Annotated in this window: 49 protein-coding genes (2 of these 49 only partly in view); 9 read left to right on the top strand and 40 right to left on the bottom strand. The window is 68.8% G+C overall.

All coding sequences use genetic code 11. The features are described from left to right. The 4 genes from coaBC to mihF form a co-directional block, all read right to left on the bottom strand. Positions 1-982, bottom strand: partial view of a bifunctional phosphopantothenoylcysteine decarboxylase/phosphopantothenate--cysteine ligase CoaBC gene (gene coaBC, locus ABLE94_RS09950; protein ID WP_348808668.1) — the 5' portion only. Its footprint begins 308 nt before the window's first position; the window shows 982 of its 1,290 coding nt (coding positions 1-982); it begins with the start codon at positions 980-982; its stop codon lies off the left edge, out of view. A gap of 15 nt (positions 983-997) precedes the next feature. After that, the gene (gene rpoZ, locus ABLE94_RS09955) at positions 998-1,297 is read right to left on the bottom strand and encodes a DNA-directed RNA polymerase subunit omega (protein ID WP_348803699.1); all 300 of its coding nucleotides are present in this window, start codon (positions 1,295-1,297) and stop codon (positions 998-1,000) included. Positions 1,298-1,427: 130 nt separating this feature from the next. After that, positions 1,428-2,066, bottom strand: a complete 639-nt coding sequence (gene gmk / locus ABLE94_RS09960) for a guanylate kinase (protein ID WP_348808669.1) — start codon at positions 2,064-2,066, stop codon at positions 1,428-1,430. Between the two features lie 23 nt (positions 2,067-2,089). Further along, positions 2,090-2,404 (bottom strand): integration host factor, actinobacterial type, encoded by a 315-nt coding sequence (mihF, locus tag ABLE94_RS09965; RefSeq protein WP_020791706.1) that lies wholly within the window; start codon positions 2,402-2,404, stop codon positions 2,090-2,092. 551 nt (positions 2,405-2,955) lie between these two features. Between mihF and ABLE94_RS09970 the strand changes: the two genes are divergently transcribed. Further along, positions 2,956-4,821 carry an alpha-amylase family protein gene (locus ABLE94_RS09970; RefSeq protein ID WP_348808670.1) on the top strand — a complete coding sequence of 622 codons (1,866 nt, stop codon included), beginning with the start codon at positions 2,956-2,958 and terminating at the stop codon, positions 4,819-4,821. A 10-nt stretch (positions 4,822-4,831) separates the two neighbouring features. Beyond that, entirely contained in the window at positions 4,832-5,317 is a 486-nt protein-coding gene (locus ABLE94_RS09975) for an SRPBCC family protein (RefSeq protein WP_348803694.1), read from the top strand. A 362-nt stretch (positions 5,318-5,679) separates the two neighbouring features. Here ABLE94_RS09975 and pyrF read toward each other — a convergent pair whose 3' ends face one another. The 10 genes from pyrF to ABLE94_RS10025 all read right to left on the bottom strand — a co-directional run bounded on the left by pyrF (position 5,680) and on the right by ABLE94_RS10025 (position 16,836). Then, complete coding sequence (pyrF, locus tag ABLE94_RS09980; RefSeq protein ID WP_348808671.1) at positions 5,680-6,501, bottom strand: orotidine-5'-phosphate decarboxylase; 822 nt, start codon at positions 6,499-6,501, stop codon at positions 5,680-5,682. Beyond that, a complete protein-coding gene (gene carB / locus ABLE94_RS09985; RefSeq protein WP_348803691.1) occupies positions 6,498-9,833 on the bottom strand; it encodes a carbamoyl-phosphate synthase large subunit in 3,336 nt (1,111 codons plus the stop codon). The genes pyrF and carB overlap by 4 nt, the downstream gene beginning before the upstream one ends. Next, on the bottom strand, positions 9,833-11,008 hold the full coding sequence (carA, locus tag ABLE94_RS09990; RefSeq protein WP_348803690.1) for a glutamine-hydrolyzing carbamoyl-phosphate synthase small subunit: 1,176 nt from the start codon (positions 11,006-11,008) through the stop codon (positions 9,833-9,835). The genes carB and carA overlap by 1 nt, the downstream gene beginning before the upstream one ends. Beyond that, positions 11,005-11,643 (bottom strand): PH-like domain-containing protein, encoded by a 639-nt coding sequence (locus tag ABLE94_RS09995; protein WP_348803688.1) that lies wholly within the window; start codon positions 11,641-11,643, stop codon positions 11,005-11,007. Before ABLE94_RS09995 ends, carA begins: the two co-directional genes overlap by 4 nt. Continuing rightward, a complete protein-coding gene (locus tag ABLE94_RS10000) occupies positions 11,640-12,977 on the bottom strand; it encodes a dihydroorotase (protein ID WP_425476175.1) in 1,338 nt (445 codons plus the stop codon). Before ABLE94_RS10000 ends, ABLE94_RS09995 begins: the two co-directional genes overlap by 4 nt. Beyond that, positions 12,974-13,954, bottom strand: coding sequence for an aspartate carbamoyltransferase catalytic subunit (locus tag ABLE94_RS10005; RefSeq protein WP_348803687.1), 981 nt, complete (start codon positions 13,952-13,954; stop codon positions 12,974-12,976). Before ABLE94_RS10005 ends, ABLE94_RS10000 begins: the two co-directional genes overlap by 4 nt. Continuing rightward, the gene (pyrR, locus tag ABLE94_RS10010) at positions 13,954-14,541 is read right to left on the bottom strand and encodes a bifunctional pyr operon transcriptional regulator/uracil phosphoribosyltransferase PyrR (protein ID WP_348803686.1); all 588 of its coding nucleotides are present in this window, start codon (positions 14,539-14,541) and stop codon (positions 13,954-13,956) included. The genes ABLE94_RS10005 and pyrR overlap by 1 nt, the downstream gene beginning before the upstream one ends. Before the next feature lie 99 nt (positions 14,542-14,640). Beyond that, entirely contained in the window at positions 14,641-15,114 is a 474-nt protein-coding gene (gene nusB / locus ABLE94_RS10015; protein WP_348803684.1) for a transcription antitermination factor NusB, read from the bottom strand. A 15-nt stretch (positions 15,115-15,129) separates the two neighbouring features. Then, entirely contained in the window at positions 15,130-15,693 is a 564-nt protein-coding gene (gene efp / locus ABLE94_RS10020) for an elongation factor P (protein WP_348803683.1), read from the bottom strand. A gap of 36 nt (positions 15,694-15,729) precedes the next feature. Then, positions 15,730-16,836 carry a M24 family metallopeptidase gene (locus ABLE94_RS10025; protein WP_348803682.1) on the bottom strand — a complete coding sequence of 369 codons (1,107 nt, stop codon included), beginning with the start codon at positions 16,834-16,836 and terminating at the stop codon, positions 15,730-15,732. Between the two features lie 126 nt (positions 16,837-16,962). On the opposite strand from ABLE94_RS10025, the gene ABLE94_RS10030 reads away from it, so the two are divergent. Then, positions 16,963-17,466 carry a B-4DMT family transporter gene (locus ABLE94_RS10030; RefSeq protein ID WP_348803681.1) on the top strand — a complete coding sequence of 168 codons (504 nt, stop codon included), beginning with the start codon at positions 16,963-16,965 and terminating at the stop codon, positions 17,464-17,466. Between the two features lie 212 nt (positions 17,467-17,678). Here ABLE94_RS10030 and ABLE94_RS10035 read toward each other — a convergent pair whose 3' ends face one another. The 11 genes from ABLE94_RS10035 to mltG form a co-directional block, all read right to left on the bottom strand. Then, positions 17,679-18,173: a hypothetical protein gene (locus ABLE94_RS10035; RefSeq protein ID WP_348808672.1), complete on the bottom strand. Its 495-nt coding sequence runs from the start codon at positions 18,171-18,173 to the stop codon at positions 17,679-17,681. A 37-nt stretch (positions 18,174-18,210) separates the two neighbouring features. Then, positions 18,211-18,438 (bottom strand): hypothetical protein, encoded by a 228-nt coding sequence (locus ABLE94_RS10040; protein WP_348808673.1) that lies wholly within the window; start codon positions 18,436-18,438, stop codon positions 18,211-18,213. A gap of 111 nt (positions 18,439-18,549) precedes the next feature. Next, positions 18,550-19,065, bottom strand: a complete 516-nt coding sequence (locus tag ABLE94_RS26425; RefSeq protein ID WP_425476176.1) for a DUF222 domain-containing protein — start codon at positions 19,063-19,065, stop codon at positions 18,550-18,552. 52 nt (positions 19,066-19,117) lie between these two features. Continuing rightward, entirely contained in the window at positions 19,118-19,693 is a 576-nt protein-coding gene (locus tag ABLE94_RS10045) for a DUF222 domain-containing protein (RefSeq protein ID WP_348808674.1), read from the bottom strand. Positions 19,694-20,085: 392 nt separating this feature from the next. Beyond that, on the bottom strand, positions 20,086-20,598 hold the full coding sequence (locus ABLE94_RS10050; protein ID WP_348808675.1) for a hypothetical protein: 513 nt from the start codon (positions 20,596-20,598) through the stop codon (positions 20,086-20,088). Positions 20,599-20,634: 36 nt separating this feature from the next. Then, entirely contained in the window at positions 20,635-21,759 is a 1,125-nt protein-coding gene (gene aroB / locus ABLE94_RS10055; protein ID WP_348803678.1) for a 3-dehydroquinate synthase, read from the bottom strand. After that, positions 21,756-22,331, bottom strand: a complete 576-nt coding sequence (locus ABLE94_RS10060) for a shikimate kinase (RefSeq protein ID WP_348803677.1) — start codon at positions 22,329-22,331, stop codon at positions 21,756-21,758. The genes aroB and ABLE94_RS10060 overlap by 4 nt, the downstream gene beginning before the upstream one ends. Then, positions 22,328-23,536 (bottom strand): chorismate synthase, encoded by a 1,209-nt coding sequence (aroC, locus tag ABLE94_RS10065; RefSeq protein ID WP_348803676.1) that lies wholly within the window; start codon positions 23,534-23,536, stop codon positions 22,328-22,330. Before aroC ends, ABLE94_RS10060 begins: the two co-directional genes overlap by 4 nt. Next, complete coding sequence (locus ABLE94_RS10070) at positions 23,524-23,961, bottom strand: prepilin peptidase (protein WP_348803675.1); 438 nt, start codon at positions 23,959-23,961, stop codon at positions 23,524-23,526. The genes aroC and ABLE94_RS10070 overlap by 13 nt, the downstream gene beginning before the upstream one ends. Before the next feature lie 140 nt (positions 23,962-24,101). Further along, on the bottom strand, positions 24,102-24,995 hold the full coding sequence (locus tag ABLE94_RS10075) for a shikimate dehydrogenase (protein ID WP_348803674.1): 894 nt from the start codon (positions 24,993-24,995) through the stop codon (positions 24,102-24,104). Beyond that, positions 24,992-26,680: an endolytic transglycosylase MltG gene (mltG, locus tag ABLE94_RS10080; RefSeq protein ID WP_348808676.1), complete on the bottom strand. Its 1,689-nt coding sequence runs from the start codon at positions 26,678-26,680 to the stop codon at positions 24,992-24,994. The genes ABLE94_RS10075 and mltG overlap by 4 nt, the downstream gene beginning before the upstream one ends. On the opposite strand from mltG, the gene ABLE94_RS10085 reads away from it, so the two are divergent. After that, positions 26,664-26,888 (top strand): hypothetical protein, encoded by a 225-nt coding sequence (locus ABLE94_RS10085; protein WP_348808677.1) that lies wholly within the window; start codon positions 26,664-26,666, stop codon positions 26,886-26,888. The genes mltG and ABLE94_RS10085 overlap by 17 nt on opposite strands. Before the next feature lie 186 nt (positions 26,889-27,074). Here the strand turns inward: ABLE94_RS10085 and ruvX are convergent, their stop codons facing one another. From ruvX to aspS, 8 genes are all read right to left on the bottom strand, one after another. Then, positions 27,075-27,506 carry a Holliday junction resolvase RuvX gene (gene ruvX / locus ABLE94_RS10090; RefSeq protein WP_348803672.1) on the bottom strand — a complete coding sequence of 144 codons (432 nt, stop codon included), beginning with the start codon at positions 27,504-27,506 and terminating at the stop codon, positions 27,075-27,077. After that, the gene (gene alaS, locus ABLE94_RS10095; RefSeq protein ID WP_348803670.1) at positions 27,506-30,175 is read right to left on the bottom strand and encodes an alanine--tRNA ligase; all 2,670 of its coding nucleotides are present in this window, start codon (positions 30,173-30,175) and stop codon (positions 27,506-27,508) included. The genes ruvX and alaS overlap by 1 nt, the downstream gene beginning before the upstream one ends. A gap of 210 nt (positions 30,176-30,385) precedes the next feature. Beyond that, complete coding sequence (locus tag ABLE94_RS10100) at positions 30,386-31,801, bottom strand: replication-associated recombination protein A (RefSeq protein WP_348803929.1); 1,416 nt, start codon at positions 31,799-31,801, stop codon at positions 30,386-30,388. Positions 31,802-31,809: 8 nt separating this feature from the next. Next, on the bottom strand, positions 31,810-33,114 hold the full coding sequence (locus ABLE94_RS10105) for a hypothetical protein (RefSeq protein WP_348808678.1): 1,305 nt from the start codon (positions 33,112-33,114) through the stop codon (positions 31,810-31,812). 113 nt (positions 33,115-33,227) lie between these two features. Further along, entirely contained in the window at positions 33,228-34,331 is a 1,104-nt protein-coding gene (locus ABLE94_RS10110) for a transglutaminase family protein (protein WP_348803667.1), read from the bottom strand. Further along, positions 34,328-37,138 carry a circularly permuted type 2 ATP-grasp protein gene (locus ABLE94_RS10115; protein WP_348808679.1) on the bottom strand — a complete coding sequence of 937 codons (2,811 nt, stop codon included), beginning with the start codon at positions 37,136-37,138 and terminating at the stop codon, positions 34,328-34,330. Before ABLE94_RS10115 ends, ABLE94_RS10110 begins: the two co-directional genes overlap by 4 nt. After that, positions 37,135-40,602, bottom strand: a complete 3,468-nt coding sequence (locus ABLE94_RS10120; protein WP_348803665.1) for a transglutaminase family protein — start codon at positions 40,600-40,602, stop codon at positions 37,135-37,137. The genes ABLE94_RS10115 and ABLE94_RS10120 overlap by 4 nt, the downstream gene beginning before the upstream one ends. A 122-nt stretch (positions 40,603-40,724) precedes the next feature. Beyond that, positions 40,725-42,572 (bottom strand): aspartate--tRNA ligase, encoded by a 1,848-nt coding sequence (gene aspS / locus ABLE94_RS10125; protein ID WP_348808680.1) that lies wholly within the window; start codon positions 42,570-42,572, stop codon positions 40,725-40,727. Positions 42,573-42,762: 190 nt separating this feature from the next. Here aspS and ypfJ point away from each other — a divergent pair, with 190 nt between their 5' ends. The 4 genes from ypfJ (at position 42,763) to ABLE94_RS10145 (ending at position 46,490) form a co-directional block, all read left to right on the top strand. Continuing rightward, positions 42,763-43,635 (top strand): KPN_02809 family neutral zinc metallopeptidase, encoded by an 873-nt coding sequence (ypfJ, locus tag ABLE94_RS10130; protein ID WP_348803663.1) that lies wholly within the window; start codon positions 42,763-42,765, stop codon positions 43,633-43,635. Positions 43,636-43,724: 89 nt separating this feature from the next. Then, positions 43,725-45,317: a DUF885 domain-containing protein gene (locus ABLE94_RS10135; protein ID WP_348808700.1), complete on the top strand. Its 1,593-nt coding sequence runs from the start codon at positions 43,725-43,727 to the stop codon at positions 45,315-45,317. 33 nt (positions 45,318-45,350) lie between these two features. Continuing rightward, a complete protein-coding gene (locus ABLE94_RS10140) occupies positions 45,351-45,623 on the top strand; it encodes a hypothetical protein (RefSeq protein ID WP_348803662.1) in 273 nt (90 codons plus the stop codon). 45 nt (positions 45,624-45,668) lie between these two features. Continuing rightward, positions 45,669-46,490: an alpha/beta hydrolase family protein gene (locus ABLE94_RS10145; protein ID WP_348808681.1), complete on the top strand. Its 822-nt coding sequence runs from the start codon at positions 45,669-45,671 to the stop codon at positions 46,488-46,490. A 585-nt stretch (positions 46,491-47,075) separates the two neighbouring features. On the opposite strand, the gene hisS is transcribed toward ABLE94_RS10145, so the two are convergent. Together hisS and ABLE94_RS10155 are read right to left on the bottom strand one after the other, a co-directional pair. Next, positions 47,076-48,344: a histidine--tRNA ligase gene (gene hisS, locus ABLE94_RS10150; RefSeq protein WP_348803659.1), complete on the bottom strand. Its 1,269-nt coding sequence runs from the start codon at positions 48,342-48,344 to the stop codon at positions 47,076-47,078. Further along, a complete protein-coding gene (locus ABLE94_RS10155) occupies positions 48,341-49,099 on the bottom strand; it encodes an MBL fold metallo-hydrolase (RefSeq protein WP_348803657.1) in 759 nt (252 codons plus the stop codon). Before ABLE94_RS10155 ends, hisS begins: the two co-directional genes overlap by 4 nt. Before the next feature lie 349 nt (positions 49,100-49,448). Here ABLE94_RS10155 and ABLE94_RS10160 point away from each other — a divergent pair, with 349 nt between their 5' ends. Beyond that, entirely contained in the window at positions 49,449-50,393 is a 945-nt protein-coding gene (locus tag ABLE94_RS10160) for a peptidylprolyl isomerase (protein ID WP_348803927.1), read from the top strand. A 115-nt stretch (positions 50,394-50,508) separates the two neighbouring features. Here the strand turns inward: ABLE94_RS10160 and ABLE94_RS10165 are convergent, their stop codons facing one another. The 5 genes from ABLE94_RS10165 to secD form a co-directional block, all read right to left on the bottom strand. Then, complete coding sequence (locus ABLE94_RS10165) at positions 50,509-53,019, bottom strand: RelA/SpoT family protein (protein ID WP_348803656.1); 2,511 nt, start codon at positions 53,017-53,019, stop codon at positions 50,509-50,511. 171 nt (positions 53,020-53,190) lie between these two features. Further along, positions 53,191-53,793 (bottom strand): adenine phosphoribosyltransferase, encoded by a 603-nt coding sequence (locus tag ABLE94_RS10170; protein WP_348803655.1) that lies wholly within the window; start codon positions 53,791-53,793, stop codon positions 53,191-53,193. A gap of 63 nt (positions 53,794-53,856) precedes the next feature. After that, entirely contained in the window at positions 53,857-55,530 is a 1,674-nt protein-coding gene (locus tag ABLE94_RS10175) for an ABC transporter substrate-binding protein (RefSeq protein WP_348803926.1), read from the bottom strand. Between the two features lie 71 nt (positions 55,531-55,601). Continuing rightward, complete coding sequence (gene secF, locus ABLE94_RS10180; RefSeq protein WP_348803654.1) at positions 55,602-56,828, bottom strand: protein translocase subunit SecF; 1,227 nt, start codon at positions 56,826-56,828, stop codon at positions 55,602-55,604. After that, positions 56,825-57,671, bottom strand: the 3' portion of a protein-coding gene (gene secD, locus ABLE94_RS10185) for a protein translocase subunit SecD (protein ID WP_425476179.1). The gene runs 815 nt beyond the window's last position; 847 of the gene's 1,662 nt are visible here — the last part of the coding sequence; the start codon falls outside the window, past its right edge; the stop codon is at positions 56,825-56,827. The genes secF and secD overlap by 4 nt, the downstream gene beginning before the upstream one ends.

Consider the following 57,671-nt stretch of genomic DNA (forward strand, 5'->3'; position numbering starts at 1 on the left):
GGCCGCGGAGGATGTCGGGATTGGTGGTCAGCTCGATGGGTGCGGGGCCCGCCTCGCCCTTCTTGATCTTCGACTCGTTCATCGTGACCGGGCGGAAGTCGGCGACGGCCGCGGCCATGATCACCACATCGGCGTCGGCGGCGCGGGTCGTCATCTCGTCGGCGAGTTCGCGGGCGGTGGAGATCGGCACGATCCGCACCGCGGGTGGCTCACCCGCGCCCTTGGTGGAACCGGCGACGACGGTGACCGATGCGCCGCGCTGGGCCGCGGCACGCGCCAACGCGAAGCCCTGCTTTCCGGAGCTGTGATTGCCCAGGAACCGCACCGGGTCGAGGGCCTCGCGGGTGCCGCCGGCGCTGATGAGCACCCGCAGGCCGGCCAGGTCGTAGGGCAACGCCTCGGCGCGATCGAGGAGCAGTTCACCGATGAGGGCGATCTCCTGCGGTTCGGGTAACCGGCCGGGACCGGAGTCGGTCCCGGTGAGGCGGCCCGACGCCGGGGTCATCACGACGTTGCCGCGTTCCCGGAGGGTCGCGACGTTGGCCTGGGTGGCGGCGTGACGCCACATCTCGGTGTGCATCGCCGGTACGTAGAGCACCGGGCACGTGGTGACCAGCAGGGATGCGGTGAGCAGGTCGTCGGCGCGTCCGGCCACGGCACGCGCCATCAGGTCGGCGGTGGCCGGGGCGATGATCACCAGGTCGGCGTGCTGCCCGAGGCGGACGTGCTCGACCTCGTCGACCCGCTCGAACACTTCGGTGCTGACCGGGTTCCCGGACAGCGCCTCGAAGGTGGCGGCACCGACGAATTCCAGCGCGGCGCGGGTCGGGATCACCCGGACGTCGTGGCCTGCCTCGGTGAAGTGGCGGATCAGCGAGCACACCTTGTAGGCGGCGATCCCACCCCCGACACCGATCAGGATGCGTTTGCGGCCCCGCGCAGTGGAACTGGTCGGGGCCGCGTCGGCCGTCGCTCCGGTCATCACCGGCGGCGGGCTCTACTCGCCCTCGGTGTGCTCGAGCAGGTCGGAGTGGATCTCACGCATCGCGATCGACAGCGGCTTCTCCTGCAGACCCGGCTCGACGAGCGGGCCGACGTACTCGAGGATGCCGTCACCGAGCTGGTTGTAGTAGTCGTTGATCTGCCGCGCCCGCTTGGCCGCGTAGATCACCAGCGCGTACTTCGACGAAGCCCGCTCGAGCAGATCGTCGATGGGCGGATTGGTGATACCCAGCGGAGTGTCGTAGGCCGGTGCGTCGGCGATCTCGGTCATGTCGAAGTTGGTCTGTGCGCTCACGCGAACTCCTGCCGTGGTGTGCGGATGTCGATCAGGCGGTCTGGTGCCGGGCGGTCCCGGTTCGGGTCGGCCCTACCGCGCTGGGTCTCTGGGTCCCGGACGGACGTGCCGCTCGGGGGTTTGTCGGCGATCAGTGACTCGGTTCGGCACTCCGGTGCGACCCGGGATGCGTGTCCGGTCGATGCTGATCAGGCCCGACCAGCAAGGATACCAATTCATCGGCCGCGGAGTCGACTCGGGAGTTGACGATCACCTCGTCGAACTCGCCCTGCGCGGCCATCTCGGTGCGTGCGGTCGCCAGTCGGCGGTCGATCTGCTCGGGGCTCTCGGTCCCGCGTCCGCGCAATCGTGCCTCCAGCTCGTCCCAGCTCGGCGGTGCCAGGAACACCAGCGTCGCCTCGGGCAGTCGTCGCCGGACGTTGCGGGCGCCGACGAGATCGACCTCCAGCAGGACCGGAACTCCGGAGGCCAGGGCCTGTTCCACGGGACGCAGCGGCGTCCCCGAACGCTGCAACCCGCCGTGGATGTCGGCCCATTCGAGCAGTTCGTCGTCGGCGATCATGCGGTCGAACTCGGCGCGGCCGACGAAGCGGTAGTCACGTCCGTCGACCTCGCCCGGTCGCGGGTCGCGGGTGGTGGCCGACACACTGAACCAGAGGTTCGGGACCGCGTCGCGGACCCGCGCGACCACCGTCGATTTCCCCACGGCAGAGGGGCCGACCAGAACCACCAGTCGACCCCTCGTACGTGTGGGTTGTGAGCCCGTCACGCTGCCGTTCTCGGCGTCGTGACTCAGGAGCTGAACTTCTCGAGCAGCGCCTTGCGCTGACGATCACCGAGGCCACGCAGGCGGCGCGTCGGGGCGATCTCCAGCTCGGTCATGATCTCCTGTGCCTTGACCTTGCCCACCTTGGGCAGGGCCTCGAGCAGGGCAGAGACCTTCATCTTGCCCAGGATCTCGTCTTCTTCGGCGTCCTTGAGCACCTGCTTGAGGTCGGTGCCGCCACGCTTGAGGCGCTCTTTGAGCTCGGCGCGTACTCGGCGTGCGGCAGCAGCCTTCTCCAACGCAGCGGCGCGCTGCTCGTCTGTCAACTGGGGAAGCGCCACGGTTTCCTCCGTCTTTCGTTCTCGATCTGGACTGCACCGGCACCGTGTGGTGCCCGGTGGCGTGTGGCCGCTCGGCGCGGGTGCTCATCGGTCTCGATGACCAAGCACTCGCCGAAAGGGCGCGGCGAAAGCGACCGTACCCATCTGAGCAGGCATTTGCGAGGGCCACCCCGGGTTTGCGTCGCGGGGGCGATGCTGTAGGCGGCTCACGAATCGGCCGCGTGGCCGCGGCACGATCGTCGACCACGCTACCCCATCGCCGACGTGCATCGGGCACATCACCGCAGGTGACGGGCCTGTCGTTCGGCGCGCGCGGCTGCCCGTCGCTTCTCCGGGTCTGTCGCGGCGACCATCGCGGCTGAGCCCCGTGTGACGTGTGGGACATCGGCGGACGGCTCGAACTTTCTTCGGCCCGCCCAGCGTGTCGTGCGGCGATGCGACCTCGCATCGCGTGTCGGCGCCGTCGGTTACTGTCGGCACATGCGATGGTGCACCGGGCCAGAAATCAGTCGATCGCGCGCCCGCACCGGGCCCGGGATCGGGTCACCGGGGTGAGCACCTGGGCCCTGCGGGTCGAGCGCTACCGTGACGACCTCGTCGACGCCGTCACCCAGGTGTACGGCGCGTCGTCCCGGCCCACCCTGATCCCCCGACTTCTCGGTGCGGCCGAACGCGCCTTCGCGGCCCGATCCGCCGACCTCCGCGAACTCGACGAACGCCGCCTGCTGCGGCCCGACTGGCTCCAGCAACCCGACATGGTCGGCTACGCCGCGTACACCGAACGGTTCGCCGGCACCCTGGCCGATGTCGCCGACCGCGTCGGCCACCTCCGCGAACTCGGCGTCACCTATCTGCATCTGATGCCGCTGCTGGCGCCGCGTCCCGGTGACAACGACGGCGGGTACGCGGTCGCCGACTACCGTCGCGTACGTCCCGATCTGGGCACCACCGACGATCTCGCGGCTCTCGCCGTCACCCTGCGGGCGTCGGGGATCAGCCTCGTCGTCGATCTCGTGCTCAATCACGTGGCCCGCGAACACGAGTGGGCACGTGCGGCCGCCGCCGGGGACCCGCACTACCAGGACTACTTCCTCACCTTCTCCGACCGCGACGAACCCGACCGCTACTCCGCGACGTTGCCGGAGGTCTTCCCCGATTTCGCCCCCGGGAACTTCACCTTCGACACCGAGATGAACCGGTGGGTGTGGACGACGTTCCACTCCTGGCAGTGGGATCTCAACTGGGCCAACCCCGACGTGCTCGTCGAGTTCGCCGAGATCATCTTCTTCCTCGCCAATCTCGGCGTGGAGGTGGTGCGTCTGGACGCGATCGCCTTCCTCTGGAAGCGGATGGGTACCGACTGCCAGAATCAGCCCGAGGTGCACGCCATCACCCAGATACTGCGCGCACTGACCCACATGGTGGCCCCCGCCGTGGCGTTCAAGGCCGAGGCGATCGTCGGGCCCGCGCAGCTCGTCGCCTACCTGGGCGTGGGGCGACACGACGGACGGATCAGCGATCTCGCCTACCACAACTCGTTGATGGTGCAGATCTGGTCGATGATCGCCTGCGCCGACACCCGGCTGGCCGCACACGCGCTCGGCAGTCTGCCGCCGACGCCGGCGACCGGCACCTGGATCTGCTACGTCCGCTGTCACGACGACATCGGCTGGGCGATCGACGACGCCGACGCCGCGGCGGTCGGACTCGACGGCGCGGCACACCGGCGATTCCTCTCCGACTGGTACAGCGGGGAATTTCCGGAATCCCCCGCGGCTGGGCTGGTGTTCCAGGCCAACCCGCGCACCGGAGACCGCCGGATCAGCGGGACCGCGGCCGCGCTGACCGGCCTGCAGACCGCCACCGATGACGCCTCCGTCGACGCCGCTCTGGGCCGGATGTTCTTGATACACGCCATCATCTACGGGTGGGGCGGAATCCCGGTGATCTGGAGCGGCGACGAACTGGGCACGCCGAACGACGCGCACTGGGCCGCCGAACCCGGCCACGCCGACGACAACCGCTGGGCACATCGTCCGCGCCTCGATCCGGCGCGGCTGGCCCTGCGCGACGATACGACGACGGTCCCGGGGCGCGTGTTCGCCGGCCTCCGCCATCTGGGACGGATCCGTTCCTCGCTGCCGCACCTGCACGCACGAGTGCCCAGCGAGATCGCGTGGGCCGACGGACCGGTGCTGGTGACGCTGCGGCGCGCCCCGCTGGGGCCGATGATCTGCGTCTACAACGTGAGCGCCCGCACGGTGTCGTTCCCGGTCGAGGTGATCACCGGCCACGGATTCGCCCGGCCGTGGGATGTGATCTCCGACCGGGCGGTCACCGCCGACGCCGACGGGCTGCTCTGGTTGACGCCGTATGCGGCGTGGTGGGTCATCGAGACCGCACAGAACCCGGCGTAGCGTGAGGCCCGTGACGGTATCCGAGCAGGGCCAATCCGAGCAGGGCGAATCCGAGCAGCGGGTGGTGAGCGCCTACCGCGACGTCGGTGCCGACGCCGCGGCGATCTTCGAGCTCATCGCCGACCCGGCCCGGCAACCCGAATGGGATGGCAACGACAACCTCGCGCAGGCACCGACCGGTCAACGCGTCCGGGCCGTCGGGAACGTCTTCACCATGCAGCTCACCACGGGCGCGATCCGGGAGAACCGGGTCACCGAATTCGTCGAGGGTCGCCGCATCGCGTGGATGCCCAACGAACCCGGGCAACCGAGTCCCGGGCATCTGTGGCGGTGGGAGCTCGATCCACTGGCCGACGGGACGACGCGGGTGACCCACACCTATGACTGGACACGACTGGACGACGAGAAGCGCCTCGTGCGGGCGCGGGCCACGTCCGGCGAGAAGCTGGCGGGCTCGATCGACCGGTTGGCCGGTCTTCTCGACGCCGACGTCTGAGGGGCCACCGTCGCCATCGCGCGCGGCGGTCGAACCTTCCGGTCCGGCCACGAGCCCTAACTCGCAGGTCGAGCAGGCCGCTGCGCCGACCGCTGCGTTGAGCACCGTCGAAACGAAGCCCGTGTCAAGACCCCGCACGCTGGTGCCGCCGCGAAACCAGCGGCGGCGCAAGAGGTCTCGAGGCTCGTCGCTAGCGCTCCTCGCACCTCGACCGGCGGACGAGACCGACGACCAGCGCAAGAAACCGACCGCCAGTCGCACGAAACCAACGACCGGCGGACGAGACCGACGACCAGCGGAAGAAAACCGATTGCCGGCGGCAGAAGGCCGACGCCCCGCACACTCAGGCCTCGGCGTGACCGTCAGGCCAGTGCCCGCTCCACCTCGTCCCGGGTGCGCGTGAACTCCGCCCGCAGGGCGGCCACATCCGGCCCGGACCGCAGCACACCACGGCTCGAGGCCGGTAGCACCCAGGACGGGTCGGCCCCGGCGAAGACCTCCGGCAGGTCGCTCGGCGTCGCCCCCTGAGCGCCCAGCCCGGGCGACAGGATGGGTCCGTTCAGGCCGGCGAGGTCGAGTCCATGCGCGCGGGTCGCACCGACGACGAGACCGAGAGTGCCGGTGCCGTCGGCATTCTCGGCGGCCGCGGCATCGACGATGCGCTGGCCCACCGGACGGCCGTCGGCGTCGGCGAGCTGTACCGGCGCGCCTTCCGGATTCGACGTCCGGGCCAGCACAAACACTCCCCGACCACCCGCACGCGCGAGATCGACGGCCGGCGACAGGGATCCGAACCCGAGATACGGGGAGGCGGTCACCGCATCCGAGCACAGCGGCGACGCGTCGTCGAGCCACGCCGTCGCGTACGCGGCCATCGTCGAACCGATGTCGCCACGCTTCGCGTCGGCGAGGACGAGCGCACCGGCCTCCCGGCAACCGGTGATGACGCGTTCGAGGACCGCGAACCCGGCCGCCCCGAACACCTCGAAGAACGCCACCTGCGGTTTCACCACGGCGGCAACGGGTCCCAGCGCCTCCACGCAGGTGTCGGCGAAGCGGGCCAGACCGTCGGCGTCGACGCTCAGACCCCACTGCGTCAGCAGCTCGGCGTGCGGGTCGATACCGGCACACAGCCGCCCACGCGCGGAGACGGCCTCGCGGTGGCGCGACCCGAAGACGGTCACCGCTCGTTCACCAGTGCCGCATGCCTGCGTTGCAGCGCCTCGACGCCCATGCTCTTGTTCCGCGCGGCCTCGATCCCCTGCACCGCCGCACTCGCCCCCTGCACGGTGGTGATGCACGGGATGCCGGCGGCGACGGCGGCACTGCGGATCTCGTAGCCGTCGACACGCGGCCCGGACTGTCCGTACGGGGTGTTGATCACCATCGCCACCTCGCCGGCCCGGATCGCGTCGAGGATGGTCGGCTCACCCGGTCCGGCCTCGAAGTGCTTGCGCACCGTCGTGGCATCGATTCCGTTGCGACGCAACACGTCCGCGGTGCCCTCGGTGGCCAGGATGGTGAATCCGAGGTCGGCGAGGTGCTTGACCGGGAACAGCAGGGCACGTTTGTCCTTGTTGGCCACCGACACGAACACCGCACCGGTGGTGGGCAGCGACCCGTAGGCCGCGGTCTGCGACTTGGCGAACGCGCGGCCGAAGTCGGCGTCGATACCCATCACCTCGCCGGTGGATTTCATCTCGGGGCTGAGCAGGGAGTCGACGCCGGTGCCGTCGTGGCGGCGGAACCGGTTGAACGGCAACACCGCCTCCTTCACCGCGATCGGCGCATGCGACGGGGCGTCGCCGCCGTCGCCGTCGGCCGCCAGGATCGCCTGCTCGCGCAGTTCGGCGATCGAGGTACCGAGCATCACCCGCGCGCAGGCCTTGGCCAGCGGGATCGCGGTCGCCTTGGAGACGAACGGCACGGTGCGGCTCGCCCGCGGATTGGCTTCCAGCACATAGAGAACATCGTCCTTGAGGGCGTACTGCACGTTGAGCAGCCCGCGCACCCCGATGCCCTTGGCCAGGGCCTCGGTGGATTCGCGCACCATCGCCAGATCGGCGCGGCCCAGGGTCACCGGCGGTAGCGCGCACGCCGAGTCGCCGGAGTGGATGCCGGCCTCCTCGATGTGCTCCATGATCCCGCCGATGTAGACCTCCTGACCGTCGCACAGCGCGTCGACGTCGATCTCGACGGCGTCCTCGAGGAAACGGTCGACCAGCACCGGATGATCGGGGGTGAGTTCGGTGGCACGAGAGATGTAGTCCGCCAAGGACTTCTCGTCGTAGACGATCTCCATGCCACGGCCACCCAACACGTAGGACGGGCGTACCAGAACCGGGTAGCCGATGCGTGCGGCGGTGTCGCGGGCCTCGTCGAAGGAGGTCGCGGTGCCGAACGCCGGGGCGGGCAGGCCGGCGGCGGTGAGCACCTTGCCGAACTCGCCGCGGTCCTCGGCCAGGTCGATGGCCGCCGGGGAGGTGCCGACGATCGGTACCCCGGCCGCCTCGAGGCGATGGGCCAGTCCGAGCGGGGTCTGCCCACCGAGTTGCACGATGACCCCGGCCACGGTGCCCGACTCCGATTCGGCGTGGAAGACCTCGAGCACATCCTCGAAGGTCAGCGGCTCGAAGTAGAGACGGTCGGCGGTGTCGTAGTCGGTGGAGACGGTCTCCGGGTTGCAGTTGACCATCACCGTCTCGTACCCGGCCTCGCTCAGGGTGAGCGCGGCGTGCACACACGAGTAATCGAACTCGATGCCCTGCCCGATCCGATTGGGTCCGGACCCGAGGATGAGTACCTTGGGCCGCTCGGTCTGCGGTGCCACCTCGCTGGTGGCCGCCGGGTCGAGTTCGTAGGTGGAGTAGTGATATGGCGTGCGGGCCTCGAACTCGGCGGCGCAGGTGTCGACGGTCTTGTAGACCGGATGCACGCCGAGTGACTGCCGGAATGCCCGGACAGCATCCTCATCGGCGAAATCGCCACGCAGCGCCGCGATCTGCCGGTCGGAGAATCCGGTCGACTTCGCTTCCCGCAGAAGCTCTTCGGTCAGTTCGTCGGCGTCGCGAATGTCTGCGCCGAGCGCCGCGATGCCGCCGATCTCGGCGAGGAACCACGGGTCGATCTTGGTCGACTCGTAGAGATCCTCGACACTGGCACCGGCCTCGAAGGCCAACATGATGCCGTAGAGGCGCCCGTCCTTGGGGACCGAGAGTTCCTCGAGCAATGCGGGCAGGTCGATGGTCGCGGGGTCGACCCGGCCCGGTTCGGTCCAGAACCCGGCGGCCTTGGTCTCCAGGGAGCGCATCACCTTGCCGAGGGCCTCGGCGAAGCTGCGGCCCAGGCTCATCGCCTCACCCACCGACTTCATCGTGGTGGTGAGCGTGTCGTCGGCACCCGGGAACTTCTCGAACGCGAACCGCGGGGCCTTGACCACCACGTAGTCCAGCGTCGGCTCGAAGCAGGCCGGGGTCTGTCTGGTGATGTCGTTGGTGATCTCGTCGAGGCTGTAGCCGATGGCGAGCTTCGCGGCGATCTTGGCGATCGGGAATCCCGTTGCCTTGGAGGCCAATGCGGATGACCGGGAGACACGCGGGTTCATCTCGATGACGACGAGGCGACCGTCGGCGGGGTCCTGGGCGAACTGGATGTTGCAGCCGCCGGTGTCGACGCCGACCTCGCGCAGGATGGCGATCGAGAGGTCGCGCATCTTCTGGTATTCGCGGTCGGTCAGGGTCATCGCGGGGGCCACGGTGACCGAGTCGCCGGTGTGCACGCCGACCGGGTCGACGTTCTCGATGGAGCAGATGACGACCACGTTGTCGCGGTTGTCGCGCATCAGCTCGAGCTCGTATTCCTTCCAGCCGAGGATGGATTCCTCGATGAGGACGTTCGCGGTCGGCGACGCGGCGAGACCCCCGCCGGCGATGCGGTCGAGGTCGGCCTCGTCATAGGCCATGCCGGAGCCGAGTCCACCCATGGTGAACGACGGCCGCACCACCACCGGATAGCCGAGTTCGGCGACGGTTTCGCGGACCTCTTCCATCGTGTGGCAGACCGCCGAGCGGGCGCTCTCGCCACCGACCTTGGCGACGATGTCCTTGAACATCTGCCGGTCCTCACCGCGCTGGATGGCGTCGAAGTCGGCACCGATCAGCTCGATGCCGTAGCGCTCCAGCGAACCCCGATCATGCAGTGCCACAGCGGTGTTGAGCGCGGTCTGACCGCCGAGGGTGGCCAGCACGGCGTCGATCGGATGGCCGGCGTCACGTTCGGCCTCGATGACCTTCTCGACGTACTCGGCGGTGATCGGCTCGATGTAGGTGGCGTCGGCGAACTCCGGGTCGGTCATGATGGTGGCCGGATTCGAGTTCACCAGGCTCACCCGCAGACCCTCGGACTTCAGGACGCGGCAGGCCTGGGTTCCGGAGTAGTCGAATTCGCAGGCCTGGCCGATGACGATCGGTCCGGAGCCGATCACCAGGACGTGCTTGAGATCGGTGCGGCGTGGCATCAGGCCCTCGTTCCGTTGGCGCGGTCACTCTCGAGCAGGGTGACGAATTTGTCGAAGAGGTAGGCGGCGTCGTGCGGACCGGCCGCGGCCTCCGGATGGTATTGGACGGAAAATGCTCTGCCGGAGAGCAATTCGACGCCCTCGACGGTGCCGTCGTTGGCGCAGACGTGGCTGACCCGGGCACGTCCGAAGTCGGTGTCGAACTCCTCACCCGCTTCGCCTTCGAGGGCGAAGCCGTGGTTCTGCGAGGTGATGGAGACCGTGCCGGTGGCGTGGTCGATCACCGGGATGTTGATGCCGCGGTGACCGAAGGTCATCTTGTAGGTGCGCCGGCCCAGTGCGCGGCCGAGGATCTGGTTGCCGAAGCAGATTCCGAAGAGCGGCAGATCCGCCCCGAGGACCTCCCGGGTCAACGCGACGGCGGCGTCGGCGGTGGCCGGGTCGCCGGGACCGTTGGACAGGAACACCCCGTCGGGCCTCAACTCGGCGATGTCGGCGAAGGAGGCACTCGACGGCAGGACACGCACCGCGACCCCGCGCTGCGCGAACATCCGCGGCGTGTTGGTCTTGATGCCCAGATCGATGGCGGCGACGGTGTAGCGCGTCTCACCGGCCGGCTCCACGAGGTAGCCGGTGTCGGTGGACACCTGGCCGGCGAGGTCGGCGCCCTTCATCGACGGCTGGCTGCGCACTCGTTCGAGGAGTTCTTCGGCCCCCGCCCCGTCGAGTGCGGCACCGGAGAACACCCCGGCCCGCATCGATCCGTGATCGCGCAGCGTGCGCACCACGGTGCGGGTGTCGATGCCGGAGATGCCGACGATGCCCTGGCGCACCAGCTCGTCCTCGAGCGAGGTGGTCGCACGCCAATTCGACACGCGGCGTGTGGGATTGCGGATCGCGTAGCCGGCCACCCAGATCTTCCCGGAATCACCGTCGAGGCTGCCGCTGCCGGCGCTGCCGGTGGATTCGCCGTCCTCGGTGTTCCAGCCGGTGTTGCCGATCTGCGGGGCGGTGGCCACCACGATCTGCCGGTGATAGCTGGGGTCGGTGAGGGTTTCCTGATAGCCGGTCATCGCCGTGCAGAACACGGCCTCGCCGAGGGTTTCGCCGACGGCGCCGTAGGCCCGGCCGGAGAACACCTGACCGTTCTCGAGCACCAGAACCGCTGCGGTCATTGATCTTTCCTCTGTTCGGTCTCGGAGCGCGCCGGGGCTGCGGTCGCCGTCTCCTCGGGGGTGGTGGCCTCGGGCGTGATGGCCGCGGGATCGGTGGATTCGGCGTCGGTGGCCGCGGAGTCGGTGGCAGCGGAGTCGGCAGGGTGGGTGTCGTCGATCCAGCCGGGATAGACGGACTTGTCGTCGGCGCGGAATCCGGAGTCGATCTCGGTGCCGCCCGGCAACCTCCAGCGGATCACCAGCACCCCGTCGGCGCTCATCACCTTGCCGGCGTGACCGCGTTCGGTGCGCACCGCGGTGATCGATTCCCGGGGAATCCAGATCTCGCTCGCACCGGTCCGTTCGATCAGGATCCCGTCGGGATGTGCGGACAGTCGCGCGGACGCCCGATCGCCGAAGTCCCCCACCGCAATCCGGTTCTGCCAGCTCGGCGCGAGGGTGGCGCCGAGATAGAGCCCGGTGTCGGGACCACGCAGCGTGTCTCCGAGTTCGGCCGGGGCCGTCGGGATCTCGCCGATGATCTCGGCCTGTCGCCGCCCACGGTTGCGCCACCCGCGCACCACCAGGGCCACCAGCGCCAACCACACCACCAGCACCACGATGACGATGATCAGGTCGGTCCACAGCTCGTTCATGCGCTCGCCCGTCCGTCACGGGCGGTGACGACGCCGCGCAGAAGCGTCGCGACCACGGTCGCCGGCATCGTCATGGATTCATACGGAGTGTTGTCCGACAGGCTCGCCAGGTCGGGGCCGTGCACCACCCACGAGCGGTCCGGATCGACGATCGTGAGATTCGCCGGCTCCCCCACCGCGATGGGACGCCCCTGATCGGTGAGACCGACGATCTCCGCGGGGCGCTCACTCATCACACGCGCCACGCCACGCCAGTCGAGCAGGCCGGGAACGACCATCGTCTCCACGATGATCGGCAGTGCGGTCTCGAGGCCGAGCATTCCCGGTTTGGCGAGGGCGAATTCGCAGCATTTCTCCTGCGCCGCATGCGGTGCGTGGTCGGTACCGACGCAGTCGATGACGCCGTCGGCGAGGGCCTGACGAAGCGCGAGATTGTCCCGGGTTTCGCGCAGCGGCGGATTGACCCGGTTCACCCCGTCGTAGGTGGCCAGCCGTTCGTCGTTGAGGAACAGGTGGTGCGGGGTCACCTCGGCGGTGATCGCGATGCCCTGGTCCTTGGCCCAGCGCAGCAGTTCGACGGTGCCCTCGGTGGACGCGTGGCAGATGTGCACGCGTGCGCCGGCGTCGCGGGCCAGCAACGCGTCACGGACGACGATGGATTCCTCGGCGGCGCGCGGCCAACCGGCCAGTCCGAGTCGGGCGGCGTTCGGACCCTCGTGTGCGACAGCACCTTTGGTGAGTCGGGGCTCCTCGGCGTGCTGGGCGATCAGCACCCCGAGGCCGGTGGCGTACTCCAGGGCCCGACGCATGATCAGCGGATCGAAGACGCATTTGCCGTCGTCGCTGAACAGTCGGACACCGGCGGCGCCGGAGGCCATCATGCCCATCTCGGCGAGTTGTTCACCCGCCAAGCCGACGGTGACCGCCCCGACCGGGTGCACGTCGACGAGTCCGACGTCGCGCCCGACCCGCCAGACGTTGTCGGTGATGGTGGAGTTGTCGGCGACCGGGTCGGTGTTGGCCATGGCGAAAACCGCGGTGTAGCCACCGAGGGCGGCGGCACGCGAGCCGGTGCGAATGGTCTCGGTGTCCTCGCGCCCGGGTTCGCGCAGGTGGGTGTGCAGGTCGACGAGACCGGGCAGCAGCACCGCTCCCGCGCCGTCGATGATCTCGGCACCCTCGGGGACAGTGAGCGAGGATCCGATCTCGGCGATGGTGCCGTCGATCACCGCGACATCCACCGGATCACCCTCGCCGTAGGGGCGAACCTGTTGCAGGACAACGGTTCCGGTGGCATCGGGTCCCGGAATGGGTCCGGGGATCGGGGCGCTCACAGCGTGACTCCTGTCTGGTCGGTCGTGTCGGTGCCGACGAGCAGGCGGAACAGCACCGCCATCCGCACGTGCACACCGTTGCGGACCTGTTCGAGGACGGTGGCCTGCGGTGCGTCGGCGACGGAGAAGCCGATCTCCATGCCGCGCAGCATCGGTCCGGGGTGCAGCACCACCGCGTCGTCGTCGAGCAGGGCGAGTCGTCGTGCGTTGAGTCCGTAACGCACCGAGTACTCGCGGGAACTCGGGAAGAAGCCGCCGTTCATGCGTTCGGCCTGCACGCGCAGCATCATCACCGCGTCGAGGGTGGGCAGTTCGGCGTCGAGGTCGCCGGTCACGGTGACCGGCCACTGGTCGACCCCGACCGGCAGCAGGGTCGGTGGGGCGATCAGCACCACCTCGGCCCCGAGCGTCGCCAGCAGGTGGGCGTTGGATCGCGCCACCCGCGAGTGCAGCACGTCGCCGACGATGCCGATGCGGCGGCCGTCGAGGGAGCCGAGTCGCTGGCGCAGTGTCAGCGCGTCGAGCAGCGCCTGGGTGGGATGTTCGTGGGTGCCGTCACCGGCGTTGATGACGGCGGGCCCACCGGTTTCCCGGCCGTTCGGCCCGATGCCGGGGCCGCCGGTCCACTGCGCGATCTGATGGGCCGCGCCGGAGGCCGGATGCCGCACGATCAGGGCGTCGGCGCCGATCGCGCGCAGCGTCATCGCGGTGTCGCGCAAGGACTCTCCCTTGCCGACCGAGGAACTCGACGCCGAGACGTTGATCACGTCGGCGCTCATCCACTTGCCCGCCGTCTCGAAGGACACGCGGGTGCGGGTGGAGTTCTCGTAGAACACCGTCATCACGGTGCGGCCCCGCAACGTCGGGAGTTTGCGCACCTCCCGGCCGGTGAGTGCCTGCTCGAAACGTTCGGCGTCGTCGAGAAGTTCGGTGGCGTCGTCGCGGGTGAGGTCCTGGGTGGAGAGCAGGTGCCGCATCAGGCCTGCACCGCCCCGGCGGAGCTGAGCACGACCTCGTCGACGCCGTCGTGCTCGGTGAGGTGGACCGCGACACTCTCGTCGCGGGAGGTCGGGATGTTCTTGCCGACGTAGTCGGCGCGCAGCGGCAGTTCGCGGTGGCCGCGGTCGATGAGCACCGCCAGCTGGACCGCGGCCGGCCGCCCCAGGTCACGCAGTGCGTCGAGGGCGGCGCGCACCGTCCGGCCGGAGTAGAGCACGTCGTCGACGAGGATGACGATCGCATTGTCGACGCCCCCGGTGGGCACCATGGTGCGTTCGAGGGGGCGGTGCGGTTTGTCGCGCAGGTCGTCGCGGTACAGGGTGATGTCGAGGTATCCGACGGGGATCTCCCGACCGGCGAACTCGGCGATCTTGGCCGCCAACCTGTCGGCGAGAGTCGTTCCGCGGGTGGGAATTCCGATGATGATGACATGCGGTGCATCGGGGGCGTCGAGAGCATTCTTCTCGATCACCTGATGGGCCACCCGGGCGATGGTTCTCGACACATCGCCGGCGTCGAGCAGAACGCGCCGATTGGGTGGGGCACCGTCGGTAGGCGTGACCACGCCGACCTCCTTCTCCGCCTCACGGGACGGATCGTTAAAGGATGTCTTTCTCGTCAGGTACCTTACACGCCCCCGTCGGGCGCGCTGACGTCGACGCAGTCAGATCTGCGGCGGGTCCGTCCGCGGCTGCGCGGCGGCGGCCGCCCGCACCTGCGGAGCGAGTTCGGCGATCGTCCCGAGCACTCCGTTGACGAAGGCCGGGGAATCGTCGGTGGACAGTTCCTTGGCCAGTTCGACGGCCTCATCCACCACCACGACCGGGTCGACGTCGGTGGCATTGAACAATTCCCACGTCGCCTGACGCAGGATGGCGCGATCGACCGCCGGCAGGCGCTCGAGGGTCCACCCCTTCAGATGCGAGGAGATCACCGCGTCGATCTGGGTGCTGTCGGCGACGAGGCCGTCGATCACCCGCTGGGTGTAGGGATGAATCTGTCCGACGCTCTCGTCGGAGTTCACCAGGATGCGGCGTTCGGCGATGAGGCTGTCGGGGGCAACCCCCTTGGCCTCCGCTTCGAACAACAGGTCAACGGCGCGTCTGCGCGCCTTGTGTCGGGTTCCGGGCTGCTTCACGTGGGGAGGTCTCGCTCAGCTGTTGACGCGGCCGAGGTAGCTGCCGTCGCGGGAATCGACCTTCAGCTTGTCGCCGGTGTTGATGAACAGCGGAACCTGGATCTCGGCGCCGCTCTCCATGGTGGCGGGCTTGGTGCCACCGGTGGAACGGTCACCCTGCAGACCGGGATCGGTGTGGGTCACCTCCATCTCGACGGTGACCGGAAGCTCGATGAACAGCGGATTGCCGTCGTTGAGCGAGACCTGCACGGTCATGTTCTCCAGCAGGAAGCGGGCGCCGTCACCGACGACGGCCGGCGGGAGTGCGTACTGCTCGTAGTCCTGGGTGTCCATGAAGACGTAGTCGGTGCCGTCGTTGTAGAGGAATGTCATGTCACGGCGGTCGACGGTCGCGGTCTCGACCTTCACACCGGCGTTGAAGGTCTTGTCGACGGTCTTGCCCGAGAGCACGTTCTTGATCTTGGTCCGCACGAAGGCCGGGCCCTTGCCGGGCTTGACGTGCTGGAATTCGAGGATCTGCCACAGCTGGTCGTCCATGCGCAGCACGAGGCCGTTCTTGAAATCGGCGGTGGTCGCCATAGGTCGTCTTCTTTCCTGGTTTTCGTCTGATTGCCGTCAGATGACGGTGAATGCCTTGTCGGTGGCGGTCAGCAGCTCCGGATCGCCGTCGGTGACGACGAGGGTGTCCTCGATCCTGACTCCGCCTCGTCCCGGGAGGTACACCCCGGGTTCCACGGTCACCGCTGCGCCGCATGGCAGTGTACCCGTCGCGAGTTTGCCGATTCCCGGTGCTTCGTGAATCTGCAGGCCGACGCCGTGGCCGAGGCCGTGTACGTAGTCCTCCCCGTGGCCTGCGTCGGCGATGATCGTGCGGGCGGCGGCGTCGATCTCGCGCAGATCGGCACCCGGTGCCAGCGCTGCCCGGCCGGCGGCCTGCGCGGCCGCGACGAGGTCGTAGATGTCCTTCTGCCACGCTGCCGCCCGACGTAGCACGAAGGTGCGGGTCATATCCGAGTGATAGCCGCCGTAGAGCGCCCCGAAGTCGATCTTGACCAGGTCACCGTCGGCGAGGACCGCGTCCGTCGGCCGATGATGCGGGATCGCCGAATGTGCGCCGGCGGCGACGATCGTCTCGAAGGCGATGCCATCGGCACCGAGCCGGTACATCGCCCACTCGAGGGCCCGCGCGACCTCGCGTTCGGTGGCCCCGGCCCGGATCACGCCGTCGGCGATGATCGCGGCCAGCGCGTCGTCGCCGATGGCACAGGCCCGGCGCAGCAGCGCGACCTCACCGGCGTCCTTCACCTCGCGGAGGCCCTCGACCAGGCCCGATCGGCCGACCAGTTCGACACCGTCGGGTGAGTCGTCGGCCAGTCGCCGGTGCGCGGCGACGGTCAGGGCGTCGGCCTCGAACCCGATCCTCGTGGCCCCCGCCGCGGCGGCGACCCCGAGCAGTTCCCGCGGGCAGTCGCGTGCGATGACGGCGGTGAGGTCACCGGCCTGCGCGGCGACCTGGGTGAGATATCGGCCATCGGTGCAGATGCGGTCGGCGTCGGGACCCGACGCCGAGACGAGCAGCGCGCCGTTGGAGCCGGTGAATCCGGTCAGATACCGCAGGTTGATCAGGTCGGACACGATCAGCGCGTCGACGGGCGTCTCGTGCGCGGTCAGCAGACCTCGCAGGCGTTCGCGGCGGGCGGCGTGGTCGGGGGTGGTGGGCATTCCTCCACGCTACGACGTCGTCGGCACTTTCGACGCGGCCGCCGCCCCGGCCGGCGACGCTCACCGGCAACGCCCAACTGTGGCCAACGGCACTCTCCGAGCTCCCTCTCTTGTACTCTTCTCACCATGGCTCTCCCCTGGTTGCTGCGCGGTGTGGTGATGACCGCCGTCCACGTCGGTGTCCGCGTACTCCTCGGCATCGCGATCATCCACTCCCCACTGCATTCCACGGTGTGGAAGACCATCGCTGTGGCAGCTGTCGTCCTCGTGGCGGTGCTGTGGGGCGGAATCGACGGCATCTCCGACGCACGCGCCAATCCCGACCCGGACGACTACGACGACCTCACCGTGCGCTGGCTCAAGGCCGGCGTTCTGGCGGGCGCCGCGTCGGCGATCATCTCGTGGGTGCTGGGCACCTTCGTGTTCGCCGGGATCGGCCAGGCCAATTTCGCCGTCGAGTTGTTCGCCGGCGGTTCGTTCACGGCGCTGCTGATCTTCGTGCCCGCCTTCGTGGGCGCGGCGGTCGGTCGCTTCCTGATCCGGCGTGATCAGCGCAAGAACGCACCCGACACCAGCGACTGGTCGGTGCATCCCGACGCGGAGAAGACCGAGCAGATCGAGCGGGTCTGAGGCTAGTCCGGCTGTTCTGACAGGCCCGACAAGTCCGATGGGGCCAAGCTGGTTCAGGACGTGTCGAGCCGGTAGTGGAGCCTGGCGGCCAGGACACGTTCGATCCGGCTGTTGCGAGGGTTCATGCCGATGGCGGCCAGTTCCTCGAGCTCACGTTCCCGGTCGGCATCGCTGGTACGGATGCCGCCATCACGGATGCGGTGCTGACGTGCTTATCCCTCGGTGGTCGTGTCGCTGAGGTTGATCCGGGTACGGGAGACACGATCGAGCGCGGCAACGGTGTCAGGGTCATCGGGATCGTCGGTGATCGGGACACCGTCTCCGTCGAAGATGACCAGGTCGATCTCCCCGGTGTTGGTGACACCAGGTTCGTCAGAATGCCCGCCAGGCCCGTCTCGCGGGTCGGGTGGTCGGGGTTCGACGGGATCGGATTGGGCTGCGCCGGAATCGCATTCGTCGACGCCTGGTTCAGGCTGGTCAGCGACGCCGGACTCGTGGTCGTCATCCTGATCGACGCTGTCGACGATGCTCGAGGAGTCCGCGGCCGGAGCCGGATGATCCTTCGGAACACCACGATCGGACAAGGTTTCGGCATCCACAGCCGGCGGCGCGGTGTCCTCGTCGTCGCTGTCGGCGTCGGGATCAGCCGGTACATCGACGTCGACGGTGGCGTCGGCTTCGATGTCAGCAGTTTCGGCATCGACCACTTCGGTGTCTGCGGGTTCGGTTGCGCCGGCACCACTATCAGCGTCGCTGAGCGGGGTCGCGGTGGATCTGGTCGCGGATCTGGTCGAGTTTCTGCTCGTAGAGTGCGGTGATGTCGGGGTGGTCGTTGACGATCTTCGGGTTGTCGGGCATGCCGGGTGCGGCGTTGAGTTGCCACCAGCACCGTCCGGCGAGCGGTCCGTCTTCGTAGATGCCGGTGGTGTATTGGCCGGGGTTGGGCCGACCATCCGGTTGTGCGGCCCGCACGCCGGGGCCAGGTCGGTGATGTCGGTTTTCCCGCCGTCGGCCCAGTCTTCTTTGGCGTGATGCATCTCCGAATGCGAGGCGGGTTGCCCGCAACCGGGGAAGGAGCACACTTCACCACCGGTGCGGGAGAACGACGCGATCCGCTGCTCGGTCGATGCCAACCGCCGCGCCCGCCCCAGATACAACGGGAGGTCGATGGCGTCGGAGAACACCGCCAGGAACTGCTGCACATCGTTGGGATCCTCGATGTCCCCCAACGCACTGAGCAAATCCGGAATAGGAATGGTGGATCCAGACGCGGTGGTGGCATACCCGGCGCCGGCCAACAGATCTTGCAGGAAGGTTTTGATGATCAACGCGACCGGCAGGCCGCGATGCGTTGCCGAGGACGCCTTCTTTCATCGCCGACACCAACAGGACGTGCATCGCATCATGATTGCGTTGCGCCTGAGAACGATCGTCACGCTTCACTGCAGCGGCGAGCACGTCGGGGTCGGCATCCCCGATCGCACCGGTCGGCGACTCCAGATCACTCAAATTATTCATCCCAGGTTGCGCCCACGCATCCAACATGGAGTCCCACAAGGCACGGGTGACCGGCGGCAGGTGCCCGTTGAGTTTCGCCATCCCATCGACACGGGACTGGTTGATCCACAAGTTACGGCGCTGTTGGCGTTCCTTACTCCTCCACCAACTGCCCGTCCGGGTCGAGGTGCGCCAGAATTCGGGCACCCATCTTGGTGATGTCGGCCGGAATATGCTCGGTGGCCTTTTCGCCGAGGGTGGCTTCGGCGGCGACCTTCTTGTCATGCGCGACGGCATTCGGAATGTTGTCCAACGCTTCCAACGCCGCCGACAGGTGAGTGTGACCGATCAAACCCTTCTCATACGCGGCCGACAGCGTCGGGAACTTCGGTTCCTCCGGTTGCCCGGTCAATCCATGGAATCGGGCGGTGGCCTTCATGTGAGCGATGCGCATGGTGGGTTGCGCGATCCGCAGATCGTAGTTCAGAAAATTCGACAGACTGACTTTGCCGACCTTGCGGTGCACACCACGATCCGAGATTTCCAGGATCGCCCGGTCACCCTGAAAGTGGGTACGGGTCGCGATCTGTTCGGACAGTTTCGCCGCCTCCACCACCTCGAGGTCGGAGCAGGCGGTCATCGGAGTGGCGGCCAACTCGTCCAAGATCTCGGAGAGTTGATGCATCAGCTGCAGTGGTCGTGACATGGGACTGTCGGTGGTGTCTGTCATGCTGATGTCACCTCCCCCGAGAAGGCCGTTGTGGCGTATGTGTTCTATTATAGCCACTCTCGAAGGCACTCGCAATTGTTTTCTATCCACAGTTTGTGGATACGTGAATGTGGTTGGGGTGCTGGCTATTTCCAGCCTTGTGTCACCGGGTCTCGACACGGTTCGTCGCTAGCGCTCCTCACCGGCTCGACCGGCGAGATGAGGGGCCCGACCAGCGGGATGGGTGATCGACCGGCGAGATGAGGGGCCCGACCAGCGGGATGGGTGATCGACCGGCGGGATGTGGGGCCGGTCGGCGAAATGTGGGTGCTCGGCCGGCGGGATAGCGGCTCGACCAGCGGGATAGAGGCTCGACCGACGGGATGAGGGTGTTCGACCGGCGGAAGGTGTTGTCAGTACAACGGTTCGCCGGGCAACGGATCGCGCCCGATCGTCGGATCGAAGGGCAGATTCCGGATCAGTTCGGGCCGTTCGTCGTACGGCTCGACGAGCGGCTCCGCCGTGCGCAGGTACTCACCGAGGTAGTCGAAGAACCACATCCGGAACGACCCGTCGTCGAGGCGATACCCGCGTTGGAGCGCCCCGGACACCAGGTCGAAACCTAAGTCGGGCGAACATGTCCCGAAGGCGTCGAGGAAATCGGCGCATCGCTCGTCGTCGAACCACATCACCCGGCGTACGTCCGGGTCGTCGTCGGTGTCGTGCGCCGCCCACCACCGTTCCTGTTCGGCGTCCGACATGCCCCAGAGTGGGCTGGCCGTCGGCGTGGTCGACCACCGGAATGCCGGATCGTTCACCTGGAACAGACCCCACTCGCCCTGCCCCCAGGTTGCGACCGGCGACGCCAGACGCGCCCGCGCCAGCCGCCACCCCGGCAGTGGTTCGCCGAAATAGACCGGCGACACCAGGCACTGCTCACACACGCGCGGCCGCCCCGACGACTACAACAGGGTGGCGCCGTTCGGCGCGGCGTCGGCAGCCACCGCCGAGTAGGCGGCAGCGATCAGCGACGGATCCGGTCCCTCGAGTCGCCCCGGCTTGGCGAGCCCGTCGAGGACGACGAAACGCATCACACCCGAGCGGTTCTTCTTGTCCCCGGCCATGGTTGTCAGCAGGTCACCGAGCGCGTCGGCGTCGTAGGTGGTGGGCAATCCGACGAGATCGAGGATCGACTTGTGACGGTCGGCAGTGGCGTCGTCCAGGCGCCCGGCCAGGCGCGCGAGCTCGGCGGCGAACACCAGTCCGACGGCCACGGCGGCACCGTGGCGCCAGCGGTACCGTTCACGCCGCTCGATGGCATGGCCGAGGGTGTGCCCGTAGTTCAGGATCTCGCGGAGTGAGGCCTCTTTGAGGTCGGCGGACACCACGTCGGCCTTCACCTGCACCGACCGCCGGATGAGCTCCGGCAGCACCGTTCCGGTGGGATCGGTGGCCGCGGCCGGATCCGCCTCGATGAGGTCGAGGATCACCGGATCGGCGATGAAACCGGTCTTGATGACCTCGGCGAGGCCGGCGATGACCTCGTTGCGCGGCACGGTCTCGAGGGTGGCGATGTCGATGAGGACGGCGTCGGGTTCGTGGAAGGCCCCGACGAGATTCTTCCCGGCGTCGGTGTTGATGCCGGTCTTGCCGCCGACGGCGGCGTCGACCATGGCCAGCAGGGTCGTCGGGACGTGGATGACGCCGATGCCACGCATCCAGGTGGCGGCGACGAATCCGGCGAGGTCGGTGGCCGCTCCCCCACCCAGCGACACGATCTTGTCGTTGCGTTTCAGGCCGATCCGGCCGCACACGTCCCAGCAGAACTCGGCGACCTTGAGGTCCTTACCCGCCTCGGCGTCCGGGATCTCCACCCGGTGCGCATCGAATCCTTTGTCGGACAGGAACTCCCGGATCTGTTCGGCGGTCTGTGCGAGGGTCGGCTGATACAGGACGGCAACGCGGTCGGCACCGGCCGCGGCCTGCGCGAGGTCACCGAGAAGGCCCCGACCGATGATGACGTCATAGGGCGACGACGCGTTGACGGCGATGCGGACGGGTTCGGTCGACGTGGCAGGGTCGGTCATGACGTCCTCTCGGGAACGAGTTCGCGAAGTTCGTGGGCGATGGCGGTGACGATCTCGTCGGCGACCTGCTCGGGATCACCGGCCGCGGCATCGACCTCGATGGTGGCCACTCCGGCGTAGGTGTCGGCGCGCTGCTCGAGCAATTCGCGGTATCGCGCAGCGGGATCGGCGGATGCGAGCAGCGGCCGATCCGAACCCGACACCCGCGCGAAGCCGGATTCGGCACCGACACGCAGATGAATCACCCGGTGTCCGGCGAGTGCGTCGGCGACCGCCGGCGTGGTCACCGCACCGCCACCGAGTGCGACGATTCCGCGATGATTCTCGAGGATGTCGAGGACGACGTCGCGTTCGATCTCCCGGAACCGGGTCGGGCCGGAGCCGGTGAAGATCTCCGGGATGGTCTGCCCCACGCGGTGTTCGATCTCGGTGTCGGTGTCGATGAAATCGACACCGAGGCGATCGGCGAGAACCTTTCCGACGGTGGACTTTCCGGCGCCCATGAAGCCGATGAGGACCGCAACCGGGCGGTCGGGCCCGCCGACCTGTGCGCCGCTGTCGGGGGCCGTCATGAGCGGGGCGGCCGGGTCGCGATGTGTTTCAGGTACCCGCGCAGGTTCTCACTGGTCTCGGCCACCGAATCGCCACCGAACTTCTCCAGCGCGGCCTGTGCCAGCACGAGCGCGACCATCGACTCGGCGACCACACCCGCGGCGGGCACCGCACACACATCCGAGCGTTGATGGATCGCACTGGCCTGATCACCGGTGCTCATGTCGATCGTCGACAACGCCCGCGGCACGGTCGAGATCGGCTTCATCGCCGCACGTACCCGGATGTCCTCGCCATTGGACATGCCGCCCTCCAGACCGCCCGCGCGGTTGGTGGACCGCAGTACGCCGTCGGGGCCGGGCACCATCTCGTCGTGCGCCTGGCTGCCGCGGCGGCGCGCGGTGGCGAAGCCGTCGCCGACCTCGACACCCTTGATGGCCTGGATGCCCATGAGGGCACCGGCCAGGCGCGCGTCGAGTCGGGTCTCGCCGCTCACATGGGAACCGAGTCCGACCGGCACATTGGTGGCGACCACCTCGACGACGCCGCCGAGGGTGTCGCCGTCCTTCTTGGCGGCCTCGATCTCGGCGATCATCTGCGTCTCGGCCGTCGTATCGAAGGCCCGCACCGGGCTGGCGTCGATGGCCTCGAGATCGGCGATCGTCGGGGCCGGACCCGCATAGGGATCGCTCGCACCGATCGAGATGACGTGGGAGACGATGTCGATCCCGAGTACCTGGCGCAGGAAGTTGCGGGCCACGGTCCCGGCGGCCACCCGGGCGGCGGTCTCGCGGGCACTGGCCCGCTCGAGGATCGGCCGCGCATCGTCGAAGCCGTATTTGAGCATGCCGGAGAAATCGGCATGCCCGGGACGTGGCCGGGTCAGCGGCGCGTTCCGCGCGCTGCCCTCGAGTTCGGCGGCGTCGACGGGATCGGCGGCCATCACGGTTTCCCACTTGGGCCACTCGGTATTGCCGATCTCGATCGCGATCGGCCCGCCCATGGATCGGCCATGACGCATGCCGCCGATCACGGTGACCTTGTCGGCCTCGAACTTCATCCGGGCGCCCCGGCCGTAGCCGAGTCGACGACGGGCCAATTGCAGGGCGATATCCGATGACGTGACCTCGACTCCGGCGACCATCCCCTCGACGATCGCCACGAGGGCCGGGCCATGGGACTCTCCGGCGGTTATCCAGCGCAACACAAGGATCAATTGTTCCATGCGCCGACGACGACCCCGACCGCGGCCGTGGCCAGGAAGGCCCCGGCGAGGGCGGGCCCGTGCGGTCGGCGCACTCGCCCACCGCGACCGAGCACGAATTCGGCCAGCGTGATCACCTGCGCGATCAGCACCATCACCAGCGCCGACACCGGATCGCCGAGCACACCACCGAGGACGAAGGCGAGCTTGACGTCGCCGGCGCCACACGCACCTGCGAGGAATCCCGACAGGTAGGCCAGGGACCCGGCGACCGCCGCTGCCAACACGACGGGATGGATGGCGCCGGCGATGATCATCGCCGCGACACCGGGGACGATGGCGATGTTCGGTATCCGGGAATGCCGGTGATCGAATCCGGCGATCACCGCCAGCCACGCGAGGATCACCGAGGTTGCCGACGCCGTAAGCGCCGCTGCAGGGGTCATCGGTGCAGTGTCACCGACGATGGGCACCACGCCACGTCACCGACGCGGGCATCGCCGCCCACCTGTGAGCCCCGGAGGCTCTGGGGATGACGGGTGAGGACGCGCGGGCGGCGGGGTCTCCCCGGTCGGCGCGCACCGGCTCACTCGGCCGCAGCGCCGATCGCCGCGGCCATCGCCTCCCGCGGAGCGGGGTACCCGGTGAACTGCTCCACCTGGGAGAAGGCCTGGTTCAGCAACATCACCAGACCACCGACCACCCGTCCGCCGGCCTCGGTGACCGCGGCGGCGAGCGGGGTCGGCCACGGATCGTAGATCACGTCGACCACCCGGGCGGCCGCCGACAGCGAGCCGACCACGGCGGCGGCCCCCGCGGCAGGTGCGGTCGACACCGTCACCGCGGATTCGGCGCAGCGCCGGGTGAGGTCGTCGTCGGAGGCGAACGGCAGCAGGGATGCGCGGACCCCGAGTCGGTCGGCGAGGTCGAGGACACCGCGGGCCCGGTCGGCACTTCGGGCGACGACGGTCACGTCGTCGACTCCGGCCGCCACCAGCGCGGCGACCGTGGGCAGGGCCGTCCCACCGGCTCCGACGACGACGGCCGCGCGCGGCAGCGTGGTGCCGACCGTCTCGGGGAGCACCCCGAGTGCGGCGAGCGCGCCGGTCATCCCGTCGATGTCGGTGTTGTCGGCACGCCATCCCGCCTCGGTCCGGACCAGGGTGTTGGCGGATCCCACCAGCACGGCCCGCGGGGTGCGTTCGTCGGCGACCGCGAGGGCCGCCAGCTTCGCCGGCATCGTCACCGAGAACCCGACCTGCGCCGGGCTCGCCGACCGCACGATCGTCGGCAGGTGCTCGGCGGTGCACTCGGTACGCACGTAGGTCCAGTCGGTCAGGCCGAGAGCACGATATGCCGCCAGATGCAGGTCCGGTGACCGCGAATGTGAAATGGGTGAGCCGAGCACGGCCGCGGCACGCGCATGTCGTCCGCCCACCGGCCCGGCCAACCCCGGCCGGTCCAACGGCGGAGGGCTCACCGGCACGTGATGAACCTGTTGCGGCACGCGGTGCTGATGTTGCGCCGATGCTGATCGAAGTCGGCGGTGAACAGGGTCGTCCCCTTCGCGTCGACGGTGACGAAGTACAGCCAGTTGCCGTCGGCGGGTTGCTCCATCGCCTCGAGTGCCTGCTCCTCGACCGCCCCGATCGGGGTGGGTGGCAGCCCCCGGATCACATAGGTGTTCCACGGCGTACCGGCCCGCAGGTCCTCGTCGTGCACGTTGAGGTCGACCACCTGAGCGGTGTAGTTGGCCGTCGAGTCGAACTCCAGCTTCTGACCCTTGTCCAGCCGGTTGAGGATGACCCGGGCCACCTTGGGGTAGTCGGCCGGATTGACCTCGCCCTGCAGGAGCGATGCCGCGACCAGCGTCTGGTACGGGCTCAGACCGGAGCTGTTGTTGCTCAACAGCCCCCACTTCTCATACATCGCGGCGCTCTGGGTGATCAGTGAGCGCAGGATCTCGGTGGCCGACTGACCCGGGTCGATCGATTCCCACGTCCCGGGGGCGATGAGGCCCTCGATCCGACGATGGTCACCGTCCAGACCGGTCACCGCGTCGCGCGCCCACGACGGAATCCCCAGATCGGCGACACTCGCCTGCGCGGCGGCGTCGTCGAGTTGCTCGACAGTCACCCCGATGCGTTGGCCGTTGATGTCCACCCCGGTCTGGTTGGCGATCATCTCGAAGATGCCCGGGGTGACCCGCCCGGAGGTGTCCCGTTTGGTGTCCACCGGGGTGCCCGGGGGAACCACGATCCGCCCGACGCGGTGCGTCGCATCCGGATCGGAGATCATCTCGACCGCCGTCGACGCCGGGATCTCGGTGCGCATCTTGTAGTACCCACTCGACAACGACGCATCACCCGCGGCATCGACGAAGGCGTGCACGCTGCCGACCACGTCGTCGTCGACGAGGATCTGCCCCATCTGCTTGATCGTCGTGTCATCGGGGATGTGCACCAACACGTCCCCGGTGCCCTGGGCGTTCGTATAGTCCTTGCGCGAATCGAGCAGTCCGGCCTTCTTCGCTCCCACCAGACCGACGCCGACCACCAGCAGCAACACCACGACGGCGGCGACGATCATCCCGATCCGACGACGTCGACGACGGCGAATCCCGGCGGGCCGCCGATCCGGATGATCGTCGACCGGTGCTCCGCCGGTGTCTGCGACGACGGTGTCGGCCGCGGTCCGGTGATCGGCGGTGTCGTGCGCGATGACGGTGTCGTGGGCCGCGGTGTCGGCGAAACCGGAACCGCCCTCGTCCGACACGGTCGGATCTGCCAGTGCCGCAAGCGCTCCGGGCGCCACCACCCGTGACGTGGGGGCGACGGATGTCGGGTCGACCGTCTCGGTGGGCACCTCATCGGTGCCGAATCCGTCGAGGTCGCTCGGCTCTGTCTGTTCGGTCTGCTCGGTGCCGACCTGGTCCGCATCGACGTCTTCCCCGGGCGGAGCGGTGGGCGTCGCGTCGGTGACCGACTGCTCGATGACCGGCTGCTCGGTGACCGGCTGTTCGGTGACCGGCTGCTCGATGACCTCGCTCGAAGGCTCGGGACGCTTGCGCAGGTCGGTGACGGCGGCCTCGTCGACCGTCGGCGTCGCGACCGGCGCCATCTTGCGGGTGTCGATCGTGGTGTCGATCGTGTCGGTGCGAGCCACCCGGGCCCGCATCGAGGTCGGCGCGGACCCCGTCGGGGCGGCGCCCGGTGAGGCGGGCGCGCTGCTGCGGTTCGGGGCGGGGGTGGTCGCCGGAGCCGGACCGGCGGTGCCGTCCGCGCGGCGCCGGCGGTGCCGGGTGCTGGGTCGACCCTCGACCGATTGCGTGAAGTACCGCAACCGTTCGGGATCCATGCTCCCGCCCGTGTGATCGGAGTGCTCTCGATGGCGACTCCGATGCCGTTCGTCGGTCACCGCGGATACCCTCCCTGGTTCCGGTTCGACGGTGTGGCTGCTCGCCGCACCGCCCCCCGGCACGTGCGCACTTCACGCAGCACCACCGCTGCGTGACGATCGGACTCTCCGATCGATGGACGTCGGCCGAACGCGCGCGGACTCATCGTCGCGCGTCCAGCCATCCCTGCAGAATAGCGACCGCGGCCGCCTGATCAATGACCCCGCGCGAAGACTTTGCCGAACGGCCGCTGGCGCGCAATGCCTGCGCGGCGGTGACCGTAGTGAGACGCTCGTCCACATATTCCACCTCGACCGGCGCGATTGCGCTGGTCAGGGCGTCGCCGAACTCCCGGGCCGCCGTCACCGCGACGCCATCGGTGTTACGCAATGTCTTGGGCAACCCGATGATCACGCCGATCGCCTCGTACTCGGCCACCAGCGTGGCGATCCGGGCGATGTCGGTGCCACCGGAGGTGTCGCGACGCACGGTTTCCACCGGCGTGGCGAGGATGCCGTCGGGATCGCAGACCGCCACACCGATGCGCACACTACCCACATCGATGCCGAGGCGACGTCCCCGCTGCAATGGCATCAGCCGAGCAACTCGCGAATCCGGCGGACCGCCGCGTCGACGCCGTCGGGATTGGTGCCCGATCCCTGCGCGAGATCCGGTTTGCCGCCGCCGCGGCCGCCGACGAGTCCGGCGATGTCCTTGACGATGTCACCGGCCTTGGTGCCCGCGGAGCGCGCCGCGTCGGTCGTGGCGATGACGAACGGCACCTTGGTGTCGGCGCCGTCCCCGGTGGTCGAGAAGAGCGCGACGACCGCCGCCCGATCGGCGACCCGGCCCCGCAGATCGGTGGCCACCGACCGCAGACCGTTCGCGTCCAGGCCCGGCAGGGTACCGCTGACCAGCAGTGTCGAGCCCACCGTCGTCGCCTCGTCGAGCAGTCCGGAGGCCGCCGCGCGTGCCGCGTCGGCCCGCAACTTCTCCACCTGCTTCTCGGCGTCGCGCAGCTTCGTGACGAGGGACTCGACGCGTCCGGGCACCTCCTCGGAGGGCACCTTCAACGACGACGCCAGCCCGGCGAGCAGGGCGCGTTCCTTGGACAGGTATCGGAACGAGTCCATCCCGACGTAGGCCTCGACGCGTCGGACACCCGATCCGACCGAGGATTCACCGATCACCGTCACCGGCCCGATCTGCGCCGACGATGCGACGTGGGTGCCACCGCACAGTTCCATCGAGAACGGCCCGCCGATCTCGACGACGCGGACCTCGTCGCCGTAGTTCTCGCCGAACAGGGCGAGCGCCCCCATCGCCTTGGCCTCGGTCAACCCGGTCTCGAAGGTGTTCACCGGATAGTTGGCCTCGACGGCGGCGTTGCTGATCTCCTCGATCTCGGTGCGCTGCGCCTCGGTCAGTGCCGAGCCGGAATGGAAGTCGAAACGCAGGTATCCGGGGCGATTGAGCGAGCCGGCCTGCGTGGCGCTCGGACCGAGGACCTGCCGCAGCGCGGCATGCACCATGTGCGTTCCGGAGTGTCCCTGGGTCGCGCCGTGCCGCCACGCCTGGTCGACCGCCGCGATCACCTCGTCGCCCTCGACGATCTCGCCGGCCTCGACGACCACACTGTGCAACCACACGGTCTTACCCGCACGCTGGACATCGCGCACCCGCAGGCGGGCGCCGGTGCTGGTGGTGATGGCACCGGTGTCGGCCATCTGACCGCCGGACTCCGCGTACAGCGGCGTGCGGTCGAGGATCACGGTGAGTTCCTGCCCCGCGGTGGCGTTGCGTACCCGCACCCCGTCGGCGACGAGTCCGAGAACGCGGGCCTCCGACACCAGCTCGTCATAGCCGGTGAACTCGGTGGGACCGCGGTCGAGGAATTCGCGGTACACCCCAGCGTCGGCGTGCCCGGTCTTGCGGGCCGTCGCATCGGCCTTGGCGCGGGCCTTCTGTTCGGCCATGAGTTCGGTGAAGCCGGTCTCGTCGACCTTCAGCCCGGCCTCCGCGGCCATCTCCAGGGTCAGGTCGATGGGGAAGCCGTAGGTGTCGTGCAGGGTGAAGGCGTCGTTGCCGGACAGGACCGTTTTGTCGGCCTTCTTGGTGGCGGCGGCCGCGTCGGCGAACAGCTTGGTGCCGGCGGCGAGGGTCTTGGCGAAGCTGTTCTCCTCCCCCTCGGCGACGGTGAGGATGTGGTCCCGCTGCGCGGCGAGTTCCGGATACGACGGCGCCATCAGGTCGATCGCCATGCCGACGAACGCTCCGATCGTCGGTCCCTGTGCGCCGAGCAGACGCGCCGAGCGGACCACGCGGCGCAGGAGTCGGCGCAGCACGTAGCCGCGGCCGTCGTTGCCGGGCAGCACGCCGTCGCCGATGAGCATCGCCGAGGTGCGGGTGTGGTCGGCGATGACGCGGAATTTCACGTCATCGTCGTGATGGCCGGCGCCGTAGGCGCGTCCGGTGACCTCGGCGGCGAGGTCGATGATCGGCTTGAGCAGATCGGTTTCGTAGACGTTGTCGACGCCCTGCAGCAGGCATGCGACACGTTCGATACCCATGCCGGTGTCGATGTTCTTCTTGGGCAGCGGCCCGAGGATCTCGTAGTCCTCCTTGCCGCCGCCGGGGCCGCGGACGTTCTGCATGAACACGAGATTCCAGATCTCGATGTATCGGTCCTCGTCGGCCTCCGGGCCGCCCTCGACGCCGTAGTCGGGGCCGCGGTCGTAGAAGATCTCCGAACACGGACCGCACGGCCCGGGCACACCCATCGACCAGTAATTGTCCTTCAGGCCGCGCCGCTGGATGCGTTCGGCGGGCACCCCGATCTCTTCGCGCCAGATGGACTCGGCCTCGTCGTCGTCGAGATAGACCGTGGGCCACAGCTTTTCGGCCGGGATGCCGTATCCGCCGTCGTCGACGCTGTTGGTCAGCAGCGTCCACGCGAAGTTGATGGCCTCGCGCTTGAAATAGTCGCCGAAGGAGAAGTTGCCGGCCATCTGGAAGAACGTGTTGTGGCGGGTGGTGATGCCGACCTCGTCGATGTCGAGGGTGCGGACGCACTTCTGCACGCTGGTCGCGCGATCGAACGGCGGTGTCTGCTCGCCGAGGAAGTACGGCTTGAACGGCACCATGCCCGCGTTGACGAACAACAGGTTCGGGTCGTCGAGGATGAGCGAGGCGCTGGGCACCTCGGTGTGCCCGGCGGAGATGAAGTGATCCAGGAATCGCTTCCGGATGTCATGCGTCTGCACTGCGGTGTCGTCCTCGGGAAGTGGTTGGGCTATCTGCGACTTACCAGCCTACCGTCGAGTACTCATCGGTGATCTCACCGGCGCCGGGATACGCCTCGCCACGCCCGTCACACCCGGCTCATGAGCGGCGGACAGTGGGAGGACGCTGTCAACGAGCAACCGAGCGCTGTCAATGGACGAAGAGCGCTGTCAACGAGTGAGAGAGCGCCGTCAGCGTGACCGCGAGCGTGAGGTCACCCGCCGGATGATGGATCTCAGTTTGGTGACCCGCGGCCCGATCTCACGTTCGAAACCGTGGTCGGTGGGCTGGTAATAGTCGACGCCCACCAGATCATCGGGTGGATACTGTTGCGGCACAACACCATCGGGGTCGTCATGGGGATACCGGTAGCCGACCCCGCTGCCCAGCGTCTTCGCGCCGGCGTAGTGACTGTCACGCAGATGAGCGGGTACCGCGCCGGCCTTTCCGGCCTCGACGTCGGCGAGCGCGGCGCCGATCGCGGTCACCACCCCCGCCGACTTCGGGGCGGTCGCGAGATGGATGGTGGCCTGGGTGAGGGCCAGTTTGGCCTCGGGCATGCCGACCAGCGCGACCACCTGTGCGGCGGCCACGGCCGTCTGCAGTGCGGTCGGATCGGCCATGCCGATGTCCTCGCTGGCGTGGATCATCAGCCGGCGTGCGATGAACCGCGGGTCCTCGCCCGCGCTGATCATCCGGGCCAGATAGTGCAGCGCGGCATCGACATCGGACCCGCGGATCGACTTGATGAACGCGGAGGTGACGTCGTAGTGCTGGTCGCCGTCCCGGTCATAGCGCACGGCGGCCTTGTCGATGGCCGCCTCGACGTCGGCGAGATCGACCGGCGGCACGGCGTCATCCCCGTCCGCGCCGTCCCGGTCCGGGTCCGTGTCGGAGAGCACCGTGTCGGCGGCCGCCTCCAACGCCGTCAGTGCGCGACGCGCATCCCCGCCGGCGACGGCGACGAGATGGTCGTAGGCGGCGTCGGTGACCGCGACCCGGCCGCCGAGCCCGCGGTCGTCGGCGACGGCGCGCCGCAGCACCTCGCGGATGTCGTCGTCGGTGAGCGATCGCAGTCGCAGCACCAGCGATCGGGACAAGAGCGGCGACACGACCGAGAAGGAGGGATTCTCGGTGGTGGCCGCCACCAGCAGCACGATGCGGTTCTCCACCGCGTGCAGCAGTGCGTCCTGCTGGGTCTTGGAGAAACGGTGGACTTCGTCGATGAACAGGACGGTCTGCTCGCCGTCGACGAGTCGGCGACGGGCGACCTCGATGACCGCACGCACCTCCTTGACCCCGGCCGACAGCGCCGACAACGCCTCGAAGCGACCGCCGGCGGCCGTCGAGATCAACGACGCCATGGTGGTCTTGCCGGTTCCCGGCGGTCCGTAGAGCAGCACCGATGCCGCACCGGATCCGCTGATCAGGCGCCGCAACGGCGACCCGGTACCGAGCAGATGCGCCTGCCCGACGATCTCGTCGAGGGTGCGCGGCCGCATCCGCACGGCCAGCGGCCCCGTCGTCGGCGATCCGACGACACCGGCCCCGGTGTCACCGCTGGTGGGCATCCCGGGAACCTCCGGTGGGTCGAACAATCCGTCCATCGCGAGGGTCAGGAGAGCCACACCCGGTGCAACGCCACACCCATCGCGGTCGCGAAGTCGGCGATCTCCGGATCGACGGGCGCCGCCGCGGTTGCCAGATCCGACCACCGCGCGACGATCACCCGGGGATCGTTGGTGTGCAGGGCCCAGTCGTGGGCGTAGTGCGAGCCGACCGCCTCGTCGGCGTCGATGTCGACGGTGTCCAGATCGAGGTCGCCGATCCCCAGTCCGTCGATCCTCACACCGTCGACGGCGGTGCCGTCGAGGTCGCGCAGGTCGACACCGTGGGCAGCGAGATCCTCGTCCCCGTGGCCGACGGGCAGGTGCGCGGCACCCCCGATGTCGGCGTCGTCGTCGGGCAGCATCCAGATCGTCGACAACCACACCCAGAGCAGCCGTGCGATCACCAGGGTGCGTTGCAGGTCGCCGTCCCGACGCAGCGCCGGCCAGATGCCGTGGACCTCCGAACGCCACGCATCGACCATGGCGATCTCCAGGTCACCGTGCCGATCGAGGGCCTGCGGGCCCAGTTGCGCGGCGAAGGTGACCAACGCGTAGGCGATGTCGAGGCTGGCGTCCCGGAAGCCACCCCACTCGTAATCCATGAACTGCACGCCCGCCTCGTTGAGCAGGATGTTCTCCGGGCCCACATCCGACGGGCTGAAGGCGCGGTGATCGCCCTCGTCGAAGAGCCGGCAGGCGGTGTCGAGCGCGCGGACGACGCTGCACCCCATCTCGACGCCGAGATCGGCAGCCCGGGCACGGGCCACCCGTGACGCGCGCAGTGCCTCCTCACGCAGCAGGTCACCGCCCTGGGTGCCGGCCGGTCCGCGCCGGACCAGCGCCGCGAAGTCTCCTTCGCCACCGACGGTGGCCGCGTGCATACGGCCGAGCGCCTGACCCCACGCGCTGATCGCCCGGGAGGTCTCGACCACATCGGTCCCGGCGAGCAGATCGGTCATGGCATTGCCTCGTCCGAGGTCGGACAGCACCATCAGTCGTACATCCGGATCCGATGCGATCAGCTGCGGGCCCGGCCGGGACTCGGTGGGCAGCGCGGTGGCGTACTTGTAGGACGCGATCTCGCGGTGGAACGCGTGCGGATCCTCGTGTTGCGGCAGGGCCTTGATGACGAGGGTGCGATCCATCGACAGCGGATTCTGGGCGACTCGTACGCGCACCACGATGGTGCGCCCACTTCCACCGAGATCCTCCGGTTCGGCGAGCACCACCGGCGAACCGGCTCGATGCGACAACAGGGCCTCTGCTGCACGCACCACACTGGTGATGCGGCTTTCTGTGATGACCGTCATGGCGCCTTCCACGCTACCCAAAGACACCGACAGACGTCAGTGCCGCATTCGTTTCGTGATCGTTCAGATGACCCCGCGCAGCGCCGAGATGGCCGGCGGGATGGCCGCTGACCTCAGCCGATCCCCTCATCGGGGGACCGCTGAGGCGACACCTGCGGTGCGGAGCGACCCACCGCGGCGGGATCGTCGGCCGACGAATTACCGGCCGACGATTCCGCGCCGGATTTCTCGGCTGCGGATTTCTCGGCTGCGGATTTCTCGGCTGCGGATTTTGCGGCGGCCAACCCCGCGGCAGGGTCGACGCCCTCCTCGAGGGGACTGACGTCGACGGAGACGTCGATCTCGCTGCGCGTCGCATCGGTGTAGATCACCCCACGCAACGGCGGCACATCGTCGTAGTCACGGCCCCACGCCACCGTCACATGACGCTCGTCGACGAGTTTGTCGTTGGTCGGATCGAACGCCAGCCAGCGGTCACCGGGCAGCCACACCGCGGCCCAGGCATGGCTCGCATCGGCGCCGAAGGTGCGTTCCCGGCCGGGCGGCGGATCGGTGGCCAGGTATCCGGATTCGTAGCGGGCGGCCAGCCCCACCGACCGGAGGCAGGCGATCGCGACCCGCGCGAAGTCCTGGCAGACCCCTTCGCGACGCGACATCACGGTGTCGACCCGCGTGCTGATCGCCGTGGCGCCGGACTTGTAGGTGAAATCGCGGAAGATCCTCGAGGTCAGGTCGACGACCGCATCGATCAGCGGCCGCCCCGGGGTGAACACCTCACTGGCGTAGTCGCGGACCGCGTCGGTGATCTCCGGCGGGTCGAGATCGAGGGTGAACTCGGCGGCCAGGCCCGCACCGGCGGCCACCGGACGGGCCTCCTCCCACGGCGCCCGTACGGCCGGACTGACCAGCAGACCCGAGTCGATCGGGTCGACCTCGACCACCGACGCCCCGGTCACCACCAGCGCCAGGTGATCGGCGTGCACATGGAAGTAGGTGTCGGTGTTGCCGTACGCGTCGAGTCCCGAGGACCGGTCGTCGGGGTCCGGATCGATCGTGACGTCGGTGTCGAGGACCCGCTGATGCGGCAGCTCGCGCGGGGTCAGATAGCACCGGCCATATGAGGAGGACACCTCGGCGTCGTAGGTGTAACAGGTCCGGTGGATCACCCGGTACCGGCGAGTGGTCGGCACGGTCGAGGTCGCCTCGGGTGCGCTCACGTGTCACCACCTCCGACACCCCAGATCGGCTGGGCGGGCAGCGGCGGCGCAAATCGGGTGCGCGTCAACGTATCCGACAGTTCAGAGGATCCTTCTCGCAGGGTGGTCAACAGTTCGACGAGGTCACCGCGATGCCCGTCGTCGCCCAGTGCCCCCAGGTCGGCGGGATCGATGCGCCGCAGTTCGGCCGTCATCTCCTCGACGATGCGTTCGGCCACCGCCGACCGCAGTTCCTCGGGCAGCCCGGTCAGATCGGACCGCAGCCGGTCGAGCTGATAGATCATCGCCCGCGGATTGGTCTCGTCGAACAGCAGCAACTGTACGACCGGCAGCAGCTGGTACAGACCGCGGCTGCGGCGCCGGTAGATGACCGCCGATTCGTTGGCGATCAGGAAAGATTCGAGCAGCGCCTGCTCCACCGACGTCTCGTGCGGGGATGCGAACAGTGTGGCGGTCAGGTCCGCGAGGGTGATGATGCGTTCGATCCGGCGCCCGACGTCCATCAGCAACCACGCGGCGTCGTGCACCATCGACTCCGCCTGCAACCCCGACAACCCGAGCACGCCGTGCAGGATGTCCTCGTGGGTGCGGGCCAGATCGGGTCCGAGATCCAGCGCGGCGTCACCGAAGATCCCGTCGGTGCGCGCACCGGTGGCGGCGTCGATCTCGTGGGCGCGCCCGACCTGCCGCGTCAGGGTCTCCATGGCCCGCTCCATCGGCGTCAGCACCATCCACGTGCTGGTCGACATCTGATCGCGGACGGCGCGTGCGGTCGCGACCAGACGTTCGACGGCGTACGCGACGGTGCCGGGTACCCACCGGTCGATGGTCAGATCGGTGATCCGCACGATGGCCTCGTTGACCTGTGCCGGCGACGGATGCCGGTTGACGTCCTCGACCAGCAGATCCGCGGTGTGCAGGTGCTCGGCGGTGCCGGTCACCGTGGCCACCGCATGCAGCAGCAGCGGCACGGCCGAGGTGCCGTTCATCCACGGCCGGTACTGGAAGTCCTGGTAGCGCTCGCGGGCCACCTTGGCCAGCCGGGTCACCAGTTCGGTCCGCTCGCCGTAACGACCGAACCAGAACATGTCGGCGAGCACGCGTGGGCTCGCGCCCGCCGCGACCTCCTGATAGTCGGAGACCGACACGCGCTCCGGACGGATCGTGATGACCTCTTCGGCCGGTTCCCCGCGGGTTTCGGAGCGGCGCGACACGTGCCCGCCGACCTCCGTGCTGGTCACCCACACGTCCTTGGCCGCGACCGTCTGCAACGCCGCACCGCCGACACCGTCGGCGAGCACCGATCCCAGTCCACCCGGCATCACCGCATAGGTGGGGCCCTGCGCGACGCTGAACGCGCGGACCGACACCGGCGCCGCGCGGAGCACTCCCCCGGCACGTCCGGGGAACACACCCTGGGTCATCGTCGGTGCCACCGAGTAGTGCTCGATGGTGCGCGCCACCCAGTCGATGCCGCGCACGCCGATGCGGTCGGCCAACTCCTCGCGTTCGGCCCTGTCGAGGAGCGGGCCGATCAGCTCGTCACCGGTGCGGGTGTTGGTCAGCACGAGGTGGTCGAGGTCGGCGAGGACCTTCGTGCGCTGCAGGTCGTCGCCGGCCCACAACGTCGGCACCGACGGCAGGGCGAGTTCCTCGTCGAGGAGGACCGGGGCGATGCGGTCGAGCACCGTGTGCAATGCCGGGTTCTCACACACCCCGCTGCCCAGGGTGTTGACGACGGTGACGGTGCCACGCGAGATGGCCTCCACCAGCCCGGCCACACCCAACCGCGAATCGGTGCGCAGGTCGAGCGGGTCGGCGTAGGCGGCGTCGAGGCGCCGCAGCAGCACGTCGACGCGTTTGAACTTGCCCAGCGACCGCATGTACACCGCGCCGTCGCGGACGGTGAGGTCGGCACCCTCGACCAGCGGCACGCCGAGCGTCGAGGCGAGATAGGCCTGGTCGAACGCCGTTTCGGACATGCTGCCCGGACTCAGCACGGCCACCGTCGGATCGTCGACGCCGCGCGGCGCGTAGTCGAACAGGGCCAGGCGCAGGGTTCCGGCGAACGTCGTCATCGGTCGCGGCGCGCACGACTGGAACAGTTGCGGGAAGGTCCGCGACACCAGCCGCCGGTCGACGATCGCGAACCCGATACCCGACGGCGCCTGGGTGCGGTCGGCATAGGTGACGAAGCTGCCGTCCGGCATCCGACACAGGTCGACCGCGTGCAGGAACAGTGCATGCGGACCCGGGACCTGCAGTCGCGCGGCCTTACGGATGTAGCCGGGATGACCGAACACCATCGCCGGCGGCACCAGGCCCGAGGTGATGAGCTTCTGGTCGCGGTAGAGGTCACGCAGGATCAGGTCGAGCAGCATCGAGCGCTGCGTGATCGCCTTCTCCAGCGAGGCCCACTCGACGCCGTCGACGATGAGCGGCACCGGATCGACCTGCCACGGCCGGGCGAGGGTCGTCGACCCGTCGAAGGCGTTGTAGACGACACCCTCGTCACTCGTCGCCGATGCCAGCCGCGCGGCGGCGGCGGCCAGCCGCGCATCGCCGCGCATGCCGTAACCGGAGACCAGCTCGTCCCACGCCGGACGCACCGCGCCGGTGGCGTCGAGCATCTCGTCGTAGTGGCCCGTTCCGGCGGCGCCGGAATCCGTGTCGGCGGCACCAAGATCCCTGTCGGCGGCAGCGGCGACCGCGCCCTCACCGAGCTGGTCGAGATCGAACAGCGCAAATCCGTCGGAGCGATACCGGTCGAACACCGCGGGTAGCCGACCACCCGCAGAAACAGTCACCGGAGAACTGTACGTGCCCGGCGTAGATCGAGTACCGCCGGGACCCCGGCGTCGACGGCCTGCCGGGCCTGACGCTCCCGCAACAACCCGACGTCGAGATCTCCGCTGGTGTGCCCGGAGGCCTCGAAGCGGCCGTTGCGCCGCGACTCGGCCTCCACCGCGTTGACCGGCGGCCGATCGTAGGCGCGTCCACCCGGGTGGACGACGTGATACGTCGCGCCGCCGACCGAGCGCCCGTTGACGGTGTCGACGAGGTCGAACGTCAGCGGGGTGTCGATGGTGATCGTCGGATGCAGGGAGCTCGGCGGCTGCCATGCCCGGAACCGGATGCCGGCGACACGTTCGCCGGTGCGGCCGGTGCCGCGCAGCGGTACCGGATGCCCGTTGCAGGTCAGCACATACCGATCGTCGTCACCGCCGGTGACGCGGACCTGGACGCGTTCGATCGAGGAGTCGACGTAGCGGGCCGTGCCGGTCCCGGTGGATTCCTCACCGAGGGTGTTCCACGGCTCGATCGCGCCGCGCAGCTCGACCTCCTGGTCACGGATCTGCACGGTGCCCAACCGTGGGAACCGGAACTCGGTGAACGGGTCGAGCCACGAGGTGTCGAACGGATACCCCGCCTCGCGCAGTTCCTCGGCCACCAGTGCGATGTCGGAGATGATGTAGTGCGGCAGCAGGTACTTGCCGTGCAGGTCACCGCCGTGGCGGATGAGACGTGCCCGGTAGGGGTGCTCCCAGAACCACGACACCAGCGAACGCACCAGCAACGACTGGACCATCGCCATGCGGTGATGCGGCGGCATCTCGAAGCCGCGCAGTTCCAGCAGGCCGAGGCGGCCGCGTGGCGAGTCGGGGCTGTAGAGCTTGTCGATGCAGAACTCGGCGCGGTGGGTGTTGCCGGTGATGTCGGTGAGCAGATGCCGCAGGGCTCGGTCGGTGACCCATGGGTTCGGCGGCGCGTCCGCGCTCTCACCGGCGGGTGCCTTCTCCGACAGCCGGTCGATCTCGGCGAACGCGATCTCGAGTTCGTACAGCGCCGATTCGCGCCCCTCGTCGGCACGCGGCGCCTGCGACGTGGTTCCCACGAACTTGCCGCTGAACAGGTAGGACAGCGCGGGATGCCGCTGCCAGTAGGTCAGCATCGACACCAGCAGGTCGGGGCGGCGCAGCAGCGGCGAGTCGGCCGGGGTGGGCCCGCCCAGGGTGATGTGGTTACCACCACCGGTGCCGCCGTGACTGCCGTCGAGGTCGAAGGTCTCGGTCCCCAGCCGGGTGTGACGGGCGTGCTCGTACAACGACGCCAACAACTCCGACTGGTCGGCGAAGCTCGTCGTCGGCTGGATGTTGACCTCGATGACACCCGGATCGGGGGTGACGGTCAGGGTGGTCAGACGCGGATCCGCGGGCGGTCCGTATCCCTCGATCACCACCGCGGTCGAGGTGGCCGCGGCGGCCTCCTCGATCATCCCGACGATCGCCAGATACTCCTCGAGGGTGGCCGTCGGCGGCAGGAACACGAACATCGTGTCGCCGCGCTTCTCGGCGACGACCGCCGACCGCGGGACGAAGGCGGCCGGGTGCATGTCGATGACCTGGTAGCCCAACGTCTCCGCGGGATCGTCGGGCAGCGCCTCGTGCGGTGCCGACGGGTCGGCGACGAACATCGTCGGCGCAGGTCCCCACGACAGTGAGTTCAACGGCAGCCGCAGACCCGCCGGCGAGGTGCCCGCGGTCAGCACCAGCCGACCGCGTCGGGTGGTCCAGCGCGCACTGTTCCACGCGGTCTCGTCCTCGGACCGGCTCAGCGGCAACACGTAGGCGGTCGGGTCGACCACGGCGGCGTCGAGGCGTTGCAGCAGGTCTCGACGCGCTTCGGTGGAGTCGGCGGGCGGTTCGATGTCGGTGTCGGGATCGTCGATCTCCACGGCGGCCTCGGCGCGCGCGAAGGCTCGGGCGGTCGGCGTGGTCGGGTCCATACCCGGATCGCCGGGCGGCAGCGCGGCCAGTTCACGCATCCGCACGAGCGGATCCTCGAAGGCCGGCATGACCTGCGACTCGGGCAGGCCCAGCGCACCGGCGAACGACAGCAGCAACTTCTCGGCGGCCGCCGCACCCTCGGCGGTGGGTGCCGGTCCGGCGATCTCGGTGGCGATGGACTCGTCGGCGGCGCTGCGGCTCGACCACGGGTCGGCGAGCAGTTCCGGACGTGTCCAGATCGGCTTGCCGTCTTCTCGCCACATCAGCGCGATCTGCCAGCGCGGGAGCGGTTCACCCGGATACCACTTGCCCTGGCTGCGTTGCACGAGTCCCTGCGGCGCGTAGTCCTTCTGCAGGCGGCCGGCCAGCTCGGAGGCCAGTTGACGTTTGTGTGGACCGTCGGCGGCGGTGGTCCATTCCGGATCGCTCTGATTGTCGATGCTGACGAAGGTCGGTTCGCCGCCCATCGTCAGGCGAACGTCACCCGCCTTCATCTTGGCGTCCACCACGGCGCCGAGGTCGACGACCCGTTCCCACTGGGAGGCCGTGTAGGGCAACGTGACCCGCGGGTCCTCGTGGTAGCGGCTGACGGTGTTGGAGAAGTCGAGGGTGGCGTGGCACGGGCCGGTGGCCCCGGTGATCGGCGCGGCCCCGCCCGGGCTGGGCGTCGCGGCGAGCGGGATGTGTCCCTCACCGGCGAACAGTCCCGACGTCGGGTCCATCCCCACCCAGCCGGCGCCGGGCAGATAGACCTCGGTCCAGGCGTGCAGGTCGGTGAAGTCGGCGTCGGGTCCGGACGGACCGTCGAGCGACTTCACATCGGAGGTCAGCTGCACCAGGTACCCGGAGACGAAGCGGGCGGCCAGGCCCAGCTCCCGCAGCAACGCCACCAGCAGCCACGCCGAGTCACGGCACGACCCGATCGCCGAGGACAGCGTGTACTCCGGACTCTGCACACCCTGCTCCAGACGCACGGTGTAGCCGACGGCCTGCTGGACCGCCTGATTGAGTCCGACGAGGAAATCGATGACGCGGATCTTCTTCGTCGGCAGATGCCGCGCCGCGAACTCGGCCACGTCCGGATGCACCGGGGCCCCGGCGAACTCGCCCTCGTTGACCCCGACGGGCCGCAGGTAGACCTCGAGGTCCTCCTTCAGCTCGGCCGGGTACTCGAAGCCGTAGTGCTCGGCCCAGTCCTCGATGAAGAAGTCGAACGGATTGATCGCCGTGAGGTCGGCAACCAGACTGACCGTGATCGACAGGGATTTGGCGGGCTCCGGGAAGACAAGGCGCGCAAGGTAATTGCTGAACGCATCCTGCTGCCAGTTGAGGAAGTGATCACCCGGCTCGACCTTGAGTGAATACGCCTCGATCGGGGTCCGCGAATGTGGGGCCGGGCGGAGCCGGACCACATGCGGAAAGATCTTGACGGGTCGGTCGAAGGCGTAGCTGGTGCGATGCTCCAGCGCGACCTTGATGGTCATGGGTCGACCACCTCTCTATCGGTCACCGGGTGAACTCGGGCGATGAGTCCTTACGGGGTCAAATCTCATCACAGATGTTGCGGTTGTGCCCGCCGTGCGACGGGCGTCACCGGCGAGGTCGATCAGCTGTCGGCGGAAGCGGGTGCGTCGGCCACCGCGGCATCGGCGGCCGGCGCGTCGCGGACCACCGGCTTGGCATCGATTCCCGACTCCTTGCGCTGCTGCGCGGTGATCGGCGCCGGGGCCTCGGTCAACGGATCCACGCCACCACCGGACTTGGGGAAGGCGATGACCTCACGGATCGACGACTCCCCGGCGAGCAGGGCGGTGATGCGGTCCCAGCCGAAGGCGATGCCCCCGTGCGGCGGGGCACCGAAGGCGAAGGCGTCGAGCAGGAAGCCGAACTTCTCCTGCGCCTCCTCCGGCCCGATGCCCATGATCTCGAAGACCCGTTCCTGCACGTCGCGGCGGTGGATACGGATCGACCCACCACCGATCTCGTTGCCGTTGCAGACGATGTCGTAGGCATAGGCCAGCGCCGCACCGGGATCGGACTCCAGATGCTCGAGCGACTCCGGTGTGGGTGAGGTGAACGCATGGTGCACCGCGGTCCACGCACCCGATCCGACCGCGACGTCACCGGCCGCGGTCGCCTCACCGGTCGGCTCGAACAGCGGGGCGTCGACGACCCACACGAACGCCCAGTCGGCGGTCGCGGGATCGATGACCTCCCCGGGGGCCGGGATCAGGCCCTGACGGGTCGCGATCTCGACCCGCGCGGCGCCGAGCAGCGCCCGCTGGGCCTTGGCCGGTCCGGCCGCGAAGAACACGCAGTCCCCCGGCGCCGCGCCGACATGGGCTGCCAGCCCCGCGCGTTCGGCGTCGGAGAGGTTCTTGGCCACCGGCCCACCGAGCGTGCCGTCCTCGCCGATGAGGACGTAGGCCAGGCCCTTGGCGCCACGCTGCTTGGCCCACTCCTGCCAGGCGTCGAGCGTGCGCCGCGGCTGCGCCGCACCGCCCGGCATGACGACCGCACCCACGTACGGCGCCTGGAAGACCCGGAACGGGGTCTGCGCGAAGTACTCGGTGCACTCCACGAGCTCGATCCCGAATCGCAGGTCGGGCTTGTCGGTGCCGTACCGGCGCATCGCGTCGGCGTAGGTCATCCGCGGGATCGGGGTGGACAGTTCGACGCCGACGAGGCGCCACAACGCCACCAGAACCTCCTCGGCGAGGGTGATCACGTCATCCTGGTCGACGAAACTCATCTCGACGTCGAGCTGGGTGAACTCCGGCTGCCGGTCGGCCCGGAAGTCCTCGTCGCGGTAGCAGCGGGCGATCTGGAAGTAGCGTTCCATGCCGGCGACCATCAGCAGCTGCTTGAACAACTGCGGGCTCTGCGGAAGCGCATAGAAGTTACCCGGCTGCAGTCGCGCGGGCACCAGGAAGTCGCGCGCGCCCTCGGGAGTGGACCGGGTCAGTGTCGGCGTCTCGATCTCGACGAAGTCGCGGGCCAGCAGCACACCGCGGGCGGCGGCGTTGACCTTCGAGCGCAGCCTCAGCACCGCTCCCGGACGGTCCCGACGCAGGTCGAGGTAGCGGTAGCGCAGCCGCGCCTCCTCCCCGGGCGACTCATCGAGCTGGAACGGCAACGGCGCCGACTCGTTGAGCACGTGCAGCTGCGCCGCGTTGATCTCGATCTCCCCGGACGGCAGATTCGGGTTCTCACTGCCCTCGGGGCGGACCTCGACGACACCGGTCACCGCGATGCAGTACTCGGCGCGCAACCGATGCGCGGCCGCGGCGACCTGCTCGTCGCGGAACACGACCTGCACCAGTCCGCTGCTGTCACGCAGATCGATGAACACCACGCCACCGTGGTCGCGCCGGCGGGCCACCCATCCGGCGACGGTGACGGTCTGCGTGGCGTCTGCGCGGCGCAGAGATCCGGCCTGATGCGTGCGAAGCACTGGAGTCCTTCCTGGGGTGGAAAAGCTGGGGTGGAAAAGTCGGTGGGACGAATGCCCGGGTCAATCGTACGTAGCCGCCCGCGGCGTCGGCCCACCCGGTTGGTACCGCGGCCCGACCGGGTGGCGGCAGGCCACGCCAGAGTGGACCGAACACCCCGGGATGTCCGTGTTTCGTCGGTACGCTTCCCCCATGACCTTTCAGGGCAGTGGTCCCCTCGACACCGGGAACGTCTCCGGCGGCGGGGGCGGCGGAGGTGGCGGCGGACGCATCGCGCTCGGAGGCGGTGCCGGCCTGATCATCACGATCGTCGCGCTGCTCTTCGGGGTGAATCCGGGTGACATCCTGGGCGGCGGAGGCACCGGCACGTCGACGAATTCCGCCGCGTCGTCGGAGATCCAGCAGCACATCGACTCGTGCACCGTGGAGATGGCCAATCAGGGTGACGAGATCTGTCGCATCGTGGCCACCACGAACAGCCTCGACACGGTCTGGCCGACCCTGATGAGCAGCTACACACCGCCCAAGACCGTCATCTTCAACGATTCGGTGAACACCGCGTGCGGCGCCGCCACGTCGGCGACCGGGCCGTTCTACTGCCCCGCCGATCAGACCGCGTATTTCGATCCGTCGTTCTTCCGGACGCTGGAACAGATGGGCGGCAGTGACGGTGCCCTCGCCCAGGAATACGTCGTCGCCCACGAGTACGGGCATCACGTGCAGAACCTGACCGGTGCCCTGCAGAAGGGCCAGCAACTCGGGTCGCAGGGACCGCGATCGGGTTCGGTACGTGTCGAACTGCAGGCCGACTGCCTGGCCGGGGTGTGGGCCAATCACGCCGACGACGACAACCTGCCCTTCGCACTCAATGACCTGACCCAGGATCAGATCGCCGGGGTCATCCAGACCGCCAAGGCGATCGGCGACGACACGATCCAGGGTTCGAACTCCAACCCGGAGGGCTGGACCCACGGGTCGGCGCAGCAACGCGCCCGGTGGTTCACCGTCGGCTATCAGAGCGGTGACCCCAAGCGGTGCGACACGTTCGCGACCAACGACCTGTGACGGCCACGACGCCGGGACCGACGCCGGGATCACCGGGGGCGCGACCCGCGACGCCGGTCGATGCGCTCGCCGAGGCCCACCTGACGGCCATGGCGGCCGCCGACCCGATCCTGGCCACCGAATTCGGTCTGCCGGGCCACGATCACGCGCTGACCGATTTCTCGCCGGACGCCGTCACGGCGCGCGCCGATCAGGTACGCGCGACCTTGGCTGCGCTGTCCGCCACATCCCCCACCGACGACGTCGACCGCGTCACGATCGCCACGATGACCGCATCCCTGCGCCGCGAACTGGCGCTGGCCGATGCGGGCGAGTCGACCGGCGTGTGCAACGTGATCACCTCCCCGCTGCAGGCCATCCGCGACGTCTTCGACCTGATGCCCACCGCCACAGAAGCGGCTCGGGCCGATGTCGTGGCACGGCTCGCGGCCATCCCGGACAGCCTGGCGGGCGCGATCGCCGGCCTGGATCACCGCCTGGCCACGGGCCCACCGTTCGCCCGTCGCCAGGTGCTGCTCGCCGCCGAGCAGGCCGACACGGCACCCGCCGCGATCACGGCCACGACGGGCGCGATCGACGCCGATCCGGCACTGGCCACCGACCTGCAGCGCGCCACGCAGCGGGCCGGGGCCGCCTTCGCGGCGTACGCCGATCACCTGCGAACCCGGATCGCGCCCGGCGCCTCCGACGCCGATGCGGTCGGCCGGGATCGCTATCTCCTGCACCTGCCGCATTACCTCGGCGCCGACGTCGATCCGGACGAGGCGTACGCGTGGGGCCTGACGCAGTTGGCACAGATCACCGCCGAACAACGCGAGATCGCCGCGGCCCTGGGCCACGGCGGTGACGTGGCGGCGGCACTGGCGCATCTGGACGCCGATCCGCGGTATCAGATCCACGACAAGACGGCCTTCGTCGACTGGATGCAGCAGGCCTCCGACGACGCAGTGGCCGGCCTGGCCGGGACCCACTTCGACATTCCGACCCGACTGACGCGACTGGAGTGCCGATTGGCCCCGTCGTCGACGGGCATCATCTACTACACCCAGCCCAGCGCGGATCTGACCCGGCCCGGACGCATGTGGTGGGCGGTGCCGCCGGCCCAGACGGTGTTCCACACCTGGCAGGAGAAGACCACCGTCTACCACGAGGGGGTGCCCGGCCATCACCTGCAGCTCGGGTCGGCCATCGTCGACGACGACCTGAACGCCTGGCGCAAGCTGGCGTCGTTCACGTCCGGACACGGGGAGGGCTGGGCCCTCTACGCCGAACGCCTGATGGCCGAGCTCGGGTGGCTCGACGATCTCGGTGACCGGATGGGAATGCTGGATTCGCAACGACTTCGGGCCGCACGCATCGTCGTCGACATCGGTGTGCACTGTGGCCTGCGGGCACCAGAGCACCTCGGCGGTGGCGTCTGGGATGCCGACAAGGCGTGGACCTTCCTCACCTCGTCGGTGGCGATGGATCGCGCGGTGCTGCGATTCGAACTGGACCGCTACCTCGGCTGGCCCGGTCAGGCACCGTCCTACGCTCTCGGACAACGGGTCTGGCAGCAGACCCGCCAGGCCGCCCTGGCCGCGCACCCGGAGTGGACGCTCAAGGATTTCCACACCCGGGCGTTGGCGTTGGGTGGGGTGAGCCTCGACGTGCTGGTCGGCGAGATGACCGACGCGGCGTAGCGCGACGCCGAGTCGTCGGCGATGATCGGGCGCATGGGATTGCTGCGCCGCTCGCCGATCTTCTCCGACCGGGGCCCGAAGCTCACTCCGGTCGAACGGGACACCGCCCGGCGCCGGGCCCAGCGTGCGGCGTGGGCGGCCCGCACCAGCGTGACCATGACCGCGCGGCGTGCCTACCGCGATTACCGCGCCACGGCCGGTGACCGGTTCATGGCGTGGCCGCTGTGGGAGCGGCACTACCGCGAGGCCTATCGGGGTGGCGCGGCGCACTCGTCCGGGGAGCAATTCTCCAGTTGGGACGATTGAGACGAACCCCGGTGGCGCCCCGGCACTCCCGAGTACCGTGAGCCCATGACGGCCGATTCCGCCCCCACCGAATCCATTCCGGCCACCGACGCCGATTATCCGGATGCGTCGGTGCGTTACGGGCCCACCCGGTCCCAGCTCGCCGACATCTTCGAGCCCGCCGAACCGACCGATTCGCTGGTGATCCTGCTGCACGGCGGATTCTGGCGGGAATCCGACCGCACCCGCACCTGGCCGGTGGGACGCGAACTCTCCGGCGCCGGACATCTCACCGCGGCCGTCGAATACCGCCGTGGGCCGGGGAGCTGGGCCGACGCCTTCGACGACGTGATCGGCGCGATCGACGAGATCGGGCTCAGCGGAAGGGAATTCACCATAGGAAACGACGCGCCGCGGGTGACGACCCTGGTCGGCCATTCGGCCGGCGGCCAGCTCGCGCTCTGGGTGGCCGGTCGCGCTTCGCTGCCCGAGGGAAACCGTTGGCGCACAGAGCATCCGACCATCACCGGAGTGGTCGCGCTCGCGCCGATCGCCGATCTGGCCCGTGCCGCCGAACTCCGTCTCGGCGACGACGCGGTCGCCGAATTCCTCGGCGGCACTCCCGAAGAGATCCCCGAGGTGTATGCCGTCGCCGACCCGGTCCGCCTCGCACCGGCTGTGGACGTCCACATCCTGCACGGCGCCGACGATGTCGATGTCCCGGTCGAACTGTCCGAACGGTATGTGGCACAAGCGAAGCCATCTGGGGACTCGAACGTGTCACTCGAGGTGGTCGACGGCATCGGCCACGAGTCGTGGGCCGATCCGGCCGGGCCGGGGTGGCGGCACCTGGTCGGCGCACTCGATCGGGTGACCGCGCGACGGTGACCTGAGTCAGGTGATCTCGACCAGGCAGGCGGTCGGGTAATGCGGATCGGAGGAGTCATCCGTGGTGTAGACGTGGGTATATTCCGGCGGACAAGCGATTTCACCACCGACAACACGGTCGCTGATGATCCGAAAGGCGCCGGGATGGCAACTCGTCGGGAAGAGCCCCACTCCCGAGGTGAAGCGATAGCAAAGGCCGACAGGCGCACCCAGTAGCGAGGATGAACTCGTAGGCGGGGTCGTGGGAGACGGAATCGTGGGAGACGGTGTCGTGTAAGTGGGCGAGGTGTAGGTCGGCGTTGCGTAGGTGGACGACTCCGTGGTTTCCGACGACGCCTCGGCCTGGGGCGTGCCACCGACTCCGATGACCGGCAGCCCGCAACCGGACAACGCACCGGCGAGGGCGCCGACTGCAAGGATTGCGGTGCCGCCGACTATCGCGCTTCGTCGATGACCTCGTGTGCCGTGACCTGTCATGGCAACCTCCGGGAGTCGCTGCAATCCGATCGCTACAGCATGCCCGCCATATGTGATTCACATCACACACTGCGCCGGGATTACTCCGTTCGACAGACGCCCCCGGAATCAGCGACCCAGCAACCCACTCACCTCGTCGACGACGCGCGCCAGCTCCACCTGATGCTGGTCACCGGTGCCGAGGTTCTTGATCTCCAGCTTCCCCTCGGCCAGTTCGCGATCCCCCAGCACGAGCGCGAGACGCGCGCCGGAACGGTCGGCGGCCTTCATCGCGCCCTTGAGTCCGCGATCGCCGTAGGCGAGGTCGACGCTGATCCCGGCGGCCCGCAGTTGTCCTGCGACGGAGACCAATTCGGCCTTCGCCTCCGCACCCATGGGCACCCCGAACACCTCGACCCGCGCGGCGTCGGCGTCGGCGACGCCCTCGGCCTCCAGCGCGAGCATCGTCCGGTCGACGCCGAGACCGAATCCGATCCCGGACAGGTCCTGCTTGCCGCCGATCTGGCGCATCAGTCCGTCGTAGCGTCCACCGCCGCCGATGCCCGACTGCGCCCCGAGTCCGTCGTGGACGAACTCGAAGGTCGTCTTCGTGTAGTAGTCGAGACCGCGGACGAGACGCGGGTTGATCTCGTAGGGCACCCCGAGCCGTTTCAGGTGCGCGAGCACGGTGTCGAAGTGGGCGCGCGCGTCGTCGCTCAGATAATCGAGCAGCAGCGGCGCATCGGCGGTGGCCGCCTTGATCTCGGGTCGCTTGTCGTCGAGCACCCGCAACGGATTGATCTGCGCGCGGGCGCGGGTCGGCTCGTCGAGATCGAGCCCGAAGAGGAACTGCTGCAACGCCTCCCGATACCGCGGACGACTCTCGTCATCGCCGAGTGAGGTGATCTCCAGGCGGAAGCCGGACAGCCCGAGCCGCCGGTACCCCTCGTCGGCGATCGCGATCACCTCGGCGTCCAGGGCCGGGTCGTCGACGCCGATGGCCTCCACGCCGACCTGCTGCAACTGCCGATAACGACCGGTCTGCGGCTTCTCGTACCGGAAGAACGGTCCGGCGTAGCAGAGTTTGACGGGCAGTTGTCCGCGGTCGAGGCCGTGCTGGATCACCGCACGCATCACCCCCGCGGTGCCCTCGGGCCGCAGTGTCACCGACCGCTCACCGCGGTCGGCGAAGGTGTACATCTCCTTGCTCACGACGTCGGTGGACTCGCCGACGCCGCGCGCGAACAAGGCGGTCTCCTCGAAGACCGGCAACTCGATGTGGCCGTAACCGGCGCGGCGCGCGGCCTCGGTGAGGGTGTCGCGGACACGACGGAAGTCGGCCGAACGCGGCGGGTAGTAGTCGGGAACTCCGCGGGGCGCGGAGAAGTCGGCGCTCACAGTCGTCGAGATCCCTTCGTCGAGGTGTCGTCCGCGGCCCGCGCGGACGGGTCGGCTGCCACGTCGACGAGGAACGGGTTGGTGCGCCGCTCCTGGCCGACCGAGGTCTGCGGGCCGTGGCCGGGCAGCACCTGTGTGTCGTCGGAACGGGTCAGCAGCCGCGCACCGATCGACTCGAGCAGCTGTTGATGACTGCCGCCGGGCAGGTCGGTCCGGCCGATGGACCCGGCAAACAGTACGTCACCGGAGAAACACACGGGCACCGTGGCCCCGGCGTCGGCCCCGTCGCCGGACTGCTCATCGGGAATCGGCACGTCCATGGTCAGCAACACCGATCCCGCGGTGTGTCCCGGCGCGTGGTCGACGGCCAGGCGCAGGCCGGCCACCTCGACGTCCTCACCGTCGACGAAATCGACGACCTTCTCCGGTTCACGGAAGGTCAGCGAACCGATCATCGGACCGAGTGCGGGCCCGAGGCCCCGCGCCGGGTCGGCGAGCATGGGTCGATCATCCGGATGAATGTAGGCGGGGATGGAGAACTCGTCGCACAACTCGGTCGCGTTCCAGGTGTGGTCGAGGTGCCCATGGGTCAACAGCACCGCCACCGGAGTCAGCTGGTGTTCGGCCAGGATTTCCCGCACCCGGGGGGCCGCATCCTGGCCCGGGTCGATGATGATGGCCTCGGATCCCGGACCGGCGGCCACGATGTAGCAGTTGGTCTGGAACATCCCTGCAGGGAAGCCGGTGATGAGCATGCTCTCCATTGTGGCCCATCGGATCCAGGCGGTTTGCGTGGCCTGTCGGAACCGGCGATCTCCTCACGACCGTCACGTGCGGGGAGTGTCAAAGACCCGGTGCAGTGACTTCACAGGTGATACTGGCACACTGCATGGGGTGTTCGGTGGCCGCCCGGACATTCCAGAACCGCAGCACCAGGTCAATCCAGCACCAGCACGATCGCAGCACCAGGACGAGGAGGGCGTGCAGAGCGTGGCGAGCGACAACGAGCCCGGCAAGCCGGAATCCCAAGACTCATCAGATCCGGCCGACGACACCGCGGTCGTCGACACGTCGACCGCGACCGACGCCGCGACCCGCCGCGCGCTGACCAATGAGCAGCGACGCGAGGCCGCCAAACGCAAGCTCGAGGAGCGCCTGGAGCGGGAACGGCAGGCACAGCGCAAGCGCAAGATCATGATCGGGACCATCTCCGGTGCGGTGGTGATCGCCGTGGTGGCGACCGCGACGTATTTCATCGTCGACAAGATCCAGACCGATCGGTTCAACGCCGCGCACACGACGTGTACCTACACCGACAAGGCCAGCAACCTGGCCGACGTGCCGACCAGCCCACCCGCCCAGGTCACCGATCCGGCGCAACGCGCGCTGTATCAGGAGCAGATCGACAAGGTCAACGCCGGCAAGGGCAACGAGAAGACGTCGCCGAAACCGGACTCGACCCAGCCCAAGGACGGGACCGCCACCCTCACCCTGAACACCAACCAGGGTGCGATTCCGATCGACCTCAACCGGACCGGCGCGCCCTGCAACACCGCCGCGGTGATCTCCCTTGCCGACAACGGGTACTACAACGGCAGCCCGTGTCACCGGATGACGACGGCCGACCTCAAGGTCCTGCAGTGCGGTGATCCCACCGGCAGCGGCCTCGGGTCGCCCGGCTGGACCAGCCCGGACGAGCCGCCGACCAATCTGAAACCGGTCGGTGAGGCCTCGGCCATGCAGCAGCAGGTGGTCACCTACCCGCGCGGTACCGTCGCCATCGCCAACAGCGGTCAGGCCCAACAGGGTGAGGCCAATTCCGGGGGGTCCGCGCAGTTCTTCGTCCTGATCCAGGATGGCCAACTGCCCCCGAACTACGCCGTCGTCGGCACCGTCGACGCCGCGGGAATGAAGGTCATCGACAAGGTGTACGCCGGCGGCGTCGAACCCGGCATCGGCACCAACCAGATGACCGGGGCACTCGAACGCAAGACCGACGACGGCGCGCCGAAGATCCCGGTGACCGTGGAGACCGCGGTGGTGTCCTGACACTCCGCTCGCGATCGCGATAACAGACAACCGATGGCCCGTCACCCCAGGTGGCGGGCCATCGGCGTCGATCGACGCCCGAGCGAGCGGCCGGTGACGGGTCGGTCAGTCGGTGTCAGGCCGCCGAGGTGACGCGGTAGACGTCGTAGACGCCTTCGACGTTGCGCACCACGTTCAGCACATGTCCGAGGTGCTTGGGGTCACCCATCTCGAAGGTGAACTTGCTGATCGCGACCCGGTCTCGGCTGGTGGTGACCGACGCCGACAGGATGTTCACCCGCTCGTCGGCGAGGACCTTGGTGACGTCGGACAGCAGCCGATGCCGGTCGAGCGCCTCGACCTGGATGGCCACCAGGAACACCGACTCGGGCGACGGCGCCCAGGACACGTCGATGATCCGTTCGGCCTGCCCCTGCAGCGCCGCGGCGTTGGTGCAGTCGGTGCGGTGGACGCTGATCCCGCCGCCCCGGGTGACGAAACCCATGATGGTGTCGCCCGGTACGGGCGTACAGCATTTGGCGAGTTTGATGAGCACGTTGTCGACGCCCTCGACCACCACACCGGCGTCGCCGCCCTGGCGGGATCGGGTCGGCATGGTCGACGGGGTGGTCAACTCGGCGATCTCGTCGGCGGCCGCGTCGATCCCGCCGAGCGCGGCCACCAACCGGTTGACCACGTGCCGGGCCGACACGTGATTCTCCCCCACCGCCGTGTACAGGGCGCTGACGTCCTGATAGCGCAACTCGCGCGCCACCGCGGCCATCGAATCGGCACTCATCAAGCGCTGCAACGGAAGTCCACCCCGTCGCACTTCCTTCGCGATGGCGTCCTTGCCGGTCTCGAGGGCCTCTTCGCGCCGTTCCTTGGCGAACCACTGCCGGATCTTGGCCTTGGCCCGCGGGGACACCACGAAGTTCTGCCAGTCCTTGCTCGGTCCGGCGTTCGGCGCCTTGGAGGTGAAGACCTCGACCACCTCACCGTTCTCGAGTTGGCGTTCGAGTGCGACGAGACGACCGTTGACCCGCGCGCCGATGCATCGGTGGCCGACCTCGGTGTGCACGGCGTAGGCGAAATCCACCGGCGTGGAGCCGGCCGGCAACGTGATCACATCCCCCTTGGGGGTGAACACGAAGATCTCCTTGACGGCGAGGTCGTAGCGCAGCGACTCGAGGAATTCGCCCGGGTCGGCGGCCTCCCGCTGCCAGTCGAGAAGCTGACGCATCCAGGCCATGTCGTCGACCTCGGCGACATCGGTGCGGCGGCCCTTGCGGTCCTTGTAGCCGCCCTCCTTGTAGCGCCAGTGCGCGGCGATCCCGAACTCCGCGGTGCGGTGCATGTCGTGCGTCCGGATCTGCACCTCGAGGGGCTTGCCCTCCGGACCGATGACCGTGGTGTGCAGCGACTGGTAGACGCCGAACCGTGGTTGCGCGATGTAGTCCTTGAACCGTCCGGCCATCGGCTGCCACAGCGAATGCACCACGCCCACCGCCGCATAGCAGTCGCGCACCTCGTCGCAGAGGATCCGCATGCCGACGAGGTCGTGGATGTCGTCGAAGTCGCGGCCCTTGACGATCATCTTCTGGTAGATCGACCAGTAGTGCTTCGGCCGGCCCTCGACGGTCGCGGTGATCTTGGCCGAACTCAAGGCGTTGTTGATGTCGGCGCGCACCCGGGCGAGGTAGGTGTCACGCGAGGGCGCGCGGTCGGCGACGAGCCGCACGATCTCCTCGTAGCGCTTGGGGTGCAGGATCGCGAAGGAGAGGTCTTCCAGCTCCCACTTGACCGTCGCCATTCCCAACCGATGAGCAAGCGGCGCAATGACTTCCAGCGTTTCGCGCGCCTTGCGCGCCTGCTTCTCGGGCGGCAGGAACCGCATGGTGCGCATGTTGTGCAGCCGGTCGGCGACCTTGATCACCAGCACCCGCGGATCGCGGGCCATCGCGATGATCATCTTCCGGATCGTCTCGGCCTCGGCCGCAGAGCCGAGCGCGACCTTGTCGAGTTTGGTCACGCCGTCGACGAGGTGGGCGACCTCGGCACCGAAGTCCTTCTCCAGCGCCTCGAGGGAGTACCCGGTGTCCTCGACGGTGTCGTGCAGCAGGGCGGCCACCAGCGTGGTGGTGTCCATCCCCAGATCGGCCAGGATCGTCGCCACCGCAAGCGGGTGGGTGATGTAGGGATCCCCCGACTTCCGGGTCTGCCCGCTGTGGCGTTCGTCGGCGATGTCGTAGGCGTGTTGCAGCAGCGCGACGTCGGCCTTCGGGTAGATCTCCCGATGCAGCGTCACCAGCGGCTCCAGCACCGGGCGCACCGGTGACCGCGTCGCGGTCATCCGCCGTGCCAGCCGGGCCCGGACGCGACGCGACGCCGAGGAATGCTGCGGCGGGATCGCACTCGTCTCCGGCGCAGTGGCGTCGGCGCCGTCCGACGGTGTCGTCGGTGCGACCTTCTCGGGCGCGGGCGCATCCGATGTGCTCGCGCCGGTCGCGCCGCCGTCGGCGTGGGCTCCGACCACCTGCGTGGCGGCCGGGTGAGGCCGGGCAGCGGCGGCGGTGTCATCGCGAGAGCGTGCCGCGTCCTCGGTGGCCGTGGCATTCACCGGGCCGGGGTTGGGCTCGTCGGCCATGCGACCCTCCATTCAGCGACACGAATCCGGACCGGCGACCGGTGCGGACACCATCTCGGACTCAACGGACTATTCGTCAAGTCTAATCCGCGGGCCGCACCCAACCCGATGTGCACCGCCGCCCGACCCCACCGCCCGACCCCACCGACCGTTCGAGGAGGTGTGTCCGGATCAGTCGGTGGCGATGCAGTGCACCGGGATCTCGCCGAGACCGTCGGCGATGCGCCGCCGGCCACCGAGGGCGCTCAGCTCCATGATCACCGCGACGGCGAGGACCCGGGCGCCGGCGCGTTCGAGGAGTTCGGCCGCCGCCACGGCGGTTCCGCCGGTCGCGAGGACGTCGTCGACGAGCAGGACCCGCAGGCCGGTGATGTCGATCCCGCTGGCCGGGATCTCGAGTCGGGCCCGCCCGTATTCGAGGTCGTAATCGATCCCGTGGACCGGTGGTGGCAGCTTGCCGCCCTTGCGGACCGCCAGCACCCCGACCCCGAGTTCCCGTGCGACCGCGCCGCCGAGCAGAAACCCGCGGGCATCGATGCCCGCGACGAGGTCGATGGTGGCACAGCCGTGCGTGAGTGCGGTGACGATCGAGGACAACCCGTCCGGGTCGGCGAGCACCGGTGTGAGGTCCTTGAAGTCGATTCCCGGTTCCGGGAAGTCGGCGACCATCCGGCCGTGTTCGGTGATGGCGATCCGGGCGCGTCGCAGGGCGTCGGCGGTGATGTCACCGTCGACCATCGGCCGGGCCGCGTCGTCGGAGACGTCATCGGTCATCGGGTCCACCCCCATGCGATCCCCGGCGTTGCGGTTCCCAGGTGTGCGGTGTTGTCAGTGTCGTCACGTCAGCATCCACCGATCCATGTTCCATCCCGTCCCGTTGCGCCCCAATCCGGCGACCACATTGTCGACCTGATCATTCCAGTGCCGCACGCGCGGGGCAGCGAACAACGGGATCGAGGCCACCTGCGCCCACGCTCCGGTCTCGATGGTGCGGACCAGGCCGAGTCGCTCGGCCTCCAGATCCGCCACGGCGAGCTGATCGATGGCGGTGTTGACCTGCGGATTGTTGAGGGTCGTCAGATTCAGCGGATCGCCGCCACGCAGCTGATAGGCGTCGCGGATCGGATCGGAGGACCCCGCGGCGGAGAACGAGGCGCCGCTCGCCACCAGCAGTGCATCCGCCTGCGATCCCAGCCCGCCGACGCCGGTGACCGACGACGCGGTGTCGGTCACCGTGATACCCGCCGGCGCACAGGACGCGTTGATCGCGGCGACCATCTGGTTCCAGCGCCCAGTGGGCGCCAGGTAGCCGATACGCACGGTGCGCGACGCCCGGCGCGGGGTGCCGTCATCGGCGGTACCGGCCGCCTCCGCCAGCAGTGTTCGGGTGCGCCCGAGGTCGGGACGCTGGTACTCGCGCCCGAATTCGCCGTTCAGCGAGGCGGCCAACTCGTCCCCGGGTGCCAGGACCCGCATGTTCCACATCTGCGCACCGCTGCCGAACTGCCGTGCCAACCCATCGCGGGGCACGCAGGATGCGAACGCCCGACGCACCCTGACGTCGCCGAACACGCCACGCCCCGACAGCACCAGCCCCTCGACGGCCAGTGCCTGCGATTCGGCCCCGTCGGTCGGTCGTGGGACGTTCTCCCCGTCGGCGAGACCGGCCGTCACGTCGGCGATGTCGTACGCACCGTCGGCCAGGCGTTGGGCGACGTCGTTGCCGCGGCCCCACATCGTGATCCGTGACGCCGCCGGAGGATCACCCCACCAGGTGTCGTTCGCCACCAGCAGGAGGCCGCCGGAGGTGGAGTAACTCTCGAATCGGTAGGGCCCCGACGCCGGGAACCGACTGCGATCGAAGTCTCCGGGAGTGAAGTCGAACCCGGTGTTCCAGGACTTCGCGATCCGTTCGATGACCGCACGGTTGCGCGCGCGGATCGGGTCGACGATGTTGGCCACCCCGGCGTCGCGGGCGACGACGTGTGCCGGCAGGAGGGTGCCGGCACCGAACAGCGATGCCCAGTCCTGGTAGTCACGCCCGGCGGCGAAGGTGACCGTGGCCGTTGTGGCACCGGGGGTGCAGTCGACCGAGTCGATGTCGCGGTAGCCGGCGGTGGTCGCGGGCGTGAAATCGTCGAACCGGCCGCTCATCGCGGCCCAGGCCAGCACGATCTCATCGCACGTCAGCGGGACGCCGTCGGAGTACGTGGCCTTCGGGTTGAAGTCGTAGCGCAGCGTCAATCGGCCACCCGGCTCGCGGGTCACGGTTCCGATGTCACGGTCCGGGGTCACCTGCCCGGCATCGCCGAGGTAACTGAAACCGGGCAGCACACGGGTGGTGGCCATCAGCACGCCGTTGGCGTTGCCCTCGCGGGTGTTGGCGTTGTAGGTGCTCAGCTTGGCGTCGACCGCATAGTCGATGGTCGGCGGTGGTGGGTCGGAGCACGCCGACACCAGCGTCGCCGCCAGCGCCGCACCCACCATCACGACCAGCAGCCGTATCACCATCGACCGGCGGCGCACCGACCGCGCATCCTCCCCGCGCGTGGTGCGCGAACCCCTCGTCACGAGTGCCGAGACTATCGCGTGCGGCGCCGTTTTCCGCTCGGCACGGCGGGGGTGTCGTCGGCGGCGGCCTGCCGCGCTCCCCCGGACCGGCGCGTCCCGGGTGATCGGGCCGGGCGTCGTCGTGCCGCGGAGTCACCGGCGTCGGGGTCCTCCCCCTTCTCGATCGCGGCGCGGCGCGCGAGCACCCGGGCGGTGTGCCGGGAGATGTCCTCGCGGCGTTCCTTCAGGGTGACCAGCAGCGGCGTGGCCAGGAACACCGATGAGTACGCACCGACCACCACACCGACCAGCTGGATCAGTGCGAGGTCCTTGAGCGTGCCGACGCCGAGCAACCAGACCGCGATCACCATGAGCGCGATGATCGGCAGCACCGAGATGACGGTGGTGTTGATCGAGCGCATCAGGGTCTGGTTGACGGCCAGGTTGGCCTGCTCGGCGTAGGTGCGGCGGGTGGTCTGCAGGACCGAACGGGTGTTCTCCGACACCTTGTCGAACACCACCACCGTGTCGTACAGCGAGAAACCGAGGATGGTCAGCAGACCGATGACGGTGGCCGGGGTGACCTCGAATCCGACCAGCGAGTACACCCCCGCGGTCACGATGATGTCGAAGAACAGCGTCGCCAGCGCGGCGATGGACATCTCCCGGTCGAAGCGGATCGCGATGTAGATGAACACGATCACCAGGAAGACCGCGAGCGCGATGAGCATCTTCTCGGTGATCTCGCGGCCCCAGGTGGAACTGACCTCCGAGATGCTGACGTCCTGCGCGGTGAGTTCGGGCCCGTAGGCGTCGGTCAGCGCCACGGTGACCGTCCGCGCCTGTTCCAGGGTCAACGCGTCGGTGCGGACCTGGACGGTCTCACTGGAACCTGATCCCGCGGTCTGCACCGAATCCGGTGCGGTGCCGAGTGCCTTGCCGACGACATCCTCCACGGACTGGCTGCTGATGCCCTGCGACACCGGGATGGAGATCTGGGTGCCGCCCTCGAAGTCGATGCCGAAGCTGAACTGACGCACACCGATGGAGATCACGCAGATCGCCAGGATCACCGCGGTGACGATGTACCACTGACGGCGCTTGCCGATGACCTCGAAGGCGCCGGTGCCGGTGTAGAGCCGCGACAGGAACGATCGCGAGGTGTCGGCGGTGAAGTCGGCGTCACTACCGGTCGCCGGGGCCGCCACGGTGGTCGTCGCGCCGTCGGTGTCGGTGGCGGTCTGGTTGGGGCTGGTCATTTCGACGATCCTTTCGCCGATGCGTCGCCGGCCGGCGCGTCACCGGTGGCGTGATCTGTCCCGGATCCGGCGCTGCCGGGTTGTTTGGTGAGGCTCGGCGACCCCGAGGTCGTCTCGGTGGTCGCAGCACCCCGGGCGCCGGCACCGGTCAGCGCGCCCACCCGCTCGGCGCGTTCGGTGCGGCGCCGGCGGGCCACCTCACTGACCGCACCCAGACCGTTGACGCCGGGTCGTGACAGGAATTCCGAGCGGCTGGCCAGCACGACCAGCGGATGGGTCACCAGGAAGACGACGACGATGTCGAGGATCGTCGTCAGACCGAGGGTGAAGGCGAATCCGCGGACCTCGCCGACGGCCAGGATGTAGATGACCGCGGCGGCCAGGAAGCTGACCGCGTTACCGGACCAGATGGTGCGCCGCGCCGATGCCCAGCCGCGGGGTACCGCCGACCGGAAACTCCGGCCCTCACGCATCTCGTCCTTGATGCGTTCGAAGTAGACGACGAAGGAGTCGGCGGTCATGCCGATGCCGATGATCAGACCGGCGATACCGGCCAGATCGAGGGTGAAGCCGATCCAGCGCCCCAGCAGCACGATGATGCCGTAGACCATCACCAGCGACAGCAGCAGCGACGCCACGGTGAGGAAGCCCAGCATCCGGTAGTAGGCCAGCGCATAGATCAACACCGCGATCAGGCCGATCGCGCCGGCGAGCAGACCCGCGCGCAGCGACGACAAGCCCAGCGTCGCCGACACGGTCTCGGCGTCGGAGGTCGAGAACGACAACGGCAGCGATCCGTACTTGAGCACGTTGGCCAGGTCGGTGGCCTCGGACTCGCTGAAC

Source organism: Gordonia sp. VNK1 (genome assembly GCF_040049135.1).
GTDB lineage: Bacteria > Actinomycetota > Actinomycetes > Mycobacteriales > Mycobacteriaceae > Gordonia > Gordonia oleivorans.

Bases quoted from the DNA above. Each gene is read 5' to 3' on its own strand.
- ABLE94_RS10060 (WP_348803677.1), bottom strand. From the start codon at position 22,331: ATGACGGCCCCCGACAGCGGCGCACAGGTCGGCGGGCCCGACCGCCCG.
- ABLE94_RS10105 (WP_348808678.1), bottom strand. From the start codon at position 33,114: ATGACGGTCATCACAGAAAGCCGCATCACCAGTGTGGTGCGTGCAGCA.
- ABLE94_RS10025 (WP_348803682.1), bottom strand. From the start codon at position 16,836: ATGCCCACCACCCCCGACCACGCCGCCCGCCGCGAACGCCTGCGAGGT.
- ABLE94_RS10005 (WP_348803687.1), bottom strand. From the start codon at position 13,954: ATGCGGCACCTGCTCTCCACCCAGGACCTCACCCGCGACGACGCCACC.
- ABLE94_RS09995 (WP_348803688.1), bottom strand. From the start codon at position 11,643: ATGAACGAGCTGTGGACCGACCTGATCATCGTCATCGTGGTGCTGGTG.
- ABLE94_RS10175 (WP_348803926.1), bottom strand. From the start codon at position 55,530: ATGGTGATACGGCTGCTGGTCGTGATGGTGGGTGCGGCGCTGGCGGCG.
- ABLE94_RS26425 (WP_425476176.1), bottom strand. From the start codon at position 19,065: ATGGCGAAACTCAACGGGCACCTGCCGCCGGTCACCCGTGCCTTGTGG.
- carA (WP_348803690.1), bottom strand. From the start codon at position 11,008: ATGACCGCAGCGGTTCTGGTGCTCGAGAACGGTCAGGTGTTCTCCGGC.
- ABLE94_RS10155 (WP_348803657.1), bottom strand. From the start codon at position 49,099: ATGCTCATCACCGGCTTCCCTGCAGGGATGTTCCAGACCAACTGCTAC.
- ypfJ (WP_348803663.1), top strand. From the start codon at position 42,763: ATGACCTTTCAGGGCAGTGGTCCCCTCGACACCGGGAACGTCTCCGGC.
- ABLE94_RS10170 (WP_348803655.1), bottom strand. From the start codon at position 53,793: ATGACCGATGACGTCTCCGACGACGCGGCCCGGCCGATGGTCGACGGT.
- ABLE94_RS10135 (WP_348808700.1), top strand. From the start codon at position 43,725: ATGGCGGCCGCCGACCCGATCCTGGCCACCGAATTCGGTCTGCCGGGC.
- carB (WP_348803691.1), bottom strand. From the start codon at position 9,833: ATGCCACGCCGCACCGATCTCAAGCACGTCCTGGTGATCGGCTCCGGA.
- ABLE94_RS10145 (WP_348808681.1), top strand. From the start codon at position 45,669: ATGACGGCCGATTCCGCCCCCACCGAATCCATTCCGGCCACCGACGCC.
- aroC (WP_348803676.1), bottom strand. From the start codon at position 23,536: ATGGAACAATTGATCCTTGTGTTGCGCTGGATAACCGCCGGAGAGTCC.
- ABLE94_RS10100 (WP_348803929.1), bottom strand. From the start codon at position 31,801: ATGGACGGATTGTTCGACCCACCGGAGGTTCCCGGGATGCCCACCAGC.
- ABLE94_RS10070 (WP_348803675.1), bottom strand. From the start codon at position 23,961: ATGACCCCTGCAGCGGCGCTTACGGCGTCGGCAACCTCGGTGATCCTC.
- secF (WP_348803654.1), bottom strand. From the start codon at position 56,828: ATGACCAGCCCCAACCAGACCGCCACCGACACCGACGGCGCGACGACC.
- ABLE94_RS10165 (WP_348803656.1), bottom strand. From the start codon at position 53,019: ATGGCCGACGAGCCCAACCCCGGCCCGGTGAATGCCACGGCCACCGAG.
- ABLE94_RS10030 (WP_348803681.1), top strand. From the start codon at position 16,963: ATGGCTCTCCCCTGGTTGCTGCGCGGTGTGGTGATGACCGCCGTCCAC.
- efp (WP_348803683.1), bottom strand. From the start codon at position 15,693: ATGGCGACCACCGCCGATTTCAAGAACGGCCTCGTGCTGCGCATGGAC.
- ruvX (WP_348803672.1), bottom strand. From the start codon at position 27,506: ATGCCATTGCAGCGGGGACGTCGCCTCGGCATCGATGTGGGTAGTGTG.
- ABLE94_RS10120 (WP_348803665.1), bottom strand. From the start codon at position 40,602: ATGACCATCAAGGTCGCGCTGGAGCATCGCACCAGCTACGCCTTCGAC.
- ABLE94_RS10140 (WP_348803662.1), top strand. From the start codon at position 45,351: ATGGGATTGCTGCGCCGCTCGCCGATCTTCTCCGACCGGGGCCCGAAG.
- ABLE94_RS10045 (WP_348808674.1), bottom strand. From the start codon at position 19,693: ATGACAGACACCACCGACAGTCCCATGTCACGACCACTGCAGCTGATG.
- aroB (WP_348803678.1), bottom strand. From the start codon at position 21,759: ATGACCGACCCTGCCACGTCGACCGAACCCGTCCGCATCGCCGTCAAC.